Raw genomic sequence first — 57,329 nt, 5'->3', positions numbered from 1 at the left:
AGCAGATCGCCGATGACCTCGCTGAACGCATCGCGTCCGACGAGTTTCCGCCCGGCTCTAAGCTGCCCAGCCGACGTGAGCTGATCGAGCACTACGGAGTCACGGAGCCCGTGATTGACCGCGCCATGCAGGTCTTGCGGATCAAAGGAATGACCGAGACCCTGCCAGGCGTGGGCGTCTTCGTAGCCGAATAGCACGATGCAGCTGCTTGAGCGACGCGACCGAGCCGACCGAACGGGCCGCTTGGGTGCACCGTCGTTACCCCCGCCGTGGGCGGTTCATCTGCGATGTCCGGCGAAGGTAGGGACGGTCCTCGCCGTGTCCATTCCGCCGGAAAGGTGATCCAGATGACCGCCCAGACTCGCTGGCAGGCATGGCATGAGCCCTATGCCGATGAGACGTCGACGCTGTCGGGTCGACTGCGGCTCGTGCAGCAGCACATCGCCTCGTGGCTTGATCAGCGTTCGGGCGAGCGGCTGACCGTGGTGAGCGCGTGCTCGGGGCAGGCACATGACCTCATCGGGGTCCTTGCCGCACGGCCGGATGCTGCTCATCGGGTCCGCGGAACCCTGCTTGAGTACGACGCCGGCAACGTAGCGGCCGCTCAGACCGCCGCCAGTCGGGCCGGGCTCACCAATCTCGTCATCAAGCAGTCCGACGCGGGCCAGCTCTCGTCATACGCCGGTGCGGTGCCGGCCGATTTGATGCTCATGGTCGGGGTCTTCGGCAACATTCCGGACGCCGACGTGAAGCGAACGATCGCTGCCCTGCCCCAGTTGTGCGCCGAGGGTGCCACGGTGATCTGGACTAGGGCGCGACGTGCACCGGACCTGACGCCAGCGGTGCGGGGGTGGCTTGGGGACGCCGGCTTCGTGGAGGTCGCGTTCGATGCCCCGGACGACGTGCGGTTCTCGGTCGGCGTCCACCTGTTCCAAGGCACCCCGCAACCGGTGAACGGCATGGGGACGATCTTCACTTTCCGGAACTGACGGCTCTGAGCGCTCGGACGGTCGGATCGAGCCCAGGCGATGAGGCGCTGGGATTACTGAGATCATCGACGCATGCGTGACGAGGACCTCGTAGGACTGTGGGACAGCGGCCCGTACGACTACGGGGCGATGGAGACAAGTTCGGTTTGCCTCAGGGGCGATGGCACCGGGTGGACCGCATGGGCGAACGCCGTCGGCGGTGCCTCGCTGAGTAATCTCACCTGGAGTTGCCCCGAAGAGGGTGCAGTTGAGATGCGATATACGTGGACGGTGTCGGGCAGCGGCTCCCCTGGTACACCACCCGTCCTCGTCGAGATCGAAGAGGACGGCCCCGACCACACAGTGGTTCGCACGCGGTACGCGGTCCGCATCGACACACCGCCCTTGGGCGATGGCCCGGTCACCAGCTTGCACGTGGATGAGAGCGTCGAGTTCGCTCGCCGCTTTGCTCTCCTGACTCGGGACGTCGATCCCGCCGGCCCACAAACCACGTGACCCCTTCGGCATGAACGAGCGGGTCAGTTGGCGGCGGCGGGCGGCATCGCCTCGTCGGCGACGTACGTGCCCAGGGGCATGACCACCGGCTCGGGGCCGGTCGCGTCCGCGAAGGGCCGGGGCGAGTCGGCGACCGCGAACTGGGTGCGGTACAGCTCGGCGTAGAGCCCGCCGACCGCGACCAGCTCGTCGTGGCGGCCCCGCTCGACGATCCGCCCGCCGTCGAGCACGAGGATCTGGTCGGCGTCGCGGACGGTGGAGAGTCGGTGCGCGATCACCAGGGCGGTACGCCCGGCCAGCGCCACTGACAGGGCCCGCTGCACGGCCGCCTCGCTCTCCGAGTCCAGGTGTGCGGTCGCCTCGTCGAGGATCACGATCGACGGGGCCTTGAGCAGCAGTCGGGCGATGGCGATGCGCTGCTTCTCGCCGCCGGAGAAGCGGTAGCCGCGCTCCCCCACCGTGGTGTCCAGCCCGTCGGGCAGCGACCGGACGAGGTCGGCGACCTGGGCGCCGGCGAGCGCCGCCCAGATCTCGTCGTCGGTGGCGTCCGGCTTGGCGTACCGCAGGTTCTCGGCGATCGTCTCGTGGAACAGGTGCGAATCCTGGGTGACGACGCCGATCTCGTCGCGCAGGGAGGCGAGTGTGGCGTCGCGCACGTCGGTCCCGCCGACCAGCACCTGACCGTCGGTGACGTCGTAGATGCGGGAGACGAGCATGGACAGCGTCGACTTGCCGGCGCCGGACGGGCCGACGAGGGCGACCATCTGCCCCGGCTCGACGCTGAACGAGACGCCCTTGAGCACCGGCTCGTTGACCGTCCGGTCGAGGGTGGCGACCTCCTCCAGCGAGGCGAGGGAGATCTCGGCGGCGCTCGGGTAGCGGAAGCGGACGTCGCGAAAGTCGACGCGACCGTTGCCGCGGGGCACCGGCACCGCGTCGGGCTTCTCGACGATGCCGGGTTCGAGGTCTAGCACCTCGAAGACGCGGTCGAAGGAGACCAGCGCGCTCATCACGTCCACCCGGACGTTGGAGAGCGCGGTGAGCGGCCCGTACAGCCGCGTGAGCAGCAGCGCGAGGGTCACCACGGTGCCCGCGCTGACGCCGCCGGTGACGGCGAGCCAACCGCCCAGGCCGTAGGTGAGCGCCTGCGCCAGCGAGGCGACCAGCAGCATCGCCACGAAGAACGTCCGGGAGTACATGGCGGACTGGATGCCGATGTCACGCACCCGCTCGGCCCGGTCGGCGAACCGGCGGGCCTCGATCTCGGGCTGGCCGAACAGCTTCACCAGCAGCGCCCCGGCCACCCCGAACCGCTCGGTCATGGTCGCGCTCATCTTGGCGTCGAGGTTGTACGCCTCGCGGGTGATGTCGGCCAGCCGCCGCCCGACCCGTCGAGCCGGGATGATGAAGATCGGCAGCAGCACCAGCGAGAGCGCGGTGATCTGCCAGGAGAGGGTGAACATCACCGCGGCGGTGAGGACCAGTTGGATGACGTTGCTGACCACACCGGACAGGGTGGAGGTGAACGCCCGCTGGGCGCCGAGAACGTCGTTGTTGAGCCGGCTGACCAGGGCGCCGGTCTGGGTGCGGGTGAAGAACTGCAACGGCATCCGCTGCACGTGGTCGTAGACCCGGGTACGCAGGTCGAGGATGATGCCCTCGCCGATGCGGGCCGAATACCACCGCTGGGCCAGGGACAGCAGCGCGTCGGCGACCGCCAGCCCGGCGATGAACAGGGCCAGCTTGACGACGAGCCGGCCGGCCTCGCTGCCGCCCCGGTTGATCGCGTTGATGACGTCACCGGCGAGCACCGGCGTGGCCACGCCGATGATGGCGGCCAGCACCACGGTGGCCAGGAAGACGATGATGTCGCGCCGGTAGGGCTGGGCGAAGGCCACGATGCGGCGGGCCACGCCGCGCTTGAGCCGGTGGGTGGAGACCTCGTCGCGGTTACGCATCGACCGGAGCATGCTCCACCCGGCCATGCCACCGCCGGACATCGGGTTGGACACCGCTCACCTCCGGGTCGTCGGGTGGACCACACACGTCAGGTCAATTCTCCCGACGACTCTGACAACCTCTGTCGTAACCCGGATCTTCCCGTACGGTCCTTACTATTCTCCGCGGCCGGCCAGATCCCGCAGGCGGCGGGTCTGCGCCTCCCGCTCGGCGCGCTGCTGGTCGGCGTGCGACCGCCCCGCCGCGCCGGCGAGCAGGGCCTTGATCTCCACCACCGCGTCGCGGGGCCCGGCCAGCAGGCCCGCGGTCAGGTCGCGGACCGCGCCGTCCAGCTCGGCCGGCGGTACGACAAGAGTGGCCAGGCCGATCCGGTCCGCCTCGGCGGCGTCCAGCCGGCGGCCGGTCGCGCAGATCTCCAGCGCCCGGGAATAGCCGACCAGCTCGACGAGGCGCTTCGTGCCGGCCAGGTCGGGCACCAGCCCGAGCGTCACCTCGGCCATCGACAACTTCGCGTCGGCGGCCAGGACCCGCAGGTCACAGGCCAGAGCGAGTTGGAAACCCGCGCCGATCGCGTGCCCCTGCACGGCGGCCACGGAGATGACGTCCGGCCGGTGCAGCCAGGTGAAGCCGGCCTGGAACGCCGCGATCTGCTCGGCGCACTCCTGCTCGGGCAGCGTGGCCAGCTCGGCGAACGACCCCGGGCCGGAGGCGCCAGCCACCGCGAGGTCGAGGCCGGCGGAGAACGCACGCCCCTCGCCACGCACCACCACCACCCGGACGTCGCCGGGCAGGTCGCGGGAGAAGTCGCTCATCGCGCGCCACATCGCCGGCGTCTGGGCATTGAGCACGTCGGGCCGGCACAACGTCACCGTGGCAACCGGCCCGTCGCAGGTCAGCCGAACCCCGGTCGCCTCGGCGGTCACCGGGCTGCCCGGGGCGCGGCGCTGGTGAACGACGCGAAGGGGCGGGTCACGCCTTCTTGCGGCGCCGGGCACCGCCGCGCTGACGCAGCTGAACCCCGGACTCGGTGAGCACTCGGTGGATGAACCCGTAGGAACGGCCGGTCGAGGCCGCCAGCGCGCGGATGCTCTCCCCCGACGTGTACCGCTTTACCAGGTCCTTGGCGAGCGTCTGACGCTCGGCTCCGACGATCCGGCGACCCTTCTCAGTGCTGGTGGCTGTGCCAGTGGCTGCCATGCTGTGTCCTCACGTCCCAGACTGTGCGGTTCGGATACGGTCCCACCTATTAGACCGCCTCGGACGATCATGCGCCAGATATCAACTCTTCGCCAACCGACACGCTATGCAATGTCAGCTTCCCGATAGAGTGATCCTCGCGATCGGTCCCGGCACACCGTCCGGAAGAGCCACCGCCGAGCGGCGACGCCTCGGCCCGTACGCTCCCGGGCGTGATCGACCTGCTGGGCACCACGGCCGGAGCGGCGGTGGTCTTCGCCGCCACCGACATCGACGACATCGTCATTCTCACGCTGTTCTTCGTGGCGGCCCGCACCACCGGCCGGCCCCGCACCTGGCAGATCGTCGCCGGCCAGTACCTCGGCATCGGCGCGCTCGCGCTGGCCAGCGCGGTGGTCGCCGCCGGGTTGCTGGTCGTGCCGGACCCGTGGACCGGGCTGCTCGGCCTGCTGCCGATCGCGCTGGGCATCCGCGCGCTGCGCGGCTCGGACGACGACGAGCCGGCCACGGTCGTCACCGGGACACTCGGCGTGGCCGGGGTGACCATCGCCAACGGCGCCGACAACGTGGCCGTCTACGTACCCGTGTTCCGGGCTCTCGGCCCCGGCGACAGCGCGGTCTTCCTGCTGGTCTTCGTGGTGTTCGTCGGCCTGTGGTGCGCCGCCGCGGCCTGGCTGGGTGGACACCGCAGGGTGGTCCGGCTGGTGGAGCGCGCCGGCCACTGGCTGGTGCCGGCGATCTTCGTCGCCATCGGCGTGGTGATCCTGGTCAGCTCCGGCGTGCTCAGCCGGTTGGTGGACCTGTTCGGCTGAGAACGGGCCGGGCCGACAGCCTGGCCCGGACGGGAACCGGTGGCACGACGCCCGACCCGGACAGCCCCGAGCCCGACGGCCCGAGCCGGCCCGGTCAGGCCAGCTCGACCAGTTCGAGGAGGTCGTCGCTCCAGGCGTCCTCGTCGCCGTCGGGCAGCAGGATCGCGCGGTCGGGCTTGAGCGCCAGCACCGCGCCGGGGTCGTGCGTGACCAGCACGATCGCGCCCGGGTAGTTGGCGATCGCGTCGAGCACCTGCTCGCGGCTGACCGGGTCGAGGTTGTTCGTCGGCTCGTCCAGCAGCAGCACGTTGGCGCCGGAGCAGACCAGCGTGGACAGGGCCAGCCGGGTCTTCTCGCCACCGGAGAGCACCCCGGCCGGCTTGTTCACGTCGTCGCCGGAGAACAGGAACGCGCCGAGGATCTTGCGCAGGTCGGTGTCGGACTGCTCGACGGCGGCGGCGCGCATGTTCTCCAGCACCGTCCGCTCCACGTCCAGCGTCTCGTGCTCCTGGGCGTAGTAGCCCAACCGCAGCCCGTGCCCCGCGTGCACCTCGCCGGTGTCCGGGGTGAGCAGCCCGCCGAGCATCCGCAGCAGCGTCGTCTTGCCCGCGCCGTTGAGCCCGAGGATGGCCACCCGGGAACCCCGGTCCACCGCGACGTTGACGTCGGTGAAGATCTCCAGCGAGCCGTACGACTTGGACAGGCCGGTCGCGGTGAGTGGCGTCTTGCCGCACGGGGCCGGGCTGGGAAAGCGCACCTTGGCCACCCGGTCGGCGACGCGCACCTCCTCCAGGCCGGAGATCAGCTTCTCGGCGCGGCGGGCCATGTTCTGCGCGGCCACGGTCTTGGTGGCCTTGGCGCGCATCTTGTCGGCCTGCGCCATCAGCGCGCCGGCCTTCTTCTCGGCGTTGGCCCGCTCCCGGCGGCGGCGGCGCTCGTCGGTCTCGCGAGCCTCCAGATACGCCTTCCAGCCCAGGTTGTAGACGTCGATCACGGACCGGGTGGCGTCGAGGAACCAGACCTTGTTGACCACCGACTCCAGCAGCGCGCCGTCGTGGGAGATCACGATGAGGCCGCCCTTGTGGTTGGCGAGGAAGCCGCGCAGCCAGGTGATCGAGTCCGCGTCGAGGTGGTTCGTCGGCTCGTCGAGCAGCAGGATGCCGCCGCCGTTCTCACCGGCGTCGCGGAACAGGATCCGCGCCAGCTCGATACGCCGACGCTGACCGCCGGAGAGGGTGCCGATGGTCTGGGCGAGCGCGCGGTCCGGCAGCCCCAGGTTGGCGCAGATCCGGGCGGCCTCGGCCTCGGCCGCGTACCCGCCGAGGGCGGCGAACTGGTCCTCCAGCGCGCCGTAGCGGCGGACCAGCTTCTCGTCGGCGTCCTCGGCGAGGCGTTCCTCGATCTCCTTCATCTGGGCCATCAACACGTCCAGGCCGCGGGCGGAGAGCACCCGGTCGCGGCCGGTGACCTCAAGGTCGCCGGTGCGCGGGTCCTGCGGGAGGTAGCCGATGGCGCTGCGCTGGTCGATCTGCCCGCCGTACGGCTGCCCCTCGCCGGCGAGCACCTTCAGGGTGGTGGTCTTGCCGGCACCGTTGCGGCCGACCAGGCCGATCCGGTCACCGGGCTGCACACGCAGGGTGGTGTCGGACAGCAGGATCCGGGAGCCGGCGCGCAACTCCAGGCCGGTGGCAGTGATCATCTTGTGGGACTCGCTCTCGGGGTCTGGAAGGCTGACTCAGGGCACGCGAAAGCGCCGGCGGGCGGTGGGCCCGTCGGCGCGGGGCGGTTCAGCCTTCGCAGCGCGGCACGGGACAAGTGTACCGGGCGTTCCCTGGCGACCCGCCCGGATTACCAATCAAGATCATCGGGTACCGGAACGCCTGTCCGGACCCCGTCCGGCACTGAAGCGACGAAACGACATACACCAGACATTCATCGGCATACGGCGATCGGGGTCAACATGGAACTCAACGAGCGGGCCGAGCTCGACACCTCCCAGGCCAACGACCTGGGTCGAGGCGGCGGCTCGGGCGGCGGCGGCATCGGCATCCCCATCCCGGGCGGCGGCGGCCGGGGCGGCATCATCGGCATCGTGGTCGCCGTGCTCATCGCCCTGCTCGGCGGGGGCTTCGGCCTCAACGCCATGACCAACGGCGACGAGGGCGGCCAGGCCGGGGGTGACGACCTGGACCAGGTGTGCTCCACCGCGAACCCCGACCGTCTCGACGACGCGCGCTGCCGCAACCTGCTCTACGTCAACAGCATCCAGGCCTACTGGCAGAAGGCGTACCCGGAGCTGGGCAACGGCAAGTACGAGCCCACCGACACCAACTTCTTCCAGGCGGCGGTGAACACCGGCTGCGGCCAGGCCGACTCGGGCGTCGGCCCGTTCTACTGCCCCGCCGACAGGCAGGTGTACATCGACCTGAGCTTCTACGACGAGCTGGCCACCCGGTTCGGGGCCAAGGGCGAGTTCGCCCAGCCGTACGTGCTCGCCCACGAGTACGGTCACCACGTCCAGAACCTGCTCGGCACCAACGCCAAGGCCGGCCAGGGCAACCAGAGCGGCCCCCGTTCCGCCTCCGTGCGGCTGGAGTTGCAGGCCGACTGCTACGCCGGCGCCTGGGCGAAGCACGCCACCGAGAGCAAGGACAAGACCGGCCGGCAACCACTGTTCACGTCGATCACCGAGGCCGACATCAGCCAGGCCGTCGACACCGCCGAGGCGATCGGTGACGACAGCATCCAGGAACGCTCCGGCGGGCGGGTCAACCCGGACCAGTTCACCCACGGCACGTCCGAGCAGCGCAAGCGCTGGTTCACCCAGGGCTACGACCGCGGCGACCCGAAGAACTGCGACACCTTCGGCACCGACCAGCTCTGACATCCGTACCGCACCGTCGTGGCAGGTCCTTCGGGGCCTGCCACGACCATGTTCGCCGTCAGTCGAACCGGGAGACCCGGTAGTGACCGATCAACGTCTCCCCTGCGACCCGCCGTCGCTGGTGAGGGCCGGACGGTCCGCACATCCGACGGAACGCGCGCCGCCGACGTCACTGGGCGAGGTTGGGCTCCGGGTCGCGCAGCCGGATCCGTACCGCCCGGGCCGCGCCCACCGCCGCGACCAGCACCGCGTGCCGCGGCTCCGGCACGTCGAGCAGCCGCTCGGCCCGCAGCGGCACGAGCGGGGCCAACCGCCGGTCGGCCAGCACCGTGTCCACCGCCCGCCGGTCACCGCCGCAGACGAGGGCCGCGAGCCGCGCCGCCTCCGGCAACAGCAGGCGTACGGCCAGGTCCGCCGCGTCGCCCAGCGCCGCCTTGGCCTGGTTGTCGCGGCGGCGGGCGAACCGGTGCTGCGACCACCCCCCGGCGGCGGTGCGCCCCTGCACGTACCGGGTGTCCACCTTGGAGACCACGAGGTCGGGGCCCTGCGCCACACCGATCGCCACCGCACCCTTGCGGGCCAGCAGTAGGCCGAGCCGGTGCGGTGCGCTGGCGGCGGCGACGAAGGCGGCCACGTCCGCGCCGACCGGAGCGCCCGGTGCGGCGTACAGCTCGGCGGTGGTCCCGTCGGGGGCGGCGAGCAGCAGGCCGTACTCCCGCGCGGTGGTGGTGGGCGGGCCGTGCCGGTCGGCGAAGCCCTCGACCCAGCGGCCGACGCGGGCCGGGTCGACCTCGACCCACCGGCCGCCCCCGGCTGCGGGTCGACTGGTCACGGCCCCGACCGTACGCCACGGCGGCTCGGGTCGGGGCGTCGGGCGGGTACGGCTCAGCCCGGCAGCAGCGCCGCCACCGCGAGCGCGGCGATGAGCGCGCTGGAGACCAGGCCGGTGACCAGCCGGCCACGCGGCCCGGTCAGCGCCCGGCCGACCACCGTGCCGCCGCCCGCGTTGAGCAGTTGCCAGCTCGCCGACGCCAGGAACACACCGGCCACGAAGAGCCCGGCGGTCAGCCCGTTCGGGTCCGCGGTGTCCCGGCGGCCGAGCACCAGCGCGGCGAAGTAGAGCACGGTCGTCGGGTTCAGCAGGGTCAGCCCGAGCACCACCGCGTACGCCCGCCCGGGAGTGCGCAGGCCCCCGCCGGCCGATGGCGCCGGCCGGGCGCGGTGGGTGGTCCACGTGCGCCAGAGGCCGTGCGCGGCGAGCCCCAGCAGGACCACGGCGGCGACCACCCGCAGCGGACCGGCCGCCGGGGCGACGACCCCGGCCAGGCTCGCGCCGCCGAGCGCGGCGACCGCCGCGTAGAGCCCGTCGGCCGTCGCCACCGCGAGCGCCGCGGCCGCGCCGACCCGGAACGAGGTACGGGCACTGAGCCCCAGGATGAGGATCGCGATCGCGCCGACCGGGATGGCGACGCCGTACCCGGCCACCAGACCGGCGAGAAAGGCGCCGCTCACGACGACGGGCGACGGGTCGAGGGCACCCCGGGCACGGTGCGCTGTCGACGCGCGGCGGTGGCCGCACGGACAGAAACCTGCATCGGGTACGCCTCGATCACAGTCGGCATCCTGCGCGCCACACCCAAGCCCCCGCAACGGAGTTTCCCCACGCCCACGGGCCCCACGCCACGAGCCCGCGCCACGGTGTGACCGCGCCACGGTGTGCCTCGCGCGCCCCATGCGCCCCATTCGCCCACGCGCGGCCCCACGGGCCCCACGCTCGCGGCCCCCCACGCACGCGCCCCACGCACGCGCGCCAAGCGCCCCGCGCCCCGCGCCGGCGAGCGCCCGAGAGCGCGAGCCCGCGAGCCCGCGAGCCCATCCGAAGGCGAGCCGCGAACGCCAACGGCGACCCGCCCAAGATCGTGCTCGAACCAGGATGTAGTGGCCTCGGCAACGCGTCGAGGGCACTACATCACTGATCGAGCACGATCTTGGCCGTCGGGGCCGATCAGTGCTGCGCTCCGGGCCGCTCCGCTTTGAGATCAAGCTAGCAGACCGGAACGATCCGTTCCAGTAGCGATTTCCCGCGTATCCCACAACGGATCGAGCGCGGCACCCAGGAGGGCACCGCGCTCGACGACTGTGGGACGGGGTCGGGTCAGACGTTGAAGCCGAGGGAACGGAGCTGGTCCCGACCCTCGTCGGTGATCTTGTCCGGTCCCCACGGCGGGAGCCACACCCAGTTGATCCGGATGTCGTTGACGAGGCCGCCGCCCGGACCGGTGGTCAGCGCCTGCCGGGCCTGGTCCTCGATCACGTCGGTCAGCGGGCACGCCGCCGAGGTGAGCGTCATGTCCAGGGTCGCGACGTTCTCGTCGTCGACGTGCACCCCGTACACCAGGCCCAGGTCGACCACGTTGATGCCCAACTCGGGGTCGACGACGTCCTTCATCGCCTCCTCGATGTCGGCGATCATCGCCTTGCTGACGCCGCCCGTCGAGGTGGCGGCGTCGCCGGCACCAGGTGCCGCAGCGCCGTCGGTCGTCGCAGCGCCGTTGGTCGCAACGGCGTCGGTCTGCGGCGCCGCGGTGGCGTCACCGGCCTCCGGCGTCGCCGCGGTAGCGGTGTTCTCGCTCATGCCGTCCCTCCGGTTCGCTTCGTGATGCCACCCGGCACCACAGTGCTGCTGGAAATCGTTCGCTGACGCTCGCTCACGCCTTCACCTCCGGGCCCACGCCCACGCCCACGCCGGCGCGTGCCGCGGCGTCCTTGAACGCCATCCACGGCAGCAGCGCGCACTTCACCCGGGCGGGGTAGCGGGCCACGCCCGCGAAGGCCACCCCGTCACCGAGTACGTCCTCGTCGGGCGTGACCTGGCCACGTCCGGACATCAACTCGACGAACGCCTCGTGCACCTCGAATGCTTCCCCGGCGTCCCGACCGCGCAGCAGTTCGTGCAGCACGCTCGCCGAGGCCTGACTGATCGAGCAGCCCATGCCGTCGTACGAGATGTCGTGCAGCACGTCGCCGTCGGTGGCCACCCGGACGGTGATCTCGTCGCCGCAGGTCGGGTTGACGTGATGCGCTTCCGCGACCAGGTCGGCCGCGTCGTCGGCGTCGCGCAGGCCACGGCCGTGCGGATGCTTGTAGTGGTCCAGGATGATCTCCTGGTAGAGCTGGTCGAGTTGCGCCATCAGTCGAACACCTTCCGCGCCTGCTCCAGACCGCCCACCAGAGCGTCGATCTCCTCACTGGTGGTGTAGAGGTAGAACGAGGCTCGGGTCATCGCCGGGACGCCGAACCGGCTGCACACCGGCTTCGCGCAGTGGTGGCCCACCCGCACCTGCACGCCGAGCGAGTCGAGCACCTGGCCCACGTCGTGCGGGTGCACGTCACCGAGGGCGAACGAGATGGTGCCGCCGCGGCCGATCGGCACGGTCGGGCCGAAGATCCGCACGTCCGGCACCGTGCCGAGAGCGTCCAGCGCGTACGCCGTCAGCTCCTTCTCGTGCCACTGGATGGCCGGCATGCCGACGCCGGTCAGGTAGTCCACCGCCGCGCCGAGCGCGACCGCCTCGGCGATCGGCGGGGTGCCCGCCTCGAAGCGGGCCGGCGGCGCGGCGAACGTCGACCGGGCCATGGTCACCGTCTCGATCATCGAGCCGCCGCCCATCACCGGCGGCATGGCCGCCAGCAGCTCACCGCGGCCCCAGAGCACGCCGATGCCGGTCGGACCGAGCATCTTGTGCCCGGTGAACACGATGTAGTCGGCGTCCAGGTCGACAACGTCGATGGGCAGGTGCGGCACCGACTGCGAGCAGTCCAGCAGCAGCAGCGCGCCCACCTCGCGGACCCGCGCGGTGATCCGGGAGGTGGCGTTGACGGTGCCGAGGATGTTCGACACGTGCACCAGCGAGACGATCTTCGTCCGTTCGGTGACCAGATCCTCCAGGCCCGACTCGTCCAGCCGACCCTGGTCGGTGACCGGGAACCAGCGCAGGGTCGCGCCGGTCCGCTCGCACAGCAGCTGCCACGGGACGATGTTCGAGTGGTGCTCCATCTCGGAGATCACCACCTCGTCGCCGGGGCCGAGCCGGAACCGGGGGTCACCGTCCGGGCGCAGCGAGGCGTTCGAGAAGGCGTACGCCACGATGTTGATCGCCTCGGTGGAGTTCTTGGTGAACACCACCTCGTCGGTGCTCGGCGCGTTGATGAACGCGCTGATCTTGGCCCGTGCCCCCTCGTACGCCTCGGTGGCCTCGGTGCCCAGGGTGTGCACCGAGCGCGACACGTTGGCGTTGTGCCGCGCGTAGTGCTCGTCGAGCACGTCGAGCACCTGACGGGGCTTGTGCGAGGTGTTGGCGCTGTCGAGGTAGACCAGCGGGTGCCCGTTGATCTCCCGATCGAGGATCGGGAAGTCGGCGCGCACCCGGGCCACGTCGAAACGCGGCACGTCGTCGTACTGCGGCATCCCCTCAGGGATCGCGATGCTGGTCATCTCGGCAGCGCCTTCCCCACTCAGGCCTTGGCCGTGCCGGCCCCGGCGGCGTACCGCTCGTAGCCCTCGGCCTCGAGCTTGTCGGCCAGCTCCGGGCCGCCCTGCTCGACGATCCGGCCGGCCACGAAGACGTGTACGAAGTCCGGCTTGATGTAGCGCAGGATCCGCGTGTAGTGGGTGATCAGCAGCACGCCGGTGTCGCCGGTGTCGCGGACCCGGTTGACGCCCTCGCTGACCACGCGCAGCGCGTCCACGTCGAGGCCCGAGTCGGTCTCGTCGAGGACGGCGATCTTCGGCTTGAGCAGCTCCAGCTGGACGATCTCGTGCCGCTTCTTCTCACCGCCGGAGAAGCCCTCGTTGACGTTGCGCTGGGCGAACGCCGGGTCCATCTGGAGGCGCTCCATCGCGCCGCGCAGCTCGCCGCCCCAGGTGCGCAGCTTCGGCGCCTCGCCGTCGATGGCGGTCTTCGCGGTGCGCAGGAAGTTCGCGACCGAGACGCCGGGCACCTCGACCGGGTACTGCATGGCCAGGAAGAGGCCGGCGCGGGCCCGCTCGTCGACGGTCATGGCCAGCACGTCCTCGCCGTCGAGGGTCACCGAGCCGCCGGTGATCTCGTACTTGGGGTGGCCGGCGATCGAGTACGCCAGGGTGGACTTGCCGGAGCCGTTCGGGCCCATGATGGCATGGGTCTCACTCGACTTCACGGTCAGGTCGACACCGGCCAGGATCGGCTTGAGCTCACCCTCGGGCAGCTTGACCGACACCTTCAGGTCGCGGATCTCCAGGGTGCTCATTATCGGGTCACTCCATTACTCGGCGTCAGGCTGAGGTAGATGTCGCCGTCGCGGACTTCGACGGGGTAGACGGGGACGGGTTCGGTGGCGGGCAGGCCGGTCGGCGTGCCGGTGCGCAGGTCGAAGCGCGAGCCGTGCAGCCAGCACTCCAGCGTGCAGCCGTCGACCTCACCCTCGGAGAGGGCGACGGCGGCGTGCGAGCACTCGTCGTACGCGGCGTAGAACTCGCCGTCCTCGCCGTGCACCAGGGCGATCGGGGTGCCGTCGACGTCCGCGCTGATCGCGGTGCCCTTCGGCACGTCCTCGGTGGAGCAGATACGGATCATCAGGCGCCCGCCTTGGCCAGCCGGGCCTCGATCGCGTCGCCCAGGCGCTCGCGCAGCTCCTCGACCGGGATCTTGTTGATCACCTCGGCGAAGAAGCCGCGGACCACCAGGCGGCGGGCCTCACCCTCCGGGATGCCCCGGGCCATCAGGTAGAACAACTGCTCGTCGTCGAAGCGGCCGGTCGCGCTGGCGTGGCCGGCGCCGGCGATCTCGCCGGTCTCGATCTCCAGATTGGGTACGGAGTCCGCCCGCGCGCCGTCGGTGAGCAGCAGATTCCGGTTGATCTCGTACGTGTCGGTGCCGGTCGCCTCGGCCCGGATCAGCACGTCGCCCACCCAGACGGTGTGCGCGTCCGCGCCCTGCAGGGCGCCCCGGTAGCCGACGTAGCTGCGGCAGTCCGGCACGGAGTGGTCGACCAGCTGGCGGTGCTCCAGGTGCTGGCCGCCGTCGGCGAAGTAGACGCCGTACAGCTCGGCCTCGCCGCCCCGGCCGGTGTACTCCACGCTGGTGAACTGGCGCACCAGGTCACCGCCCAGGCTCACCTGCACGTGCGTCACCCGGGCGTCGCGGCCGAGCTTGAACTTGAGGTGCTGCGCCTGCACCGCGTCCGGCGCCCAGTCGGCCACGGTGACCAGGGTCAGCTTGGCCCCGTCGCTGACCGACACCTCGACGTTGTCGGCCAGGGTCGCCGAACCGACGTGCTCCAGCACCAGCGTCAGCTCCGCGAAGCGGCCCACCTCGACGAAGGTGTGCCCGAAGGCCAGACCCTCGCCGCCGTCGCCGACCACCCGCACGCGCACCGGGGCGCCCACGACGACATCGCTCGCCACCGAGAGCAGCAGCGCCTGCCCGGCGCCGCCGTACGCGAGCGCGCTGACCCGGTCGACCGGGGTGAGCACGCTGCCCACCCGCGGGTCGTCGGCGCCGATGCGCTCGATGGCCACGCCCTCGGGCAGCTCGCCGTACTCGTGCCGGACCGTGCCGGCGCCGGCCTGCGCGTCGCCCGCGAGGCCGCGCAGTCGCTTGAGCGGGGTGAAACGCCACTCCTCCTCCAGGCCGGTGAGGGCCGGGAAGTCGGCGACGTCGTACGAGCGCAGCGCCTGCGACTTGGTGCTGGGCGGCGCGGAAGCCTGGGTAGTCATGTCTTCCTTGGTCTGTCTGTTCTGTGACGACGAGGTTGGGTCGGGGTGCGGGCGGGCCGAGGTTCCGGCCCGCCCCGCGGGAGCGGCGGCGTCAGCCGACCGCGCCCTCCATCTGAAGCTCGATCAGGCGGTTCAGCTCCAGGGCGTACTCCATCGGAAGTTCCTTGGCGATCGGCTCGATGAAGCCACGCACGATCATGGCCATCGCCTCGTCCTCGCTCAGGCCCCGGCTCATCAGGTAGAAGAGCTGGTCGTCGCTGATCTTGGAGACGGTCGCCTCGTGCCCCATCGACACGTCGTCCTCGCGGATGTCGACGTACGGGTAGGTGTCCGAGCGCGAGATGGTGTCGACCAGCAGCGCGTCGCACTTGACCGTGCTCCGGCTGTGGTGCGAACCCTCCAGCACCTGCACCAGACCGCGGTACGAGGTGCGGCCGCCGCCCCGGGCGATCGACTTCGACACGATCGTCGAGGAGGTGTGCGGCGCGGCGTGCACCATCTTGGCGCCCGCGTCCTGGTGCTGACCCTCGCCGGCCATCGCCACCGAGAGCACCTCGCCCTTGGCGTGCTCGCCGGTCATGTAGACCGCCGGGTACTTCATCGTCACCTTGGAGCCGATGTTGCCGTCGACCCACTCCATGGTCGCGCCCTCGTGGCAGACGGCGCGCTTGGTGACCAGGTTGTAGACGTTGTTCGACCAGTTCTGGATGGTCGTGTACCGGCAGCGCGCGTTCTTCTTGACGATGATCTCCACGACGGCGCTGTGCAGCGAGTCCGAGGAGTAGAGCGGCGCGGTGCAGCCCTCGACGTAGTGCACGTACGCGCCCTCGTCGACGATGATCAGCGTCCGCTCGAACTGGCCCATGTTCTCCGTGTTGATCCGGAAGTAGGCCTGCAGCGGGATCTCCACGTGCACGCCCTTCGGCACGTAGATGAACGAGCCACCGGACCACACGGAGGTGTTCAGGGCGGCGAACTTGTTGTCGCCGACCGGGATCACCGTGCCGAAGTACTCCTTGAAGATGTCCTCGTGCTCGCGCAGCGCGGTGTCGGTGTCCAGGAAGACGACGCCCTGCTCCTCAAGGTCCTCACGGATCTTGTGGTAGACGACCTCGGACTCGTACTGCGCCGCGACACCGGCGACCAGCCGCTGCTTCTCCGCCTCCGGGATGCCCAGCCGGTCGTAGGTGTTCTTGATGTCCTCGGGCAGGTCCTCCCAGCTGGTGGCCTGCTTCTCGGTGGACCGCACGAAGTACTTGATGTTGTCGAAGTCGATGCCGGTGAGGTCCGCGCCCCAGGCCGGCATCGGCTTGCGGCCGAACAGCCGCAGACCCTTGAGGCGCAGGTCGAGCATCCAGGCCGGCTCGTTCTTCTTGGCCGAGATGTCCCGCACCACCGCCTCGTTGATGCCGCGCTGGGCGACCGCCCCGGCGGCGTCCGGGTCGGACCAGCCGTACTCGTAGCGACCGAGGGCGGCGAGCTGCTCTTCCTGGGTCAGGGGCTGGACGATCTGCTCGGTCATCTATCTGTCCTCACAGTGGTGACGGGATTACCGGATTGGGCGCGGCCCGGCTGGGTCGGGATGTGCGTGGTGCACACCCCATCGCCGTGCGCGATGGTGGCCAGGCGCTGCACGTGGGTGCCGACCAGACGGGAGATCACCGCGGTCTCGGCCTCGCACAGCTGGGGAAACTCGGCGGCCACGTGCGCCACCGGGCAGTGGTGCTGGCAGAGCTGACCGCCGGAGGCGATCGTGGTCGCGTTGGCAGCGTAACCCTCGGCGGTGAGCGCTCCGGCGAGTGCCTCAGCCCGCGCGAGGGGGTCGTCGCCGGCGTCCTCCATGGCGGCGCGGCAGCGCGACTCCAGCGCGGACACCTGCTCGGTGGCGAACGCCTCGACCGCGTCCGCGCCTCCGCTGCGGGCGATCCAGCGCAGCGCGGCGGTGGCCATGTTGTCGTAGTGGTGCGTGCCACAGCGGACCCGGGCCGCCTCGGTCAGCACGAACACCTTGGCCGGACGTCCGCGACCGCGGCTGCCCCGCACCGTCTGGTCGCGGGCGACGACGTCACCGTCGGCGAGCATCGCGTCCAGGTGCCGGCGGATCGCCGCCGGGCTCAGGCCGAGCGCCAGCCCGAGCTGCGCGGCGGTGGTCGCGCCCCGCTCCAGCAGCAGTTGGGTGACGCGGTCACGGGTGGAGATCTCCGTCGTGGCGCCGCCCAGCGCCGACGACGAGGCCCCGACGAGGGCGGACGCGGACGCGCCGACGGCCTGGGCAGCCGTCGGCTGGGGCCCGGAGAGCGCCGCCGCGTTTTTCACAACGCCAACGTTACGTAATTACCCGGAGGGTGGCAAACGCGGGTCCCGGTGATCCGAACCACCGACCCGGCGGAGTCGGACGAACCTCGATCACTACGGTGCGTAGGATTTGCGCCGTGAACCGCATCGTCCGTCCGGTCTCCGGTCTCCTGCTGCGCCGCCTCGCGCTCGCCTCGATCATCGCGAACGTCGGCATCGTCGTCACCGGCGGGGCGGTCCGGTTGACCGCCTCGGGCCTGGGCTGCCCCACCTGGCCCCGGTGCACCGACGATTCGTACGTCACCACGCCCGAGATGGGCGTGTACGGGGTGATCGAGTTCAGCAACCGGATGCTGACCTTCGCGGTGGGTCTGATCGCGCTCGCCACCGTGCTGGCGGTCCTGGCACACCGGCCCCGCCGCCGCGGGCTGCTGACCCTCGCCGTCGCCGTCTTCCTGGGCATTCCCGCCCAGGCGGTGATCGGTGGCATCACGGTGCTCACCAACCTCAACCCGTGGGTGGTCGGGCTGCACTTCCTCGCCTCGATGGCGGTGCTCGCCGCCGCGTACGCCCTCTGGCGGCGGGTCGACGAACCGGACACCCCGCCGGTCGCCGTGGTGCCCTCCCCCCTGCGCATGCTCGCCCGGGTCACCACCGGCGTCACCGTCGCGGTGCTGGTGATCGGCACCTGGGTCACCGGCAGCGGCCCGCACGCCGGCGACCACGGCGCGGCCCGCAACGGACTGGACCCAGAGTCGATCTCCCAGGTGCACGCCGACGGCGTCTTCCTGCTGATCGGCCTGTCGGTGGCGTTGATCTTCGCGTTCCGCGCGGTCGGCGCGGCGCGGGCCACCCGGGCCGCCGTCGTCCTGCTCGCGGTGGAGCTGGGTCAGGGGCTCATCGGCTTCGTGCAGTACTTCACCCAGGTGCCGGCGCTCCTGGTCGGCGCGCACATGCTCGGCTCGTGCCTGGTGCTGCTCGCCGCCCTCGCCGTCCAGTGGTCCACCCGTGAACGCCGCCCGGCAGCCCCGGCGTCGCAAACCACCGCGACCGAGGCCGAAGCCGTCCCAGTCACCGCCTAGCACCCCCGCACCCCGTACCCCGTACCCCGTACCCCGCACCCCGCACCCCGCACCCCGCACCCCGCACCCCGCACCCCGCACCCCGCACCCCGCACCCCGCACCCCGCACCCCGCACCGATCTTGCACTTTCGGGTGGCGAAATGCGCAGCCTTGCGCCTTTTGCTGGGACAGAAAGTGCAAGATCGACGTGCTGGGAGGGGCGGGCGCCGACGCCACGATCGTGCGCGAACCACGAAGTAGTGGCCTGCACGGCACACCGACACCACTCGATCCTGGATCGAGCACGATCATGCCGAGGCGCGGGCGAGCCGACCCCCAACCAAGGGACGACGCCGCGAGCGCGGCGAAGCAACCCTGCGCCCGCTCAAGATCTGCACAACTTCGGGGATGTTGCTGCTTCCGGGGCGCCGGTGGCAGCAGCATCCCCGATACTGCGCGGATCTTGGGGGGGTACGCCCAGGGCCAGGCGGCGGGGTGGGAGATCAGGCTCGGCGGGTCAGGTGGGTGGCTATCGCGGCGGCGAGGCGGTCGGGGGCGCCGTCGGCGTACCCGATGAAGAGCGACGGCTCGGTCAGCTCCAGTTCGACCAGGACGGGGTCGCCGTCCGGGCCGGGGATCAGGTCGACCCGGGCGTAGAGCAGTCGACGCGGGCCACCGGGCACCGCGGCGAGGGTCCGCTCGGCGACCGCCAACTGCTCGGGGCGCGCGGCACGGGAGCTGATCTCCTCGGCCTTGTAGAGGCCGTCCGGGCCGAGATCCGGACCGGTCAGCATCGGACCCTTGCGGATGGCGTGGCTGTACGCGAGCCCGTCCGGGCCGGCCAGGAAGAGCAGCGCCGTCTCGCCCTCGCTGTCGACGGCGCTCAGGTACGGCTGGACCATGGTCGTCCGGCCGGCGGTGGAGAGGCGGCGTACGTGGGCCCGAGCCAGGTCGCGGTGCTCCGGGTCGGCCAGGTCGTACCGGCCGGTGTCCTGGCTGCCGGCGCTGACCGAGGGCTTGAGCACGTACTCGCCCGTCTCGGCGGGCGGCGACCAGGTCTCCCCCGGCTCGACCCAGGACGTCGGCACGGTCGGCACCCCGGCGGCGCTCAGCTCGGCCAGGTAGCGCTTGTCGGTGTTCCACCGCACCACGTCGGCCGGGTTGACCAGGGCGGGCACGGACGCGGCCCAGGCGACGAACTCGTCGCGGCGCAGGGCGTAGTCCCACGGTGAGCGGAGCACGACGAGGTCGTACGAGGACCAGTCGGCGTCCGGGTCGTCCCAGACGACCGCCTCGGCGGCGATCCCCCGGGCGGTGAGCGGGTCGAGGACGAGACGGTCGTCGGGGTCGAGGTCGACCAGCTCGGTGCAGGTGACGAGAGCGACCCGGGGTTCCCCCCGGGTCGACTGGTGGTGGTTGGTCAATTCAGCTGTCTATCTCAACGGGCCATCGTGCGCCGGGCCATCGACCGCCAGAGGTCGTTGCTCGGTCGCATCTGGTCCATCAGTTCACGCTCCCAGGCGTTCTCGACGGTGACTCCCGCCTTGGCGCACGCCTCCCGAGCGGTGACGGTGTCCTCGGCGAACTGGTCGCCCCACTCACCGTCGGCACCCACGAGGACGATCCGTGCGCCGCGCTTACCGACGTACTCGATGACGGCCTTCGCACCGCCGTGCCCGGCGGCGAACGACTGGAGGCCCGCGACCAGGCCGTGCGGGGCCTGCTCGCCGGCGGTCTGCTCAGCCGTCAGCGTCGTATCGGAACCATCTGCCATGACGCGAAGCCTAAGCAGAGTTGCACTTGCGCGTGCGAGAACCATGAACCTTTTGTGATGCCAATTACCTACAGGTTTAAGGAAGACCACAGGCTTCCTGCCCGGTTATATCCGGATTTTCCCGCACTAAGCACGTGGGCAAATCAGGGTTCAGTGCCCGCAGGTTGAGTCGATCCGACTCATGCCGAAAGTTACTCTCATGTGACGTTAAACCCGGACAACTCATCCACGACCATGATTAGTCCGCGGACTTCCAGTGCGCTGCGGGGACGTCCGCGCGACAGGCGTCAGATCAGCGCGTCGAGCGCGACGGCCACGAAGACGATCGTCAGGTACGTCGTCGACCAGTGGAACAGCCGCATCGGCTTGACCGCATCGCCGCGGGTCGCCCGCCGGCAGAGCCGGTGCGCCTCGACCAGGAAGATCGCGCCCACCACCAGCGTCGGTACGCCGTAGATCGCGCTGAGGCCCAGCGGCCAGACCGCGAGGGAGGTGAGCACGGTGAGCCACGCGAAGATCAGGATCTCGGCGTTCACCCGCCGGGTGGAGGCCACCACCGGCAGCATCGGGATGCCGGCGCGGGCGTAGTCGTCCTTGTACTTCATCGCGAGCGGGTAGAAGTGCGGCATCTGCCAGAAGAAGACCACGGCGAACAGGCCCCAGGCCGCCGGGGCGAGCCCGCCGGTCACCGCCGCCCACCCGATCAGCACCGGAGCGGCCCCGCAGGCGCCACCCCAGAACGTGTTCGTCGGCGTGGAGCGCTTGAGCCAGAGCGTGTAGACGACGTCGTAGTAGACGATCGCGGCGAGCGTCAGCCCGGCCGCGAGCAGGTTGGTGAACGCCGCCATCAGAACGATCGAGATCGCCGCCAGCACCAGACCGAAGACGAGCGCGCTACGCGGCGACACCGTGTGCGCCGGCAGCGGACGCCGCTTGGTCCGCCGCATCAACTGGTCGATGTCCCGGTCGATGTAGCAGTTGAGCACGCTGGCCGCCCCCGCGGCGAGCGAGCCACCCAGGAGCACCACGGCCATCAGCCACAGCGACGGCAGTCCCCCGTCGGCGAGCATCATCGCCGGGACGGTGGTGACCAGCAGCAACTCGACGATGCGCGGCTTGGTGAGCGTCACGTACGCCGACACGATCGCGCGCACGTCCCGCGGCGCCACCGGGCCCTCGGCCGCCCGCGCCGGGGGTTTCCCGCCGGGGTTGCTCGCGGGGCGCTCGGTGATCATGCTCACGGATTGCCACCTTCCGGCATCGGCACGGGGAGATCGAGTCGGGCGGGTCCCGCTCGGGGGCCGCACACCGACCCACACACTACGCGTCGTCGTTTTGGCTGCCCGGCCGACCCGACAACGGTGCGGGCCGTCACACCACCGGGTTGAACGTCTGGGCGCAGAGTCACGTATCGCACACCATGCGGAGATCCCCGGGCGCGCGTTTAGTCGCGCTCGATAGGGTCATCAGTGAGGGTTCCGCCCATCTGCCGAGGAGCACAACCATCGTGGCTGCCAACCGACCCGAGCACTCCGAACTCAACTGGTCCGACCTCGATCGTCGGGCCGTCGACACCGTCCGCGTCCTGGCCATGGATGCCGTCGAGAAATCCGGCAACGGCCACCCGGGCACCGCGATGAGCCTGGCGCCCGCGGCCTACCTTCTCTTCAACCGGGTCATGCGGCACAACCCGGCCGACCCGAACTGGCCCGGCCGGGACCGGTTCGTGCTCTCCGCCGGGCACTCCAGCCTGACCCTCTACATCCAACTGTTCCTGTCCGGCTACCCGCTGAGCCTGAACGACCTGAAGTCGCTGCGGCAGTGGGGCTCGCTGACCCCGGGTCACCCGGAGCACGGTCACACCCCGGGCGTGGAGACCACCACCGGCCCGCTCGGGCAGGGCCTGGGCAACGCGGTCGGCATGGCCATGGCGGCCCGTCGCGAGCGCGGCCTGTTCGACCCGGAGGCCGAGCCGGGCATGTCGGTCTTCGACCACAACATCTGGTGCATCGTCTCCGACGGCGACATCGAGGAGGGCATCAGCCACGAAGCCAGCGCCCTCGCCGGGCACCAGCAGCTGGGCAACCTCACGGTGGTCTACGACGACAACGAGATCTCGATCGAGGACGACACCCGCATCGCCAAGAGCGAGGACGTGGCGGCCCGCTACGAGGCGTACGGCTGGCACGTGCAGACCGTCGACTGGCGCAGCGGTGACGCCGACCAGGGCGACTACCACGAGGACGCCGAGGCGCTGTACCGCGCGCTGGTGGCCGCCAAGGCCGAGACCGACCGTCCCTCCTTCATCGCGCTGCGCACCATCATCGGCTGGCCCGCGCCCAACAAGCAGAACACCGGCAAGATCCACGGCTCGGCGCTCGGCGCCGACGAGGTGAAGGCCACCAAGCGGATCCTCGACTTCGACCCGGAGCAGACCTTCCAGGTCGACGAGGAGGTGCTCGCGCACGCCCGCAACGTGATGGGCCGCGGCGCGGACGCCGAGCAGGAGTGGACCGTCTCGTTCGACGCCTGGAAGAAGGCGAACCCGGAGCGCACGGCGCTCTACGAGCGGATGGCCGGCCGGGTGCTGCCGGACGGCTGGACCGAGGCGCTGCCGGTCTTCCCCGCCGACGCCAAGGGTGTGGCCACCCGGGCCGCCTCCGGCAAGGTGCTCGAGGCGCTCGCGCCGGTGCTGCCGGAGCTGTGGGGCGGTTCGGCCGACCTGGCCGAGAGCAACAACACCACCATGAAGGGCGAGCCGTCGTTCATCCCGGCCGTGCACGCCACCAAGGACTTCCCCGGCCACGAGTACGGCCGGACCCTGCACTTCGGCATCCGTGAGCACGCCATGGGCGCGATCCTCAACGGCATCGCCCTGCACGGCGGCACCCGCCCGTACGGCGGCACCTTCCTGGTGTTCAGCGACTACATGCGCCCGTCGGTGCGGCTGGCCGCGTTGATGAAGCTGCCGGTGACGTACGTCTGGACGCACGACTCGATCGGCCTGGGCGAGGACGGCCCGACCCACCAGCCGGTGGAGCACCTGACCGCGCTGCGCGCCATCCCCGGCCTGGACGTGGTCCGCCCGGCCGACGCCAACGAGACCGCGTGGGCGTGGCGGCAGGCGCTGGAGAACACCGACCGGCCGACCGCGCTGGCGCTGAGCCGCCAGCCGTTGCCGACCCTGGACCGGGACGTCCTGGGTGGCGCGGACGGTGTCGCCAAGGGCGGCTACGTGCTGGCCGAGGCGTCCAACGGCAAGCCCCAGGTGATCATCGTCGGCACCGGCTCCGAGGTGCAGCTCTGCCTGACCGCCCGGGAGCGGCTGGAGGCCGACGGCACGCCGACCCGAGTCGTCTCGATGCCCTGCCAGGAGTGGTTCTACGAGCAGGATGAGGCATACCGGGAGTCGGTGCTCCCGCGCGGGGTAAAGGCACGGGTGAGCGTGGAGGCCGGGATCGCCATGTCCTGGCGCGGCATCGTCGGCGACCTCGGCGAGAGCGTCAGCCTGGAGCACTACGGGGCGAGCGCCCCGCACACCGTGCTCTTCGAGCAGTTCGGGTTCACCCCCGACCGGATCGTGGCGGCGGCACACGCCTCGCTGGCCCGGGTGGGCGACATCACCGGTTTCACGACCGGCAACTGAGGGAGCGTGGACGGCATGACGGACAAGCTGAATGAGCTCACCGCCGCGGGTGTGGCGGTGTGGCTCGATGATCTTTCCCGGGTACGTTTGAGCTCCGGCGGGCTGGACCAGCTCCGCCGTGAGAAGCACGTCGCGGGCGTCACCACCAACCCGACGATCTTCGCCAAGGCGTTGAGCGACGCCGACGAGTACAACTGGCAGCTGCGTGACCTCGCCACCCGTGGTGTGGACGTGGAAGAGGCCGTCCGGATGCTCACCACGTACGACGTACGGTGGGCCTGCGACGTGATGCGCCCGTCGTACGACGGCAGCGCCGGCGTGGACGGCCGGGTCTCGATCGAGGTGGACCCGCGCAGCGCACACGACGCGGACAAGACGGTCGCCGAGGCCAAGGCGCTGTGGTGGCTTGTCGACCGGCCCAACCTCTTCATCAAGATCCCGGCCACCGAGGAGGGCCTGTCGGCGATCACCGACACCCTCGCCGAGGGGATCAGCGTCAACGTCACGCTGATCTTCGGTCTGGACCGCTACTCGGCGGTCATGGAGGCTTTCCTGGCCGGTCTGGAGCAGGCCAAGGCGAACGGGCACGACCTGTCGAAGATCGGCTCGGTCGCGTCGTTCTTCGTCTCCCGGGTCGACTCCGAGGTCGACAAGAGATTGGACCGGATGGCCGACAAGGCCGCCGACAGCGCAGGCAAAGAGCGCGCGCTGGGACTGAAGGGGCGTGCCGCCGTGGCCAACGCCCAGCTGGCGTACGAGCGCTACACCGAGGTCTTCTCCTCGGACCGCTGGAAGGCCCTCGAGGCCGCCGGAGCGCACCCGCAGCGGCCGCTGTGGGCCTCCACCTCGACCAAGAACCCGGACTACCGGGACGTGATCTACGTCGAGGAGCTGATCGCCCCCGGCACGGTCAACACCATGCCGGAAGCGGTCATCCACGCGTACGCCGATCATGGCGAGACCCGCGCCGACACCATCACCGGCGCCTACGACGCGGCCCGGAAGGTCTTCGCGGACCTGGAGTCGGTCGGGGTGGACATGTCCGACGTGATCGCCACCCTCGAGCGCGAGGGCGTGGAGAAGTTCGAGGCGAGCTGGCAGGAGCTGCTCGACGGCGTCAGCAAGTCGCTGAAGGCGGCCGGCACCGGCACGGGTGCTCCGAACAAGGCGGCCAAGGGCAACGCCAAGGCCGCCGAGAAGGCCGGTGGCGCGTGAGCGACCGAATCAGCACGCAGCGAAGCGGAGTGACGGCATGAGCGACCTTCTGGCAGGGCCGGTGGAGGCAGCCGCCGGGCTCGCCGTGTACGGCGCGGACGCGGTCGACAAGTCCGCGCCCGCCTCGACCCGGGAGGCGCTGGCCAAGGCCGGCGTCCCCGGCAAGCTGGCCGCCAAGGACGCGGGCCTGTGGGGTCCGGACGCGGAGGCCGAGGCGAAGATCCGGCTCGGCTGGGTGGACACCCACCGGCGCAGCCGGGAGCTGCTGGCGCAGCTCGCCGAGCTGAGCGCGGAGCTGGCCGACCTGGACCACGTGGTGCTCGCCGGCATGGGCGGCTCGTCGCTCGCGCCCGAGGTGATCACGCGGACGCTGGGCCGGCCGCTGACCGTGCTGGACACCACCGACCCGGGCCAGGTCCGGGCGGCCCTGGGTGACCGGCTGGAGCGCACCGTGGTGGTCGTCGCCAGCAAGTCCGGCTCGACGGTGGAGACCGACAGCCACCGTCGCGTCTACTGGCAGGCGTTCCTGGACGCCGGGATGACCGAGGCGGAGGCCGGCCGGCACTTCGTCATCGTCACCGACCCGGGTTCGCCGCTGGAGGCCACCGCGACCGAGATGGGCGCGTTCACCGTGCTCGCCGACCCGAACGTGGGCGGTCGGTACTCGGCGCTGACCGCGTTCGGGCTGGTGCCCTCGGCGCTGGCCGGCGTCGAGGTCGCCGAGCTGCTCGATCAGGCCGACGCGTTGGCCGAGTCGCTCGCCTCCGACCGCGACAACCCGGCGCTGGCGTTGGGCGCCGCGCTGGGCGCAGCCGCCACGCTGGCCCGTGACAAGGTCGCCCTGGTGTCCGACGGCACCGGCATCGACGGCCTGGGCGACTGGGCCGAGCAGTTGATCGCCGAGTCGACCGGCAAGGCCGGGGTGGGCATCCTGCCGGTGGTGGTGGAGTCCCCACAGAGCCCCGGCGCCACCGGGCCGGACGTGCTGACCGTCAGCTACGGCGGCGCGCTGGCCCCCGGTGACGTGCCGGGCGGCGGCGCCGCGCCGGACGTGGCCGTCAACGGCCCGCTCGGCGCGCAGTTCCTGGCCTGGGAGTACGCCACCGCGGTGGCCGGCGTGGTGCTCGGCATCGACCCGTTCAACCAGCCGAACGTCACCGAGTCCAAGGAGAACACCAACAAGATCCTGGCCTCGGGCCTGCCGGTCCAGACGCCGTCGTTCACCGAGGGCGCGATCGAGGTGTACGCGCCGCAGGGCGCGCCCGGTGACCTGGCGGGCGTGCTGCGCTGGCTGCTCGACGGTCTCGGCGACGACGGTTACCTCGCGGTGATGGCGTACCTGGACCGTTTCGCCGACGCCGACGCGGCCCGCCTGCGGTCGCTGCTGGCCGGCGCGTCCGGTCGGCCGGTCACCTTCGGCTGGGGGCCACGGTTCCTGCACTCCACTGGCCAGTACCACAAGGGCGGCCCGCAGGTGGGCAGCTACCTTCAGGTGACCGGCGCGGTCACCGAGGACCTGGCGGTGCCGGGCAAGCCGTACTCCTTCGGCGAGTTGCAGGCGGCACAGGCCGCCGGCGACCGGCAGGCCCTCGCCGGCCGGGACCGGCCGCTGCTGCGGCTGCACCTGACCGACCGGGCAGCCGGCGTCGCCCAACTACTCGACACGGCCGGTGAGCTGCGGGCGTGAGGACGGACGACGTGACTGAAGCGGAGCGAGGAGGCGGTTTGGTGAACCCGCTACGCGACCCGCAGGACCGCCGGTTGCCCCGGATCCCCGAGCCGTGCGCTCTGGTGATCTTCGGGGTGACCGGCGACCTGGCTCGCAAGAAGCTGCTCCCCGCGGTCTACGACCTGGCGAACCGGGGGCTGCTGCCGCCCGGTTTCGTGGTGCTCGGCTTCGCCCGCCGCGACTGGGGTGACGGCGACTTCGAGACCCTCGCGTGCGAGGCGGCCCGCAAGCACGCCCGCACCCCGTGGCGGGAAGAGGTGTGGGCGCGGCTGGTCGGCAACATCAAGTTCGTCGGCGGGTCGTTCGACGACGACGCGGCCTTCGACCAGCTCGCCTCGACGCTGGACGACCTGCGGCAGACCCACGGCATCGCCGGCAACGCGGCGTTCTACTTCTCCATCCCCCCGGCCGCGTTCCCCGTCGTGCTCAAGCAACTGGCCCGCACCGGGATGGCCGACAACGAGAAGTCCGGCGGCTGGCGCCGGGTCGTGGTGGAGAAGCCGTTCGGCAACGACCTGCCGTCGGCGAAGGCGCTCAACGACCTCGTCGACGACGTGTTCACCCGCCAGGACGTCTTCCGGATCGACCACTACCTGGGCAAGGAGACCGTCCAGAACATCCTGGCCCTGCGGTTCGCCAACAACCTGTTCGAGCCGCTGTGGAACTCGAAGTACGTCGACTCGGTGCAGATCACCATGGCCGAGGACGTCGGCATCGGCAGCCGGGCCGGCTTCTACGACACCGTCGGCACCGCCCGTGACGTGCTCCAGAACCACCTGCTCCAACTCCTGGCGCTGGTAGCGATGGAGGAGCCGACCAGCTTCGACGCCGACGAGATCCGCGCCGAGAAGCTGAAGGTGCTCAAGGCGATCACCCTGCCCAAGGACGTGGCCCGGGACACCGTCCGCGGCCAGTACCTGCCCGGCTGGGTGGGCGGCGAGCGCGCGGTCGGCTACCGGGAGGAGCGGGACGTCCCCGCCGACTCCACCACGGAGACGTACGTGGCGGTGCGGCTCGGCATCCAGAACCGGCGCTGGGCCGAGGTGCCGTTCTACATCCGGGCCGGCAAGCGGCTGCCCCGGCGGGTCACCGAGGTCGCCATCATGTTCAAGAAGGCGCCGCACCTGCCGTTCAACGACGCCGACATGGAGTCGCTGGGCAACAACCAGCTCGTCATCCGGGTGCAGCCCGACGAGGGCGTGGTGCTCAAGTTCGGCTCGAAGGTGCCGGGCACCACCATGGAGGTCCGCGACATCGCGATGGACTTCCAGTACGGCGAGGCGTTCACGGAGTCCAGCCCGGAGGCGTACGAGCGGCTCGTCCTGGACGTGCTGATCGGGGACCGCACCCTGTTCCCGGACGCGGCCGAGGTCGAGCAGAGCTGGCAGGTGATCGACCCGCTGGAACACGCCTGGGAGGGCACCACGCCGGAGCCGTACCGCGCCGGCGAGTGGGGGCCACGGGCGGCCGACGAGATGCTGGCCCGCGAGGGCCGCGCTTGGAGAAGAGCATGATCGGGCTGTGGGACACCACCGGCAACGAGGTGGTCAAGGCGCTGGCCGCCGAGCGGCGCAGCGCCGGTGGTGTGGCCAGCGGCATGGCGCTCACCCTCATCGTGGTGGTGGACGAGAAGCGGGTCCGCGAGGCGGAGGCGGCGGCGACCATCGCCGCTGCCGCCCACCCGTGCCGGCTGGTGGTCGTGGTCCGCTCCGACATCGAGCGGGAACGCAACCGGTTGGACGCGGAGATCGTGGTCGGTGGCCGACTCGGCCCCTGCGAGGCGGTGGTCACCCGGATGTACGGGCGGCTCGCCCTGCACGCCGAGTCGGTGGTGATGCCGCTGCTCGTGCCGGACGTGCCGGTGGTCACCTGGTGGCACGGCGAGCCGCCGGCGGAGATCGCCACCGACTTCCTCGGGGTGGTCGCCGATCGGAGGATCACCGACACGGCGCAGGCCGCGGATCCGGTGGAGGCGCTGCGCCAGCGCGCCCGGGACTACGCCCCGGGTGACACCGACCTGGCGTGGGCCCGGATCACCCCGTGGCGGACCCTGGTCGCCGGGGCGTTCGACACGACCGAGGCGAAGGTCACCGAGGCGACCGTCGTCGCGCCGCCCACCGACCCGACGGCGGCGCTGATGGTCGGCTGGTTGTCCAGCCGGCTGGGCATCACCCCACGCCGGGTCGACACCAACGAGTTCCCCCGGATGCGGGAGGTGCAGCTCAGCTGCGCCAACGGCGACCAGCTCACGCTGACCCGCGAGGAGAGCATGGCCGTGTTCCGGCGGACCGGTCAGGACGACCGGGCCCTGCCGCTGGTCCGTCGGCCGCTCGGCGACGAGCTGGCCGAGGAGCTGCGCCGACTGGACGCCGACCAGGTGTACGCGGAGGCGCTGGGCGCGACCGCCGGTCTGCGGGGTCTGGAGCAGCGCCCCCCGCAGCGGGTGCATGTCTGGAAGGATCCGGCCACGGCCCAGCGCGCCGAGGCCGGGGTCACCGCGCACACCGGCACGAGCGGCGAGAGCTGAGCCGGAACGCCCCCAGCACGACGTACGGGAGGGCCGGGATGGTTCCGGCCCTCCACCGGAGCACCTCCGGGCGTACCGGCCCGGAGACGACGCGACAGCGACCGCCCAGCGGTCGGGAAACGAAGGCCCAACCCATGAGTGAGGCGAGTGTCGCCGTCCACGCCGACGCCGACCTGCTGGCGCAGGCCGTGGCGGCCCGGCTGCTGGTGAAGTTGCTCGACGCCCAGGCCGACCGGGGCGAGGCCGCGATGGTGCTCACCGGTGGGCGCATCGCCGCGGCCGTGTACCGGGCGGTCGCGCAGTTGCCGGCCCGCGACGCGGTGGACTGGTCCCGGGTCGACGTGTGGTGGGGTGACGAGCGGTTCCTGCCCGCCGGCGACCCGGAGCGCAACGAGACCCAGGCCCGCGCCGCCCTGTTGGACGTGGTGCCGCTGGACCCGGCCCGGGTGCATCCCATGCCGGCCTCCGACGGGCCGGCCGGCAACGACCCCGAGGCGGCCGCCGCCGGGTACGCCGACGAGTTGGCCCGCGCCGCCCGGCCGGGGCACGCCGCGCTGCCGCACTTCGACGTGCTGATGCTGGGTGTCGGCGAGGACGGGCACGTCGCCTCGGTCTTCCCGGAACACCCGGTGCACTACGAGACGCGGCCGGTCAGCGCGGTGCGGGGCAGCCCGAAGCCGCCGCCGGTGCGGACCACGCTCACCCTGTCGGCGATCAACACCGCCGAGGAGGTCTGGCTCGTGGCCGGCGGCGCCGACAAGGCACGTGCGGTGGGCATGGCGCTGGCCGGCGCCGGCCCGGTGCAGCTGCCGGCCGCCGGGGTGCACGGCGTGGACCGTACCCGCTGGCTGCTGGACCGCGCGGCGGCCGCTGACGTGCCCGCCCGGCTGCGCAGCCTGCGCTGAGCGACGGTAAGGGCCTCGACACGGGGCCCTTAGCTAACTTTCGCCCCGGCGGCGGCGCAGCGCGGCGAGCGCCTCCGCCAGCAGCGCCTCGCCCTCCTCGGCGGTACGCCGCTCCTTCACGTACGCCAGGTGGCTCTTGTAGGGCTCGGCGCGGACCCGTCCGGGCGGGTTCCGCGCGTCCAGACCGGCGGGGAGCCCGCAGCGGGGGCAGTCCCACAGCGGCGGCGCCGTGGCGTCGGCCGCGATGCGAATGTCGGTCTGGTGGTCGTTGCGACACCAGTAGGTGACGACCTGTCGGGGTGCGGGTTGGTGCCGCTCGTCCGGGCGCATGGGTGCGGACCCGACGCGGGCGCCGCGGATGACGTTGCCACTGGGCACGGCTGCTCGCTCCTGTCGTCGGAGGGGACCCGCCGCCGTCGGGGATGGGCGGCGGGCGACGCGGTGCAGCGGAGAAAAGACTGCGCGCGGCCCGTCGAGTGACGGACCGCGCGCAGATTGTACGACTTCGCGGGCCTGCTCAGGTGCCGCTGCTCAGCTGGAGACGGAGCCAGAGCCCCAGCCCGACGATCGCGGCGAACCAGACGACCGCCACCAGAACGGTGTAACGGTCCAGGTTCTTCTCGGCCACCGAGGAGCCGGCGAGGCTGGAGCTGACACCACCGCCGAACATGCTCGACAACCCGCCACCCTTACCGCGGTGCAGCAGGATGAGCATGGTGAGCAGGATGCTCGTGATGACCAGCAACACGATCAACGTGTATGCGAACCAGATCGGCATGGCTGGGGGCAGTCCTCTCGTAGCGATCCTCGCCCGGACAGGTCGGGCACGGCGGCACCGGCCGGTGGACGGGCGGTGTCCAGGATAGCGAGCGATCAGCGAGCGATGTGCTCGGGGAACCGGCAGATCTGCGCGAATTCTTCGGCGTCCAGGCTGGCGCCGCCCACCAGGCCGCCGTCCACGTCCGGCTGGCCCATGATCGAGGCGACGTTGGACGCCTTGACCGAGCCGCCGTACAGGACCCGGACCGCGTCGGCGGTCTCGGCGTCGAAGCGCTCCGCCAGTCGCTGGCGGACCGCGCCGCAGACCTCCTGCGCGTCCTCGGGCGTCGCGGTCTTGCCGGTGCCGATCGCCCAGACCGGCTCGTACGCGACGACGATTTGGCGCACCTGCTCGGCGGTGAGCCCGGCGAGGCCCCCACTGAGCTGGTCGGCGCAGTGCGCCACGTGGGTGCCCTGCTCGCGGATGTCCAGCCCCTCCCCCACGCAGAGGATCGGGGTCAGGCCGTGCGTGAGCGCCGCCTTCACCTTCGCGTTGACCACCCCGTCGTCCTCGTGGTGGTAGGCCCGCCGCTCGGAGTGCCCGACCACCACGTACGTGCAGCCGAGCTTGGCGAGCATCGCGCCGGAGATGTCCCCGGTGTACGCGCCGGAGGCGTGCGGGGAGAGGTCCTGCCCGCCGTAGCCGATCAGCAGCTTGTCGCCGTCCACCGCCGTCTGCACGGTGCGCAGGTCGGTGAACGGCGGCAGCACGACCGTCTCGACCTCGGTGAGCTGCTTCTCGGTGAGACTCGCGGCCAGCTTCTGCACGAGCAGGTTGGCCTCGAGGTGGTTGAGGTTCATCTTCCAGTTGCCGGCCATCAACGGCCGGCGGGTCGTGCTCGCCATGCTCAGTTCTCCAGGGCCGCGATGCCGGGGAGGGTCTTGCCCTCCAGGTACTCCAGGGAGGCGCCGCCGCCGGTGGAGATGTGACCGAAGCTCGACTCGTCCAGCCCCAACGCCCGCACCGCGGCGGCGGAGTCGCCGCCACCGACGACGCTGAACGCGTCGGCCTTGGTGATCGCCTCGGCGATCCCCCGGGTGCCGGCCGCGAACGCCGCCATCTCGAACACGCCCATCGGGCCGTTCCAGAAGATCGTCTTCGCCTGCGACAGGGCGGCGGCGAACCCGGCGACCGTCTCCGGGCCGATGTCCAGGCCGAGCCGGTGGCTCGGGATGCCGTCGACGCGGACCGTGTCGTGCGCGGCGTCCGGGGCGAAGGCGTCCGCGACCACCACGTCGACCGGCAGCATGATCTTGCCGTCGGAGCGCTCCAGCAGGTTGCGGCAGGTCTCGACCATGTCCTTCTCCAGCAGCGAGGTGCCCACCTCCAGGCCCTGGGCCTTGAGGAAGGTGAAGCACATCCCGCCGCCGATGAGCAGCCGGTCGACCGTGGGCAGCAGGGCCTCGATCACCGCGAGCTTGTCGGAAACCTTGGAACCGCCGAGCACCACCACGTACGGCCGCTCGGGCTCGCTGGTGAGCGTGGAGAGCACCTCGACCTCACGCAGCACCAGCCGACCGGCCACGTGCGGCAGCCTCGCCGGCACGTCGTAGACGCTGGCGTGCTTGCGGTGCACGGCGCCGAACGCATCGTCCACGTACGCGTCGCCGAACGCGGCGAGCTGGTCGGCGAAGGCGCCCCGCTCGGCCTCGTCCTTGCTGGTCTCCCCCGCGTTGAAGCGCAGGTTCTCCAGCAGGGCGACCTGGCCGTCGGCCAGGCCCGCGACGGTGGAGCGGGCCGAGTCGCCGACCGTGTCGGTGGCGAAGTGCACCGGAGCGCCGAGCAGCTCACCGAGCCGGCCGGCGACCGGGCTCAGGCTGAACTGCGGGTCCGGCGTGCCCTTCGGGCGGCCCAGGTGCGAGCAGACGACCACCTTCGCGCCGGCCTCGACCAGCGCGCCGAGCGTCGGCAGCACCGCGCGGATTCGACCGTCGTCAGCGATCCTCACTCCGTCCGGAGTGCCGCCTTGCGGCGCGGAGGCGGAGTTATGATCGTCGATCGCGCCGGTCTGCTTGTCGAGCGGGACGTTCAGGTCGGCGCGCACCAGCACGCGCCGACCCGACACCCCCTCGGCGAGCAGGTCGTCGAGGGTCCGGATGCTCACAGCGACGAACCGACCAGCTTGACGAGGTCGACCAGGCGGTTGGAGTAGCCCCACTCGTTGTCGTACCAGCCGACGACCTTGACCTGGTTGCCGACGACCTTGGTCAGCGGCGCGTCGAAGATGCACGACGCCGGGTCGGTCACGATGTCGGTGGAGACGATCGGGTCCTCGTTGTAGACCAGGATGCCCTTGAGCGGGCCGTCCGCGGCGGCCTTCAGCGCGGCGTTGACCTCGTCCACGGAGGTCTCGCGACCCACGTTGACGGTGAGGTCGGTGACCGAACCGGTCGGGATCGGCACCCGCAGCGCGTACCCGTCGAGCTTGCCCTTGAGGTCGGGCAGCACCAGGCCGATGGCCTTGGCGGCACCGGTCGAGGTCGGGACGATGTTCAGCGCGGCGGCCCGGGCACGACGCAGGTCCGAGTGCGGCGCGTCCTGCAGGTTCTGGTCCTGGGTGTACGCGTGGATCGTCGTCATCAGACCGTGCTGGATGCCGAACGTGTCGTGCAGGACCTTCGCCATCGGCGCGAGGCAGTTGGTGGTGCACGAGGCGTTGGAGATGATGGTGTGCTTCGCCGGGTCGTAGGTGTCGTGGTTGACACCCATGACGACGGTGACGTCCTCGTTCTTCGCCGGCGCGGAGATGATGACCTTCTTGGCCCCACCGTCGACGTGCGCCTTGGCCTTGGTGGCGTCGGTGAAGAAGCCGGTCGACTCGATGACGACGTCGGCGCCGACCTCGCCCCACGGCAGCTTCGACGGGTCCTTCTCGGCGTACGCCTTGATGGTCTTGCCACCGACGGTGATCTCGTCGGCGGTGGCCTTGACCTCGTACGGCAGGCGGCCGAGGATGCTGTCGTACTTGAGCAGGTGGGCGAGCGTGGCGTTGTCGGTCAGGTCGTTCACCGCCACGACCTCGATGTCGGCGTCGGACGCCAGCACTGCCCGGAAGAAGTTACGGCCGATTCGGCCGAAGCCGTTGATGCCAACCCGGATGGTCACAGGTCCCATCTCCTCGCGTTCTGGTCCGCCGGCTTCAGACAACGGGCCGGCGGGAATGGTGTGCGCCGACCGTTGGAGCCGGCCGTCGACGGTTCATCTCGGCCACCCCGCCGCGCGGTCTGAGGACCTGACCGCCCGAGGCGGTGGGCACGACGAGAAGTGCCGGGTGTCGGCCCCCTTGCCGTACTCAGCGACCTTATCCGAGCGTGCGAGACCACGCTGCGCCGGGTCGTGCTCCCGGGCGCACCGTACGGCCCCACCGTCCTATCAGACCACGAGCATGTCGGGCGTGACGGCCGCTTCGGTATCCGGGATGCCGAGGTCCCGGGCCCGCTTGTCGGCCAGCGCGAGCAGACGGCGGATCCGTCCGGCGATGGCGTCCTTGGTCAGCGGAGGCTCGGCCAGCGCGCCCAGCTCCTCCAGCGACGCCTGCCGGTGCTCCAGGCGCAGCCGGCCGGCGTCGGTCAGGTGGTTGGGCGCCTCGTCGGCCAGGATCTCCAGCGCGCGGGTGACCCGGGCGGCGGCGGCGACGGCGGCACGCGCCGAGCGGCGCAGGTTGGCGTCGTCGAAGTTGGCCAGCCGGTTGGCGGTGGCCCGCACCTCGCGGCGGACCCGGCGCTCCTCCCAGGCCAGCACGCTGGAGTGCGCGCCGATCCGGGTGAGCAGCGCGGCGATCGCGTCGCCGTCCTTGACCACCACCCGGTCCACCCCGCGCACCTCGCGGTTCTTCGCGGTGATGCCGATCCGCCGGGCCGCGCCGACCAGCGCCAGCGCCGACTCCGGCCCCGGGCAGGTGATCTCCAGCGCGCTGGAGCGGCCGGGCTCGGTGAGCGAGCCGTGCGCCATGAACGCCCCCCGCCATGCCGAGACCGCGCAGCAGACGTTGGCCGCCACCACGTGCGGGGGCAGCCCGCGCACGGGCCGGCCGCGCACGTCCAGCAGGCCGGTCTGGCGCGCGAGCGCCTCACCGTCCTTGACCACGCGGACGATGAAGTGGCTGCCCTTGCGCAGCCCACCGGACGCCAGCACGTGGATCTCGCTGGGGTAGCCGTAGACCTCGGCGATCTCACGGCGCAGCCGACGCGCCACCGCGCCGGTGTCCAGCTCAGCCTCCACCACCACCCGGCCGGAGACGATGTGCAGCCCGCCGGCGAAGCGCAGCAGCGCCGCCATCTCCGCCCGCCGACAGCAGGGCTTGGGCACGTCGACCCGACTCAGCTCGTCCTTGACCGCAGCCGTCATCGCCATTGTGCGTCCCCTCACGGACCTGTTCCGGCGTGTCGCCGGAGATTACGTACGTGTCTAACGATCGGCGCCCAGGACAGGCACCAGCGCGGCGCCCAGGGCAGCCGGATCATGGCGGGGAGTGCCGTCGGTGACGGCGACGGGGGCGAGGACCAGGCGGGCACCCAGCGATTCTGCCGCACGTTCGACCGGTTCACGGTCACCCACCGCCTTGGCGTCCGCGAGCACGAGATCGACCTTGAGTTCGGGCAGGTACCAGCGCAACGCCGCCAGATGATCGGCGACCGAGAGGCCGAGGGTCTCCTTCTCCGCGGCCAGGTTCAGTGTGACCAGCCGCCGGGCCGCGCTGGACACGATCGCGTCGGCCAGCTGCGGCACCAGCAGGTGCGGCAGCACACTCGTGTACCAGCTCCCCGGCCCGAAGATCAGCCAGTCCGCCACGCCGATCGCCGCCAGGGCCTCCGCGCAGGCCGCCGGGGCGGCCGGGGTGAGGCGCAGCGACTCGACCCGCCCGGTGGTGACCGCCACCTGGTGCTGACCGCGTATTGTGCGCACCTCGTCGGGGGCGCTCGGGCCGGCGCCGCGCACCCGCGCCTCGATGCCGACCGGCTGGCGCGACATCGGCAGGACCCGGCCGACCGTGCCGAGCATCGCCCCGGCGTGTTCCAGCGCGGCCACCGGGTCGCCGAGCAGCTCCATGAGGCCGCAGAGCACCAGGTTGCCCACCGCGTGCCCGGCCAGGCCGTCGGCGCGCGCCGCCGTCGGTTCCGCGCCGCGCGGCTCCGGGCCGCCCGCCGCCGCCAGGTCCGCGTCGGTCCCGCCTTTCGGGGGTACGCCGAGCGCCGGCACGGCGGCGAAGCGGTGCTGGAACAGCCCGGCGCTGCGTCGGGTGGCCGGGTGGTCTCCGGCCAGCGCCACCAGCGCCTGGCGCAGGTCACCGGGGGGCAGACCGCCCCGTTCGGCGCGCAGCCGGCCGCTGGAACCGCCGTCGTCGCCGACCGTGACCACCGCGGTGATGTCCAGGTCGAGTTCGGGGGCGCAGTGGCGCAGCGCACGCAGCGACGCGGACAACCCGTGCCCTCCGCCGAAGGCGACCACCCGACGCGCCGTCATTCCCGCCCCAGGTCGCGGTGCTGCGCGTTGGCGGCCAGTCCCGACTGACGCAGCCGACCGGCCAGCTCCTCGGCGATGGCCACGCTGCGGTGTTTGCCGCCGGTGCAGCCCACGGCGACCGTCAGGTACCGCTTGCCCTCCCGCTCGAACCCGGTGGTCGTGGCGTTGACCAGGTCGGCGTACGAGGCGACGAAGGCGTCCGCGCCCTCCTGACCCAGCACGTACGCGCTGACCGCCTCCTCCCGCCCGGTGTGCTCGCGCAGCTCCGGCACCCAGTACGGGTTGGGCAGGAACCGGGCGTCCAGCACGAAGTCGGCGTCCGGCGGCAGGCCGTACTTGAAGCCGAACGACAGCACGGTGACCCGCAGCCGGCGGGCGTCCTCGCCGCCGAACAGCTCCTCGATGCGCCGGCGCAGCTGGTTGACGTTCAGGTGGCTGGTGTCGATGATCACGTCGGCCTGGTCGCGGGCCTCCTCCAACAGCCCGCGCTCCACGGCGATGCCGTCGGCCAGCCGCCCGTCGCCCTGCAACGGGTGCGAACGTCGGACGCTCTCGAAACGCCGGATCAGCACCTCGTCGTCGGCGTCGACGAACACCACCCGGGGCGAGAAGCCCCGCTCCTTGAGCTCGCGGATCGCCCCGGCGAGGTCGGTGGAGAAGGCCCGCGAGCGCACGTCCAGGACCATCGCGGTACGCCGGGCGGCGCCGCCGGCCTTGAACGCCAGCTCGGCCATGTCGAGCATGAGCGCCTGCGGCAGGTTGTCCACGACGTAGTAGCCGACGTTCTCCAACGCCCGGGCGACGGTGCTGCGACCGCCACCGGACAACCCGGTGACCACCACCAGGGTGGTCTCCGACTCGGTCGCCGGCTGCCCGTCACCGGCTGTGTGCGCCTCGCTCACCCGTACCCCCAAGCCGTGGCGCCGCGGCCGCCATCGGCCGCGATTGGTCAATCAGCGACTCTATCCCGCCGACCGGGGTCGGGTCGGGCGCGTCCGCACCCGGGTAGCGCGGGTCGCCCTCCCGACAGCCGTCACCTCGGATGACGACCAGCAATCATCTATACGCTCGTCGTGATCGCCGCAGGTCAAGGCCGACATCCGGGAGGGGCATCCGCGCGGTCTCCGCCGAGCACGTCCGGGATCTGGGCCGCTTCGCGCCGCCGCGCGGCCTGGCCAACCGGTCCAGCTTCCCGCTCGCTCGTCCGGTGTTCCCGGGTGCGCCGGGCGAGCGGTGTCGGGGTCGGCTCGTAGACTCCGCGAATGGCTTCCCCCACCGACCTGCGTACCGAGGACGCGCTGCCGGTGCTGCGCCGGGTGTTCGGCTACGACGCCTTCCGCGGCTTCCAGCAGCAGGTCATCGACCATGTCGTCGCCGGTGGCGACGCGCTGGTGCTGATGCCCACCGGAGGCGGCAAGTCGCTGTGCTACCAGATCCCGGCCCTGGTCCGCGACGGCGTCGCGGTCGTCATCTCCCCGCTGATCGCGCTCATGCAGGACCAGGTGGACGCGCTCACCGCGGTCGGTGTCCGCGCCGGCTTCCTCAACTCCACCCAGACCCTGGACGCCCGGCGGCGGGTGGAGGCCGCGTTCGTCGCCGGCGAGCTGGACCTGCTCTACCTGGCCCCGGAGGCGCTCGGCGTCCGGTCCACCCTTGCCCTGCTCGACCGGGGGCGCATCTCCCTGTTCGCGATCGACGAGGCGCACTGCGTGTCCCAGTGGGGGCACGACTTCCGGCCCGACTACCTGGCCCTGTCGATGCTGCACGAGCGCTGGCCGCAGGTCCCCCGCATCGCGCTGACCGCCACCGCGACGAGCGCCACCCGCCGCGAGATCGCGACCCGACTCAAGCTCGACGACGCGCGGCACTTCGTGGCCAGCTTCGACCGGCCCAACATCCAGTACCGGATCGTGCCCAAGCGGGAGCCCCGCAAGCAACTGCTGGCCCTGCTGCGCGACGAGCACCCCGGCGACGCCGGGATCGTCTACTGCCTGTCCCGCGCCTCGGTGGACAAGACCGCCGAGTTCCTCGTCGCCAACGGGGTCGCCGCCCTGCCGTACCACGCGGGTCTGGACGCGGCCACCCGCGCGGCCAACCAGCAACGCTTCCTGCGCGAGGACGGCCTGGTCATGGTGGCCACCATCGCCTTCGGGATGGGCATCGACAAGCCGGACGTGCGCTTCGTCGCCCACCTCGACCTACCCAAGTCCGTCGAGGGCTACTACCAGGAGACCGGCCGCGCCGGCCGCGACGGGCTGCCGTCCACCGCCTGGCTGGCGTACGGCCTCCAGGACGTGGTCCAGCAGCGCAAGATGATCGAGACGTCCGACGGCGACCTCGCGCACCGGCGCAACCTCGCCGCACACCTGGACGCGATGCTCGCGCTCTGCGAGACGGTCCGCTGCCGACGGGTGCAGCTGCTCGAGTACTTCGGTGAGACGACCCCGACGGCCTGCGGCAACTGCGACACCTGCCTCAACCCACCGGAGTCGTGGGACGGCACCGTCGCCGCCCAGAAGCTGCTCTCCGCTGTCTTCCGCCTCGACCGCGAACGCAACCAGCGGTTCGGCGCCGGGCACTGCATCGACATCCTGCTCGGCAAGCAGACCGACAAGACCAGCCAGTACGGTCACGACTCGCTGACCGTCTTCGGCATCGGCACGGAGTTGAGCGAGGCCGAGTGGCGGGGCGTCGTCCGGCAACTCCTCGCCGAGGGGCTGCTCGCCGTGGAGGGCGACTACGGCACCCTCGCGCTGACCGAGGCCAGCGCCGACGTCCTGGGCCGCCGCCGCACCGTCACGATGCGCCGCGAGCCGGAGCGGCCCGCGTCGAGCCGGTCGTCGAAGCCGCGCGGCGCGGCCACCGTCGTCGCCGAGCTCACCCCGGCGGCCGCGTCGGTCTTCGAGCGGCTGCGCGCCTGGCGGGCGGCCACCGCCAAGGAGCAGGGCGTCCCGGCGTACGTCATCTTCCACGACGCCACCCTCCGGCAGATCGCGGGCGACGCGCCCACCTCGCTGGCCGAGCTGTCGCGGGTCAGCGGCGTCGGCGAGAACAAGCTCGCCAAGTACGGCGAGCAGATCCTGGCCGTCCTCGCGACCGACTGACGGCATGCGACAAGGGCCGGGCCCCGTGGTGGGGTCCGGCCCTTGTCGGTGGTGTGTTGGGTGGGGTCAGCTGGTGGCGTAGCCGCGGGTGGCGATCCAGTCGGCGAGGTGCTCGACGGTGACCTGGTAGGAGGCGGTGTTGGGGTCGGCGGAGTCGGCGATGGTGACGGTGTTGCCGTTGTCGCGGTAGCCGACGACGCTGATGTAGTGCCCGCCTTCGAAGGAGTGCACACCGCCGTTGGTGTCGGTGGTGGTGCCGGCGATGTTGGCGACCACAGCGCGGCCGTTGTCGACGGTCTTGACGATGTCGGCGCGCAGTTGGTCGGTCTGCTTGGCGTCGGCGGTGGGCTTGCTGATCTCGACGCTGCGGTAGGCGTCGTTCTTACCGGTCTCCTTGTTCAACACCGGGGTGATGTCGTTGATGCTGTTGGTGCCGGCCTCGGTGGTGCCCATCTCCTTGGCCATGGCGTCCACGCTGATGTCCTTGCCCTGCACGGACAGGGCGTTACGGGCGGCGGCGGGACCGCAGTAGTAGAAGTTCGGCTGCGCCTCGTACCGCACTCCGAGCTGACGCTCACCCGAAGGCTTGCGGTCGGACTGCGTGGTGGTCGCGGGCTTGGCTTCGGACGCGGCGTAGGCGGTGGTCACGGGGCCGGCGATGGCGCCGCCGGTGAACGCGAGACCAGCGGCGGTCAGGGCGGTCTTACGAATCAGATCGGTACGCATGATGGCGTGCTCCTCTGCCTCGGGGAAAACGCGACGACACACAAACGGGGGGGTGGTGTGCCGAGCGGGAAAGTTCACGAGGGACCCGACCCGGCGGCCCGACAGGGGGCTGCACGGGAGTGTCCCCGGGAGGTGGTGCAACGGGTCCGGGTGGCGGGGCATTCCGCCGACGTTCCTCCCGGACCGGAGACGGCCGGTGGTGGTGCTCGGCCGTGCGGGGGGTGTAACCGTGCCGGCCGGGCGGGTGTTCCCGGCGGCTGCCGCGCGCCGCTAGGCCGGGGGCGCGGCGCCATGCCAGGCATAACGACCCCGCCAGGCCACCGATTCCACCACCAGAGTGCCACCGACCACAGGACACCCGCGTCACAACGGGACAAATCGCCCACCGGAACCAGACGTCCGACGCCACTCGCGGTTGATCGACTCGACTTCGCCGATGTGGCGGTATCCCCACGTCCGGGACACCCCGACATCGCCGAAGTCGAGTGGATCATCCCCGCGCGGCCCTGCGCCCAATCGGATGATCGCGCTCGATCAAGGAAACAGGGCCCACACCCTGCCGGCGAGGCCACTACATCCAGGATCGAGCACGATCATGCGGGGCACGTGGATTGTCGCGGGTGGCTACCCGCGGGGCGTCGCCTACGCGCTGGGGGTCGCCTACGCGCTGGGGGTCGCCTCCGCCGTGGGCGTCGCGTCGGCGCTGTCGTCGGCCTTTGTGCCCTTGTCGAGGGCGGCCAGGATCGCCTCGGCGGTGCGTCGCCCCACCCCGGGCACTTCGGTGATCTCTTCGACGGTCGCCGTGGAAAGTCGCTTCAGCGAGCCGAAGTGCCGGAGCAGCGCCTTGCGGCGGACCTCGCCCAGGCCGGGGACATTGTCCAGCGCCGACTCGGTCATCCGCTTCGAGCGACGCTGGCGGTGGAACGTGATGGCGAAGCGGTGCGCCTCGTCGCGGACCCGTTGCAGCAGGTAGAGACCCTCCGAGGTGCGCGGCAGGATGACCGGGAACTCGTCGTCGGGGAGCCACACCTCCTCCAGCCGCTTGGCGAGGCCGCACAGCGCGACATCGTCGATGCCCAGGTCGGCGAGGGCCTGGGCGGCCGCCACGACCTGCGGGGCGCCGCCGTCGACGACCACCAGTTGTGGTGGGTACGCGAATTTCCGCGGCCGGCCGGTGGTCGGGTCAACCAGGATGCCGACCTGCGGATCCGTGGCGCCTCCGGGCGCGGTCGGGTCGTCGGCCGACTCCACGCCGACTTCGCCCGTCTCGGCCCGCGCGTCGAGGTAGCGGGCGAAGCGGCGGCGCAGCACCTCGGACATGGCGGACAGGTCGTCGGTGGCGCCTCGCACGATGAACCGCCGGTACTCACTTTTGCGGGGCAGCCCGTCCTCGAAGACCACCATGCTGGCGACCACGTCGGTGCCCTGGATCTGGGAGATGTCGAAGCACTCGATGCGCAGCGGCGAGGTGCGCATGCCCAGCGCCTCACTGATCTCGTCCAGCGCCTTGCCCCGGGTGGTCAGGTCGCCGGACCGCTTCAGCTTGTGTCTGGCGAGGGCGTCCTTGGCGTTGCGCTCCACCGTCTCCATGAGCGAGCGCTTGTCGCCGCGCTGCGGCACGCGCAGCGATACCCGACTGCCCCGGTGGCTGCTGAGCCATTCGGCCAGCGCGTCGGCGTCGGCGGGCAACTCGGGCACCAGCAGTTCGCGGGGCACGTCGGCTTCGCCGTGCTCGCCGCCGTACACCTGCGTGCAGAAGTGGTGCACGAGGTCGCCGGTGGTCAGGTCCTCGGTCTTCTCCACGACCCACCCGCGCTGGCCGCGGACCCGGCCGTCGCGGACGTGAAAGACCTGCACGGCCGCCTCGAGCGGGTCGTCGGCGAACGCGACCACGTCGGCGTCGGTGCCGTCGCCGAGCACCACGGTCTGCTTCTCCATGGCCCGGCGTAGGGCGGCCACGTCGTCGCGCAGCCGGGCGGCCCGCTCGAACTCCAGCTGCTCGCTCGCCTCGGTCATCTCGCGCTCGATCTTGCGGACCATGGTGTCGGTGCGCCCGGCCATGAAGTCGCAGAAGCCGTCGACGATGGCACGGTGCTCGTCGGCGGAGACGGTGCCGACGCACGGCGCCGAGCACTTGCCGATGTAGCCCAGCAGGCAGGGACGACCCACCTGGCCGGCCCGCTTGAACACGCCGGCCGAGCAGGTGCGCGCGGGGAACACCCGCAGCAGCAGGTCGAGGGTCTCCCGGATGGCCCAGGCGTGCGAGTACGGGCCGAAGTAGCGCACACCCTTGCGCTTCGCGCCGCGCATCACCTGCAGGCGCGGGTACTCCTCGTCGAGGGTGACGGCGAGGTACGGGTACGACTTGTCGTCCCGGTAGCGGACGTTGAACCGGGGGTCGTACTGCTTGATCCAGGTGAACTCCTGCTGGAGCGCCTCGACCTCGGTGCCGACGGTGATCCAGTCCACCGACTCGGCGGTGGTGACCATCTGGCGGGTGCGCTCGTGCAGGTTCCAGACGTCGCCGAAGTAGGAGTTGAGCCGGCTGCGCAGGTTTTTCGCCTTGCCGACGTAGATCACCCGGCCGGTGCCGTCGCGGAAGCGGTAGACCCCCGGTGACTCCGGGATGGTGCCGGGTGCGGGACGGTAGGTCGAGGGGTCAGCCACGTCGACAAGCGTAGTCCGCACCCCCGACACCCACCGCGAGCACTTGATCCACTCGGTTTCCCGGACGTCGGGGTGTCCGGTGCCTACCGGCACCCCGACGTCCTGAAACGCCGTCGAGCCGCGCGTCAGGCGAGGGAGATCTGGTCCCCGGTCACCTTGATGTCCTTCGGCGGCAGCGGCTTGGTGGCCGGACCGGCCTTCACCGAGCCGTCCTCGATCGAGAACTTGCTGTTGTGGCAGGTGCAGTTGATCGTGCCGCCGTCGACGTTCGTCACCGGGCAGTTCTGGTGCGTACAGATCGGGCTGAAGCCCTTGAACTGACCGGCCACGGGCTGGGTGATCACCACGCCCTCGGCGGCGAGGACCTTGCCGCCGCCGACCGGGATATCGGCGGTGGTGGCCAGCGACTGGGCGTTCTGCCGATCCCCGCCACCGGCGTCGCCGGTGCTGGGCACAGCGGGGCCACCGCTGGTGGGGGCACCGCTGCCACTGCCGCCGTCGTCACTGCCGCAAGCCGCCAGGACGACGGCCGCGCCGACCGCCCCGACGCCGGTGAGCAGGGTACGACGGGTCTGCGTACCCGGACCGGTCAGCGCCTGATCGTCACTCATGCCTCGCCTCTCGCTCGCCCGCTGCGCCGGTCGAATTTCCGGCCGCACTTGTGCACACGGGCAACTGTGCCGGATGGTTCACGGCGGCACAGCGCCGACCCGGGAAATGGGACGAGGGGCGAGGACCGCGCCGAAACCCCGCCGGCCCTGAGAGCACGACCGTGGGCGCATCGAACGCAAAGCCGCCCTCGGTCCACCCCGGCCCCGCCGGAGCAGGGGTGGACCGATGCCGCCGTGGACGGCTGAGGTCAGCGCGCGCCGGCCGGCACCTTGCGGGCGGCCCGCGTCTTGGTGGCGCCGTTGGCCTTGGCGGCCCGGGTGGTGGCCGCCGCCGCGCCCGTGGCCTCGCCGTCGAGCTTGAGCACCTGGCGCAGGAACTGGCCGGTGTGGCTCTCGGGCACCTCGGCGACCTCCTCCGGGGTGCCGGTGGCGAGCACCATGCCACCCCGGTGGCCGCCCTCCGGACCCATGTCGATGAGCCAGTCGGCGGTCTTGATGACGTCGAGGTTGTGCTCGATGGTGATCACCGTGTTGCCCTTGTCGACCAGGCCCTCCAGCACCATCAGGAGCTTGCGGATGTCCTCGAAGTGCAGGCCGGTGGTCGGCTCGTCGAGCACGTAGACCGTCCGCCCGGTGGAGCGCTTCTGCAGCTCGGAGGCCAGCTTGACCCGCTGCGCCTCGCCGCCGGAGAGGGTCGGCGCGGGCTGCCCGAGGCGGACGTAGCCCAAGCCGACGTCGACAAGCGTCTTGAGGTGCCGGTGGATGGCCGGGATGGCCGAGAAGAACTCGGCGGCCTCCTCGATCGGCATCTCCAGCACGTCCGAGACGGTCTTGCCCTTGTAGTGCACCTCCAGGGTCTCCCGGTTGTACCGGGCGCCCTTGCAGACCTCGCAGGGGACGTACACGTCGGGCAGGAAGTTCATCTCGATCTTGATAGTGCCGTCGCCGGAGCACGCCTCACAGCGACCGCCCTTGACGTTGAACGAGAACCGGCCCGGCCCGTACCCCCGGACCTTGGCCTCGGTGGTCTCGGCGAAGAGCTTGCGGACGTGGTCCCAGACCCCCGTGTAGGTGGCCGGGTTGGAGCGCGGGGTACGGCCGATCGGCGACTGGTCCACCCCGACGACCTTGTCCACGTGCTCCAGACCGGAGACCCGGGTGTGCCGGCCGGGCACCAGCCGAGCGCCGTTGATCTGGTTGGCCAGCACGGCGTACAGGATGTCGTTGACCAGCGTCGACTTGCCCGAACCGCTGACCCCGGTGACCGCGATGAGCTGGCCCAGCGGGAACGAGACGCTCAGGTTGCGCAGGTTGTGCTCGCGCGCGCCGTGCACCACCAGCTCGCGGGCCGGATCCTGCGGGCGGCGGCCCGTCGGCGTCGGGATCGACCGACGACCGGACAGGTACGCCCCGGTGATCGACTCCTTGTTCTTCAGCAGGGCCGGCACCGAGCCGCTGTGCACGATCTTGCCGCCGTGCTCGCCGGCGCCGGGCCCGATGTCGACGATCCAGTCGGCGACGCGGATGGTGTCCTCGTCGTGCTCCACCACGATCAGCGTGTTGCCCAGACCGCGCAGCCGGATCAGGGTCTCGATCAGCCGGTGGTTGTCGCGCTGGTGCAGACCGATCGACGGCTCGTCGAGCACGTAGAGCACGCCGACCAGGCCGGAGCCGATCTGGGTGGCCAGCCGGATGCGCTGCGCCTCGCCGCCGGAGAGCGTGCCGGCCGGCCGGTCCAGCGAGAGGTAGTCCAGGCCGACGTCGAGCAGGAACCGCAGCCGGGCGTTGATCTCCTTGAGGACGCGCTCGGCGATCATCTTCTGCCGGTCGGTCAGCTCGATGCCGGCGAGCAGGTCGGCGCACTCCCCCACCGACAGGTTGCAGACCTCGGCGATGCTCTTGCCGGCGAGGGTGACCGCGAGCACCTCGGGCTTGAGCCGGGCGCCGCCGCACGCCGCGCACGGCACGTCGCGCATGTAGCCCTCGTACTTGTCGCGGGACCACTCGGACTCGGTGTCGGAGTGCCGGCGCTCGATCCACTGCACCACGCCCTCGAACCCGGTGTAGTAGGAGCGCTCGCGACCGTACTTGTTGCGGTAGCGCACGTGCACCTGGTCGTCGGAGCCGTGCAGGATCGTCTTCTGCGCCCGCGCCGGCAGCGCCCGCCACGGGGTGTCGACGTCGAAGTGCTGGGCCTCGCCGAGCGCCTCGAGCAGGCGCAGGAAGTATTCCAGGTTGTGCCCGGTGGACCAGGGTTGGATGGCGCCCTCGCGCAGGCTGCGCTCCGGGTCGGGGACCAGCAGCTCCGGGTCGACCTCCTTCTTGGTGCCCAGGCCGGTGCACTCCCGGCAGGCGCCGTACGGCGCGTTGAAGGAGAAGACCCGGGGCTCGAGATCCTCGATGGCCAGCGGGTGGTCGTTGGGGCAGGCCAGGTGCTCGGAGTAGCGGCGCTCCCGGTCCGGGTCGTCCTCCGGCAGGTCGACGAAGTCGAGCAGCACCAGCCCGCTGGACAGGCCCAGGGCGGCCTCGACCGAGTCGGTCAGCCGCTGCTTGGCGCTGGGCTTGACGGTGAGCCGGTCGATCACCACCTCGATGGTGTGCTTCTCCTGCTTCTTGAGCTTCGGCGGCTCGGTCAGCGGGTGCACCACGCCGTCGACGCGGGCGCGGGCGTAGCCCTTGGCCTGCAGCTCGGCGAAGAGGTCGACGTACTCGCCCTTGCGACCGCGGATCACCGGCGCGAGCACCATGAACTTGATGCCCTCGGCCATGGCGAGGACCCGGTCGACGATCTGCTGCGGGCTCTGCCGGGAGATCCGCTCGCCGCAGACCGGGCAGTGCGGCTCACCGATGCGGGCGAAGAGCAGACGCAGGTAGTCGTAGACCTCGGTGATGGTGCCGACGGTCGAGCGCGGGTTACGCGAGGTGGACTTCTGGTCGATCGAGACGGCCGGGCTCAGGCCCTCGATGAAGTCGACGTCGGGCTTGTCCATCTGGCCGAGGAACTGCCGGGCGTACGAGGAGAGCGACTCCACGTAGCGCCGCTGCCCCTCGGCGAAGATCGTGTCGAAGGCCAGGCTCGACTTGCCCGACCCGGACAGCCCGGTGAACACGATGAGAGCGTCCCGGGGCAGGTCGAGACTGACGTCACGCAGGTTGTGCTCGCGCGCGCCACGGATGATCAGTCGGTCGGCCACAGTGCGTGTACTCCCGGGAGAAGACGAAGCGAAGGATCTGTCCCGCTCTGGGTGAATGTGAGCGGTCGTGCGGGCGCGGAAATCACGCCTCGGCAACTCTAGCCCCGAGGTGTGACAGTTTCCCCCGCCCGCACATTCCCCCAGCTCAACCCGGTCGGCCGCACCACGCGCCCGCCCGTCAGTAACCTCCAGGCGACGGAGGCCGGGCCGCCCTGCGCCGTGCCGAACGCCACCCGCCGCGCCGCTCGGCGGCCAGCCGTGCCTCGCGCCGCCGGCGCTCGTGGGTGACCTCCGACTGCAGACGCCGCCAGCTCTCCCACCGGCGGGTGGACAGCTCGCCGGTCCGCAACGCGTCGTGGACCGCGCAGGCCGGTTCGCCGTCGTGCCGACAGTCGGCGTACCGACAGCCCTCGGCCAGCCCGGCGATGTCGGCGAACGCCCGGTCCAGCCCGGCCACGCCGTCGAGCAGGCCGACCGCGCGCACACCGGGTGTGTCGAGCACGGCGCCGCCACCCGGAATCGGCACCAGAGCCCGCCAGGTGGTGGTGTGCCGGCCCTTGCCGTCGACCCGACGGATCGCCTGTGTCGGCATCATCAGCGCGCCGGCGAGCGCGTTGACCAGGCTCGACTTGCCAGCGCCGGACGGCCCGAGCAGCCCCAGCGTGCGACCCGGCGCGACCTCGGCGCGCAGCGGGTCCAGCCCGGTGCCGCGCTCGGCGCTGACCGGCAGCACCGGCACACCGGGCGCGATCACGGCGAGCTGGCGGGCCAACGCGTCCGGGTCGGCGGCGAGGTCGGCCTTCGTCAGCACCACGAGCGGCCGGGCCCCGGACTCGTGGACCAGGGAGAGCAGCCGCTCGATGCGGCCGACGTCCGGCTCCGGGTGCACCGGCTCCACCACGGCGGCGGCGTCGAGGTTGGCGGCCAGCACCTGGCCGCTGGCGTCCTTGCCGGCGGTACGGCGGATCAGCGCGGCCCGCCGGGGCAGCACGGCCGCCACGGTGATCCGGCGGTCCGGCCAGTGCGTGAGCAGCACCCAGTCCCCCGCGCAGGGCAGTGCCGAGGGGTCCTGGGCGGCGGCGGCCAGGACGGACGGGCCGAGGCTGGCCCGGACCGGGCCGTCGGCGGTGAGCACCGTGCAGACCCCCCGGTCCACCCGGGCCACCCGGCCGGGGTGGTGCTCGCCGCGTCGAGCGGCGTACGTCGCCCGGTCGGCGTCCCAGCCGAGGGCGGTCAGATCGATCGTCATGGCATCCTCATCGGTGTCGAGCTGGTGATGGCGGAACACGCGTGTCACGTCCGGCATGAACACCACCTCCGTCCGACGTCCCGGTGCCGCTTGTGACGCCGACGGTAGGGCGCGGGACGACGCGCCGAAAGCGATTTCCGCGACGACGGCGCGGCGCGGGCCCGCTAGGGTCGACGCGTGACCACGGATCCGCTGCCGCCGCAGGGCGCGGTGGACGACACCACCACCCGACCGCCGCGTGCCGGCGACGGCCTGGGCGGCGGGCACCGACGCCGGCGCGGGCCGGTCGCCCGTCGCGCTCCTCGACGACCCGCGGCGCACCGCACACCGGTCCGCCGGGACGCTCGCGGCCCTGCCGGTCGAGGCGTGGGCCACGCTCGCCGTCGACCCCGACGGTCCCCTGCCTACTTCACCGGAACGGATATGGACACGTCATGACCTACAGCGGAGATGTCACCCACGGCGGCCCGCCGGCGGTACGGGAGTTGGACGGGCTCACCATCAGCAAGCTGTCGGTGGGCCCGATGGACAACAACGCGTACCTGCTGCGCTGCACCGGCACCGGCGACCAGGTGTTGATCGACGCCGCCAACGAGGCGCCCCGGCTGCTGGAGTTGATCGGCGACCGTGGTCTGGCCGCCGTGGTGACCACCCATCAGCACATGGACCACTGGGTGGCGTTGGAGGAGGTGGTCGCCAAGACCGGCGCGCGGGCGCTCGTGCACGCCGACGACGCGGCCGGGCTGCCGATCGAGGCGGAGCAGCTGGCCGATGGCGACACCGTGGCGGTCGGTGACTGCGCGCTGGAGGTCATCCACATCAAGGGCCACACGCCCGGTTCGATCGCGCTGCTCTACCGCGACCCGGGCGGCACCGGCCACCTGTTCACCGGCGACAGCCTCTTTCCCGGCGGCGTCGGCAATACGGACCAGGACCCGCAGCGCTTCGCCGCGCTGATCGACGACGTCGAGCACAAGCTGTTCGACCAGCTGCCGGACGACACCTGGTTCTACCCCGGCCACGGTAAGGACAGCACCCTGGGAGCAGAACGCCCAGCCCTCCCCCAGTGGCGAGCCCGAGGCTGGTAACCCCCAGCCCCAAGCCAAAAGCCCGAGCCCGAGCCCGAACGCCGAGCCCCGAGCGATGGGTCACCCAACGCTGACCGAACACCACTGAAGATCCAAACCACCGGCGGATCGCGGCACCACCGGACGAACCGCCCCCACGACGGGGGCGGGGGCCTGCCGTGCCCGGCGCAGGGATCAAGCCTGACCGCCCGGAGCCGGGCACGGCAGGCCCCCGCCCCCGCACCGCAACCACGGCAGACCCACCCACCAGCTCAACCAGCAAGAGCAGAGAACCGCCGCCGCGCCCCCACCAACACGACGAACGCCAGCGCCAGCCCCACCCCCGTGGTCACCAGCAGCGGGCTCGGCGCCTGCGGCAGCAGCCCGGCCAGCGACCGCGACGCGGTGCCCAGCGCCAGGTAGAGACCGGCCCAGGCGGCCGCGCCGAGGGTCGCGCAGCCGAGGAACCGGCGGTACGACATCCGCAGCCCGCCGGCGGCCAGCGGCAGCAGCGTGTTGAACACCGGCAGGAACGGCGCGACCATCATCATCCGGCCACCGCCGTGGTTGAGGATTCCCTCCGCCGCGCTCCAGCGCGACTCACCGATCCAGCCCCCGATCCGGCTGTGGCGCAGGCGTTCGGCGTAGCGGCGACCGACCAGGAAACTCAGCGACCAGCCGGCCAGGCAGCCGGCCAGCACCGCGGCGAAGGTGGCCAGCCCGGTGGACGGGCGGCCCACCCCGACCGCGGCCAGGATCGCCACGTCGCCGGGGATCAGCACACCCAGCAACGGTACGGCGTCGAAGAGCATGACCAGCCCGAGCGCGCCCATCAGCACGAGGATGGGCAGTTCTTCGACCTGGGCCAGCCATTGCGTCATGCCTCGTACGCTATGGCCGCCGCACCACCGTGGACATCAGGTCGCAGCCCCCAGCGCCCCCTGGTATCGGCCTCGGGGTCGCCCCTGAGGGAGCCCGCGCGTCACGCGGGTCGCAGCACCTGCACCCGGCGCAGCGACGAGTCCACCGACGGTTCGGTGGTGGGCACCGGGTAGTCGGTCAGCACCCGCAGCCCGTCCTCGGGCAGGTGCCCCCGGCCGGGGTCCCCGACCAGCACCTCGGCACCGGAGGCGGCGGCCCGTTGCAGGAACGGCAGCATCCTCTCGGCCATCGCGCGGCTGTAGAAGACGTCCCCGGCGACCACCAGGTCCGCGTCGACGCCGACGTTGTCGAGGAGGTCGTCCCCGCTGGCCTCGACGGTGACCCGGTTGGCGCGCGCGTTGACGGTGATGGCCGCCACGGCGTACGGGTCGATGTCGTTGGCGACGACGTCGGCGGCGCCGGCCAGCGCGGCGGCGATGGCCACCAGCCCCGAGCCGGCGGCGAGGTCGAGGACGCGGCGTCCGGCGACCAGCTCCGGGTGGTCCAGCAGGTGTCGGGCCAGGGCCTGGCCGCCGGCCCAGGCGGAGGCCCAGTACGGCGGTGGCAGTGCGTGACCGGCGAGCGCCTCCATCCGGGCCCACCAGACGATCGCGTCCTCGGCGAGGTGCAGCCGCACCTCCGGAACGAACGGGGTGGGCACCAGGTGGAGCCGGTCCAGGCCGGAACCGGGCGCGTCGATCTCGCGCTCCAGCTCGGACAGCGCAGTGGCTGCGGCACCCCTCATCGGCGCAAGCATGCCGTAGCGGAGGGTGGTCGGGGCGGCTTTCGCGTGCCGGCGCGCACAGAGTTCATCTGAGTTCGAGTAAACACCTACGGCACTTCGGCCGGCAGATCGGGGTTTCGCCCGTTACTGTCGAACAGGTACGGGCGACCATCGGCCACGGGCCGGTGGTCCGCCGCTTTGAACAGGGAGAGATGCATGGCAACCGGCACGGTTAAGTGGTTCAACTCGGAAAAGGGCTTCGGCTTCATCGAGCAGGATGGTGGGGGGCCGGACGTGTTCGTCCACTACTCCGCCATCGCGACGAGCGGTTACCGGGAGCTCAACGAGGGCCAGAAGGTCGAGTTCGAGGTGACCCAGGGGCAGAAGGGCCCGCAGGCGGACAACGTCCGCCCGATGTAGCTCCGTGCCGGTGACGGCGGTCGGTTCTCGGCCGCCGTCGCAGTGCACTCAAGACGCTGCCGGGGCGGCGGGCAGGTCCCGCCGCCGCCGGAGCGGTCCAACCAGCAGGATCAGCGGGGTGATCGCCAACCAGGCGGTCATCACGCCGATCGCCGTGCCGACGCCGTAGCGGGCGCCGAGGGCTCCGGCCAGCACGGCCGCCAGCGGGATGGCACCGAAGTTGAGCAGGTGCATGCTCACCGTCACGCGGCCGAGCAGGTGGTGCGGCGTGTACGTCTGCCGGAAGGCGCCCTTGACCACGTTGCCGATGGCCACTCCGAGGCCGATCAGCACGCCACCGAGGGCCGGCCACACCAGCCCGGCGCCGGGTGCTGCCAACGGGATGAGCAGGGCGGGTGGGCCGGTGAGCGCTGCCCCGATCAGCATGGCGCGCGCGGTGCCGCACCGGCGGGCCAGGGCGGTGGCCAGCAGCGCGCCGATGATTCCCCCGACGCTCATCACTCCGACCAGCAGGCCCACCAGGCCGGGTGCGAGCCGCAGCTCACGCACCAGGAACACCACCAGGACCGCCTGGTAGCCGGTCAGACCGATGTTGCTGGCCGCGCCGAAGACCGTCAGCACCCGCAGGTACGGGTCGCGAATGACGAAGCGCAGTCCCTCGGCGATGTCCCGACGCAGCGACCGGGACCGGTCCGGCCGGGCGGGGCGCGGCTCGGCGGTGCGGATGCGCAGCAGGAGGCCCGCCGAGAGCAGGAATGTGAGCGCGTCCAGCAGCAACGCGGCGACCGCCCCGGTGACCTGGGCGATCAGGCCCGCGATGCCGGGCCCGACGACGTAGCTCACGGTCTGCGTGGCCTGTAGTTTCGCGTTTCCCTCGGGCAGTTGCTCGGGCCGCAGCAGCACCGGCAGGTAGACCTGGTCGGCGGTCTCGAAGAAGACCCGCGCGGTGCCGGCGCCGAGCGCCACCAGCAGCAGCTGCTCGACGGTGAGGCGGCCCAGGGCGGCGGCCACCGGCACGCTGAGAAAGGCCAGGGCACAGAGCAGGTCGCAGACCACCATCAGGGGCCGGCGGGGCAGCCGGTCCACCCACGCGCCGGCCGGGAGGCCGATCAGCAACCAGGGCAGCCAGGCCGCGGCGGTGAGGACCGCCACCTGGAAGGTGCCGGCGTCGAGCACGGCGACCGCCACCAGGGGCAGCGCGACGGTGGTGACGTTGCTGCCGATGCTGCTGACCGTCTGCCCGGCCCAGAGCAGCCGGAAGTCGCGGTGCCGCAGCAGCCCGCCGGCCGGTCGGACCGGGCTCGGGTCGGTGCGGGTGGCCGCGGTCACGGCCGGGCCGGTACGCCGTGGACGAACACGAACACGGGCTGCCGTTCCTGGCCGTCCTCGGGCGGCGGCCGGTCGGCCCAGCGGGCCAGCAGATCGGCCACGTCGCGGCTCAGCTCGAACAGTTCGTCGGGAGTCAGGTGCAACCACCTGTCGGTGGAGAACGGTCCGTCGCGCCAGGCGGCATGCGCCGAGTCGTCGGCGGCGTGCCAGGCTCGGGCCAGGGCGACGTGCCGGTCCAGGTTGAGTGAGGTGGCGGCGTCGGCGACGGCTCGGGCGGCCGGGTCGGCGTCGAAGTCGGTGTTGGACCAGCGCACTCCCCGGCTGACGAGCTGCCACCACCGTTCGCGGCGGTCCCGGGCCAGCTCGGGAGCCTCGGTGACGAGGTCGGCGGCGGCGAGCACCTTGAGGTGGTGGCTGACGTTGGCGGGGGCCTGGTCGGTGCGCTCGGCGAGCAGCCCGACGGTCGACGGGCCGTGCACCTTGAGCACGTCCATCAGTCGGCGGCGCAGGGGGTGGGCCATGGCGGCCAGGGCTCGCGAGTCGGTGACCAGGCGTACGTCGGGGTTCTCCACGAGACCCAGCGTCACATCCGCAACAGCTCTTGCGCAACAGCTATTGCTCAATAGCCGTTGCGGATGCCCCGAAGAGAGGCGGCCCGGTGGGACGGGCCGCCTCTGACTCAGGCGACGAGCCGGCGGGCCAGCTCGTCGGCGACCTCCTTGGCGAGGCTCGACGGGATCGCGGCGGCGATGCGCTCCGGGGTGAGCTGGGCGAGGACGGCCGCGACGATCGCGGGCACGTCGACCAGGTCTTGGCCGGCCAGCGCCGCCGACAGTTTGGCCACCTGCCCGTACGTGGACTGCACGGCGGTGCCCAGAGCAGGCCCGGACCGGCCGAGGTTCTGGTTGACCACCGCCGCTGCGATGTCCTGGATCAGGCCCTGGCGGTCCTCTGCGGTCATGGCCATGTCGTCGTCTCCCTCGATAAGCCCGATTTCGGTCAGGTAGCGGCGGAACAACGGCCGCTGGTCGCGGCCGGCCTTGATCGCGTCGCGGAAGAAGCTGAAGTGGGTGTGCCAGCGGTGCGAGCTGTCCCCGCTGGTGCGCTTGCCGAGCCGGTCCCACCGCTTCACTGTGGTGCCGTCGGGGCTGTAGATGATCTCGCGGATGTCCCGGGTGTCCGCCGCGTTCGCGACGCACTGACCCACACACCAGAGTGAGAAGCTGGCCAGGGTGTGCGTACCTCCGCCGGAACGGACCTCGAAGCCGCCGACGTCGAGCGCCGCCGCGTCGAGGGTCAGGCCATTGCGGTCCCGCGGCGACTCCACCACGGAGTAGTCGTTGGGGACGACCCGGTCCGATCCGCAGTGGTAGCCGCCCCGGTGGGCCGGGTCGCCGACGATCCCGACCTCCGCCGGTTCCAGGTCGGCGTCGCGGACGGTGTTCGGGTCGACGTTGAGGTGCGTGAGAAGGAGACTTCGGACGGCCAACAGGTTCGCCGGAGCCCGGGTCATGGGGCCCCCCTTCCGATTGACGGGGCCGGGCACGACGTCACACCGCGTACGCGGTGCTGGGCTTCAGGCGAGCCCGGCCTACTGGTGCACGGCGCCGGGCGTTGACCCAACCATAACGCGCAAAAAACATGAATGCCCAGCTCAGGCGGGGTCTATTCGAACTGGACACTGCGCGGGGCAGTGTGGACGGTCGGCAGCCACAGCGCCGAGGGATGCGTCGGATCGTGCAGGACCTGCCGCCAGCCGGCACGCAGCGTCACGGCTGCGCCGAGGGGTTCCCCACTGCCCGGGTTGCGCGCCCAGCGCGGGTGGGCACCGCCGGCGACCTGAACGCGCACTCGGTGCCCGGCCGCGAACCGGTACGCGGTCGGCCAGAGCGGCACCGGTACCCGCAGCGCCCCGGACCCGTCGGCGGCGAACCGTCCGGGCGCGACCCGGACCAGTCCGTCGCACACGTTGCGGGAACGCCCGCGCCGGTCCACATCGCACAGCCGGACGTAGACGTCCAGGTACGCGAGCTCGCTGCGGACGTGGATCTCCGCGCGTACGGCGCCGATCACCTCGAGCGCTTCGGTGAGGGGAGCGCTGGTGTACGTCAGGACGTCGGGTCGGGCCTCGACGTGCCGGTTGTCCACCGGGCCGGCCCGCTTGGCGACCAACAGCGGGCCACCGAGCGACGGGGTGGGGTCGGCCGGGTCGTACCGGAACTCGTCCGGCGCCGAGGGGTTCGACGGGCGGGTCGCCAGCTCGCCTTCGGGGTGCAGGTGCCAGGGGGTGTCGGTGGCCGGTGGTGGCCAGTCCGGCAGGTCCCGCCAGCCGCCGTCGGCACCGCCCACGTGCAGCCGGACCGGGGCACCGGAACCCTCGGCGGGCCGCCGCCCGTCGGCGGCCCGCGCCCCGCGCCCAACTCCCGACCCCGCGCGCCGGTCCGCGGACCCGCCCAGGTGCTCGTCCAGCCAGGCCAGACCCTCGCGCAGCGCGGCCACGAAGAGGCCGGGGCTGCCGTGCGTCCACGGGCCGATCACCAGCCGCGGCCGGGCGCCCGCGGCGCGCAGGGTGGCGTGGTCGTCGAGCTGGGCGGGCAGGAAGATGTCGTGCCAGCCGGTGACCATGACCACGGGTGCGCGCACCCGGGCCACCCGGTCGGCGAAGACCCGGCTTCTCCAGTACGCGGCGTCGGGGTCGTGGTGGCGCAGCCACTCCTGGAAGAAGGGAATGGTGACGCCGGTGGCGACCCGGTCCGCCCGGTCCAGCGGCAGGTGATCCAGTGCGGCCGCCAGGCGGGGCTGCCCGCGCTTGAGTTCCCACTGCCGGGCCAGCCTCGGCACGGTCTGGGCGTGCAGCAGCTCGGCCCAGGTCAGCACCGTGTCCAGGGCGAACGACTCCCCCGCGTACGTCGAGTCCCGGGTGGACGACGCGGTCACCACCGCGACCATCGCGCGCAGGTCCTCGCCGGCGTCGGCGGCCAGCGCCCACTGGGCGAAGCCCTGGTAGCTGACGCCGAACATGCCGAGCGCTCCGGACCACCAGGGCTGGCGGCGCAGCCAGTCCAGGGTGTCCACTCCGTCGTCGCGCTCGTGCACCAGCGGGGCGAACGTGCCACCGGAACCGCCGGTGCCCCGGCAGGCTTGGATCACCGCGTGTCGACCGCGCGCGGCGAGCAACCGGCCGAGCAGCCGCAACGGCCCGCCCCGCCCGTACGGGGTGCGGATCAGCACGGTCGGGGCGGGAAGGTCCCCCGGGGCGTAGTGGTCGGTCCGCAGCACGACGCCGTCACGCGCCCGGACCGGGATGTCGCGGGTGACCCGCACCGGGCCGGGGCGCACGGCGGGCAGCCGCAGCGCGACGGCGGCGAGGCGGGCGACGAGCCGGCCCGGCACGCTCAGCCCGTCGTCCGACGGGGTGGTTCGGGCCGGGCGGCGCGGACGGCGTCGCGGTGCCCCCGCAGCGCCTCGCCCATCTCCGCCACGAACCGGTGCACCACCTCCAGCTCGTCCTCGCTGAAGCGGTCCATCACCGTGTCGGTGCGGGCGCCCAGCGGCCGGAAGAACTCCATGGCCAGCGCGGCGCCCTGGTCGGCGTAGTGCAGCAGCACCTTGCGCCGGTCGACGGTGTCCCGGTCCCGGCGGATGTGCCCGGCCCGCTCCAGCCGGTCGATCAGGGCGGTGACCGAGCCGGACGACAGGTTGAGCTGCTCACCGAGGCGGCCGGGGGTGATCGGGTCACCGAACAGCTCGGCGTCCATGACCGCGATCAGCGCGTTCAGGTCGGTCGGGTTGAGCCCGTGCAGGTTGGCGAAGGCGTGGCCGACCTGCTGGGCGTCCACCGCGTACCGCCGGAGGTTGTTGGTGATCTCCGCGGCCAGCTGATCGCGGCGCGTGTCGCGCCGTCGGTACATGCCGTGAGTCGCCACCTCGCGCCGCTTCTCCCCGTCGTCGGTCCCCGGGTTGCAGCATAGAACAGCCGCCGATAATCTCGTTTATCAAGATACTCGACTCTCGAAGGATCTCAGGGGTTCCCGATGTCTGTCTTCACCAGGGTCGCGCGGGGGCGGCTGGCCGCCTGGCTCACCGTGGCCGCCGCGCTCGTCGTCGGCGCGGCCGTCTTCGGGATACCCCGGCCGGACAACCCGGCGCCGGTCTCCGCCACCGGCCTGTCGGTGCAGTGGGAATCGACCCAGGTGCAGCGCCTCCAGGACCAACTGCCCGCAAGCGACGTCCAGCCGGCCATCGTGGTCGTCAGCCGCAGCGACGGCGGGGCGCTGAGCGAGGCCGACCGGGCCGCCCTCGCCGCCCGCTCCGGCGACCTGGGTCGCTTCGCGGTCGGTGGTCAGGTCAGCCCTGCGCAGGTCTCCCCGGACGGCACCGTCGCGCTCGTCGCCGTGCCGCTGGACACCGCCGACGGTCAGGAGACGGTCACCGAGACCGTCGCCCAGCTGCGCGAGACGCTCACGGACCTGCCCGACGGGCTGGCCGCCGAGGTCACCGGCGCCCCCGCCTTCACCGCCGACCTGTCGTCGGTCTTCGAGGGCGCCGACGTCACCCTGCTCGCGGTGACCGCCGCCGTGGTCGCGTTGCTGCTGCTGATCACGTACCGCAGTCCGTTCCTGTGGATCGTGCCGCTGGTCGTGGTCGCGGCGACCGAACAGCTCACCCTGCGCGCGGTGGACACGATCGTGCCGGCCGTCGGCATCAACCTCCAGCAGGGCCAGGTCACCGGCATCGCCAGCGTGCTGGTCTTCGGCGCCGCCACCGACTACGCGCTGCTGCTCATCG

General features: G+C 71.7%; 53 protein-coding genes (2 of these 53 running past the window's edge). 16 read left to right on the top strand and 37 right to left on the bottom strand.

Annotated elements, in window-relative coordinates:
• The 3 genes from OG505_RS03215 to OG505_RS03205 form a co-directional block, all read left to right on the top strand.
• Positions 1–194, top strand: partial view of a winged helix-turn-helix domain-containing protein gene (locus OG505_RS03215; protein WP_405430851.1) — the 3' portion only. 46 nt of this gene lie to the left of the window's left edge; the window shows 194 of its 240 coding nt (coding positions 47–240); its start codon lies off the left edge, out of view; the stop codon is at positions 192–194.
• Between the two features lie 153 nt (positions 195–347).
• A complete protein-coding gene (locus OG505_RS03210; RefSeq protein ID WP_405430850.1) occupies positions 348–989 on the top strand; it encodes an SAM-dependent methyltransferase in 642 nt (213 codons plus the stop codon).
• A gap of 72 nt (positions 990–1,061) precedes the next feature.
• Entirely contained in the window at positions 1,062–1,484 is a 423-nt protein-coding gene (locus tag OG505_RS03205) for a hypothetical protein (RefSeq protein WP_405430849.1), read from the top strand.
• A gap of 23 nt (positions 1,485–1,507) precedes the next feature.
• Here the strand turns inward: OG505_RS03205 and OG505_RS03200 are convergent, their stop codons facing one another.
• The 3 genes from OG505_RS03200 to OG505_RS03190 form a co-directional block, all read right to left on the bottom strand.
• Complete coding sequence (locus tag OG505_RS03200; RefSeq protein WP_405434357.1) at positions 1,508–3,484, bottom strand: ABC transporter ATP-binding protein; 1,977 nt, start codon at positions 3,482–3,484, stop codon at positions 1,508–1,510.
• Between the two features lie 114 nt (positions 3,485–3,598).
• The gene (locus tag OG505_RS03195) at positions 3,599–4,366 is read right to left on the bottom strand and encodes an enoyl-CoA hydratase/isomerase family protein (RefSeq protein WP_405430848.1); all 768 of its coding nucleotides are present in this window, start codon (positions 4,364–4,366) and stop codon (positions 3,599–3,601) included.
• Between the two features lie 46 nt (positions 4,367–4,412).
• Positions 4,413–4,640 carry a helix-turn-helix domain-containing protein gene (locus tag OG505_RS03190; RefSeq protein WP_007462679.1) on the bottom strand — a complete coding sequence of 76 codons (228 nt, stop codon included), beginning with the start codon at positions 4,638–4,640 and terminating at the stop codon, positions 4,413–4,415.
• 212 nt (positions 4,641–4,852) lie between these two features.
• Here OG505_RS03190 and OG505_RS03185 point away from each other — a divergent pair, with 212 nt between their 5' ends.
• A complete protein-coding gene (locus OG505_RS03185; RefSeq protein WP_405430846.1) occupies positions 4,853–5,452 on the top strand; it encodes a cadmium resistance transporter in 600 nt (199 codons plus the stop codon).
• A 94-nt stretch (positions 5,453–5,546) separates the two neighbouring features.
• On the opposite strand, the gene OG505_RS03180 is transcribed toward OG505_RS03185, so the two are convergent.
• Positions 5,547–7,151 carry an ABC-F family ATP-binding cassette domain-containing protein gene (locus tag OG505_RS03180; protein ID WP_405430845.1) on the bottom strand — a complete coding sequence of 535 codons (1,605 nt, stop codon included), beginning with the start codon at positions 7,149–7,151 and terminating at the stop codon, positions 5,547–5,549.
• Between the two features lie 261 nt (positions 7,152–7,412).
• On the opposite strand from OG505_RS03180, the gene OG505_RS03175 reads away from it, so the two are divergent.
• Positions 7,413–8,336 (top strand): neutral zinc metallopeptidase, encoded by a 924-nt coding sequence (locus OG505_RS03175; RefSeq protein ID WP_405430844.1) that lies wholly within the window; start codon positions 7,413–7,415, stop codon positions 8,334–8,336.
• Positions 8,337–8,505: 169 nt separating this feature from the next.
• Here OG505_RS03175 and OG505_RS03170 read toward each other — a convergent pair whose 3' ends face one another.
• From OG505_RS03170 to OG505_RS03125, 10 genes are all read right to left on the bottom strand, one after another.
• Entirely contained in the window at positions 8,506–9,168 is a 663-nt protein-coding gene (locus OG505_RS03170; protein WP_405430842.1) for an acVLRF1 family peptidyl-tRNA hydrolase, read from the bottom strand.
• A 53-nt stretch (positions 9,169–9,221) separates the two neighbouring features.
• Positions 9,222–9,848 (bottom strand): LysE family transporter, encoded by a 627-nt coding sequence (locus tag OG505_RS03165; RefSeq protein ID WP_405430841.1) that lies wholly within the window; start codon positions 9,846–9,848, stop codon positions 9,222–9,224.
• A 643-nt stretch (positions 9,849–10,491) separates the two neighbouring features.
• Positions 10,492–10,971 carry a metal-sulfur cluster assembly factor gene (locus OG505_RS03160; RefSeq protein ID WP_405430840.1) on the bottom strand — a complete coding sequence of 160 codons (480 nt, stop codon included), beginning with the start codon at positions 10,969–10,971 and terminating at the stop codon, positions 10,492–10,494.
• Positions 10,972–11,044: 73 nt separating this feature from the next.
• Positions 11,045–11,527, bottom strand: a complete 483-nt coding sequence (gene sufU / locus OG505_RS03155; RefSeq protein ID WP_405430838.1) for a Fe-S cluster assembly sulfur transfer protein SufU — start codon at positions 11,525–11,527, stop codon at positions 11,045–11,047.
• Positions 11,527–12,831, bottom strand: a complete 1,305-nt coding sequence (locus OG505_RS03150; protein ID WP_405430836.1) for a cysteine desulfurase — start codon at positions 12,829–12,831, stop codon at positions 11,527–11,529. The genes sufU and OG505_RS03150 overlap by 1 nt, the downstream gene beginning before the upstream one ends.
• A 20-nt stretch (positions 12,832–12,851) precedes the next feature.
• Positions 12,852–13,625 carry a Fe-S cluster assembly ATPase SufC gene (gene sufC / locus OG505_RS03145; RefSeq protein ID WP_405430835.1) on the bottom strand — a complete coding sequence of 258 codons (774 nt, stop codon included), beginning with the start codon at positions 13,623–13,625 and terminating at the stop codon, positions 12,852–12,854.
• Positions 13,625–13,951, bottom strand: a complete 327-nt coding sequence (locus OG505_RS03140) for a non-heme iron oxygenase ferredoxin subunit (protein ID WP_358158559.1) — start codon at positions 13,949–13,951, stop codon at positions 13,625–13,627. Before OG505_RS03140 ends, sufC begins: the two co-directional genes overlap by 1 nt.
• The gene (sufD, locus tag OG505_RS03135) at positions 13,951–15,093 is read right to left on the bottom strand and encodes a Fe-S cluster assembly protein SufD (RefSeq protein WP_405430833.1); all 1,143 of its coding nucleotides are present in this window, start codon (positions 15,091–15,093) and stop codon (positions 13,951–13,953) included. Before sufD ends, OG505_RS03140 begins: the two co-directional genes overlap by 1 nt.
• Before the next feature lie 91 nt (positions 15,094–15,184).
• Positions 15,185–16,615 (bottom strand): Fe-S cluster assembly protein SufB, encoded by a 1,431-nt coding sequence (gene sufB / locus OG505_RS03130; protein ID WP_405430831.1) that lies wholly within the window; start codon positions 16,613–16,615, stop codon positions 15,185–15,187.
• A complete protein-coding gene (locus OG505_RS03125; RefSeq protein ID WP_405434356.1) occupies positions 16,612–17,313 on the bottom strand; it encodes a helix-turn-helix transcriptional regulator in 702 nt (233 codons plus the stop codon). Before OG505_RS03125 ends, sufB begins: the two co-directional genes overlap by 4 nt.
• A 194-nt stretch (positions 17,314–17,507) precedes the next feature.
• On the opposite strand from OG505_RS03125, the gene OG505_RS03120 reads away from it, so the two are divergent.
• On the top strand, positions 17,508–18,470 hold the full coding sequence (locus tag OG505_RS03120) for a COX15/CtaA family protein (protein WP_405430829.1): 963 nt from the start codon (positions 17,508–17,510) through the stop codon (positions 18,468–18,470).
• 483 nt (positions 18,471–18,953) lie between these two features.
• Here the strand turns inward: OG505_RS03120 and OG505_RS03115 are convergent, their stop codons facing one another.
• The 3 genes from OG505_RS03115 to OG505_RS03105 form a co-directional block, all read right to left on the bottom strand.
• Positions 18,954–19,874 (bottom strand): RimK family alpha-L-glutamate ligase, encoded by a 921-nt coding sequence (locus OG505_RS03115; RefSeq protein ID WP_405430827.1) that lies wholly within the window; start codon positions 19,872–19,874, stop codon positions 18,954–18,956.
• A 14-nt stretch (positions 19,875–19,888) separates the two neighbouring features.
• Positions 19,889–20,224, bottom strand: coding sequence for a hypothetical protein (locus OG505_RS03110; protein WP_405430826.1), 336 nt, complete (start codon positions 20,222–20,224; stop codon positions 19,889–19,891).
• 287 nt (positions 20,225–20,511) lie between these two features.
• Positions 20,512–21,465 (bottom strand): heme o synthase, encoded by a 954-nt coding sequence (locus tag OG505_RS03105; protein WP_405430825.1) that lies wholly within the window; start codon positions 21,463–21,465, stop codon positions 20,512–20,514.
• 266 nt (positions 21,466–21,731) lie between these two features.
• On the opposite strand from OG505_RS03105, the gene tkt reads away from it, so the two are divergent.
• The 6 genes from tkt (at position 21,732) to pgl (ending at position 30,246) form a co-directional block, all read left to right on the top strand.
• Positions 21,732–23,870: a transketolase gene (gene tkt / locus OG505_RS03100; RefSeq protein ID WP_405430823.1), complete on the top strand. Its 2,139-nt coding sequence runs from the start codon at positions 21,732–21,734 to the stop codon at positions 23,868–23,870.
• A gap of 15 nt (positions 23,871–23,885) precedes the next feature.
• The gene (gene tal / locus OG505_RS03095) at positions 23,886–25,085 is read left to right on the top strand and encodes a transaldolase (protein ID WP_405430821.1); all 1,200 of its coding nucleotides are present in this window, start codon (positions 23,886–23,888) and stop codon (positions 25,083–25,085) included.
• Between the two features lie 37 nt (positions 25,086–25,122).
• The gene (locus OG505_RS03090) at positions 25,123–26,772 is read left to right on the top strand and encodes a glucose-6-phosphate isomerase (RefSeq protein ID WP_405430819.1); all 1,650 of its coding nucleotides are present in this window, start codon (positions 25,123–25,125) and stop codon (positions 26,770–26,772) included.
• 38 nt (positions 26,773–26,810) lie between these two features.
• Positions 26,811–28,328: a glucose-6-phosphate dehydrogenase gene (zwf, locus tag OG505_RS03085; protein ID WP_405434355.1), complete on the top strand. Its 1,518-nt coding sequence runs from the start codon at positions 26,811–26,813 to the stop codon at positions 28,326–28,328.
• Positions 28,325–29,341: a glucose-6-phosphate dehydrogenase assembly protein OpcA gene (locus OG505_RS03080; protein ID WP_405430818.1), complete on the top strand. Its 1,017-nt coding sequence runs from the start codon at positions 28,325–28,327 to the stop codon at positions 29,339–29,341. The genes zwf and OG505_RS03080 overlap by 4 nt, the downstream gene beginning before the upstream one ends.
• Before the next feature lie 134 nt (positions 29,342–29,475).
• Complete coding sequence (gene pgl / locus OG505_RS03075) at positions 29,476–30,246, top strand: 6-phosphogluconolactonase (RefSeq protein ID WP_405430816.1); 771 nt, start codon at positions 29,476–29,478, stop codon at positions 30,244–30,246.
• A gap of 33 nt (positions 30,247–30,279) precedes the next feature.
• Here the strand turns inward: pgl and OG505_RS03070 are convergent, their stop codons facing one another.
• The 8 genes from OG505_RS03070 to rapZ form a co-directional block, all read right to left on the bottom strand.
• Positions 30,280–30,624, bottom strand: coding sequence for an RNA polymerase-binding protein RbpA (locus OG505_RS03070; protein WP_405430814.1), 345 nt, complete (start codon positions 30,622–30,624; stop codon positions 30,280–30,282).
• 139 nt (positions 30,625–30,763) lie between these two features.
• A complete protein-coding gene (gene secG / locus OG505_RS03065) occupies positions 30,764–31,024 on the bottom strand; it encodes a preprotein translocase subunit SecG (RefSeq protein ID WP_405430813.1) in 261 nt (86 codons plus the stop codon).
• Between the two features lie 95 nt (positions 31,025–31,119).
• Positions 31,120–31,911 carry a triose-phosphate isomerase gene (gene tpiA / locus OG505_RS03060; RefSeq protein ID WP_405430811.1) on the bottom strand — a complete coding sequence of 264 codons (792 nt, stop codon included), beginning with the start codon at positions 31,909–31,911 and terminating at the stop codon, positions 31,120–31,122.
• 2 nt (positions 31,912–31,913) lie between these two features.
• Positions 31,914–33,170: a phosphoglycerate kinase gene (locus tag OG505_RS03055; protein WP_405430810.1), complete on the bottom strand. Its 1,257-nt coding sequence runs from the start codon at positions 33,168–33,170 to the stop codon at positions 31,914–31,916.
• The gene (gene gap, locus OG505_RS03050; RefSeq protein ID WP_405430808.1) at positions 33,167–34,171 is read right to left on the bottom strand and encodes a type I glyceraldehyde-3-phosphate dehydrogenase; all 1,005 of its coding nucleotides are present in this window, start codon (positions 34,169–34,171) and stop codon (positions 33,167–33,169) included. Before gap ends, OG505_RS03055 begins: the two co-directional genes overlap by 4 nt.
• Positions 34,172–34,438: 267 nt before the next feature.
• Complete coding sequence (gene whiA, locus OG505_RS03045) at positions 34,439–35,419, bottom strand: DNA-binding protein WhiA (protein WP_074312802.1); 981 nt, start codon at positions 35,417–35,419, stop codon at positions 34,439–34,441.
• Between the two features lie 54 nt (positions 35,420–35,473).
• Positions 35,474–36,529 (bottom strand): 2-phospho-L-lactate transferase CofD family protein, encoded by a 1,056-nt coding sequence (locus OG505_RS03040; RefSeq protein WP_405430806.1) that lies wholly within the window; start codon positions 36,527–36,529, stop codon positions 35,474–35,476.
• Positions 36,526–37,431, bottom strand: a complete 906-nt coding sequence (rapZ, locus tag OG505_RS03035; protein WP_405430805.1) for an RNase adapter RapZ — start codon at positions 37,429–37,431, stop codon at positions 36,526–36,528. Before rapZ ends, OG505_RS03040 begins: the two co-directional genes overlap by 4 nt.
• A 360-nt stretch (positions 37,432–37,791) precedes the next feature.
• Here rapZ and recQ point away from each other — a divergent pair, with 360 nt between their 5' ends.
• Entirely contained in the window at positions 37,792–39,633 is a 1,842-nt protein-coding gene (recQ, locus tag OG505_RS03030) for a DNA helicase RecQ (protein WP_405430803.1), read from the top strand.
• 66 nt (positions 39,634–39,699) lie between these two features.
• Here recQ and OG505_RS03025 read toward each other — a convergent pair whose 3' ends face one another.
• The 5 genes from OG505_RS03025 to rsgA form a co-directional block, all read right to left on the bottom strand.
• Positions 39,700–40,359: a C39 family peptidase gene (locus tag OG505_RS03025; RefSeq protein ID WP_405430802.1), complete on the bottom strand. Its 660-nt coding sequence runs from the start codon at positions 40,357–40,359 to the stop codon at positions 39,700–39,702.
• 660 nt (positions 40,360–41,019) lie between these two features.
• Positions 41,020–43,026, bottom strand: a complete 2,007-nt coding sequence (uvrC, locus tag OG505_RS03020; RefSeq protein ID WP_405430800.1) for an excinuclease ABC subunit UvrC — start codon at positions 43,024–43,026, stop codon at positions 41,020–41,022.
• 125 nt (positions 43,027–43,151) lie between these two features.
• A complete protein-coding gene (locus tag OG505_RS03015) occupies positions 43,152–43,637 on the bottom strand; it encodes a Rieske (2Fe-2S) protein (protein WP_405430799.1) in 486 nt (161 codons plus the stop codon).
• A gap of 248 nt (positions 43,638–43,885) precedes the next feature.
• Positions 43,886–46,831, bottom strand: coding sequence for an excinuclease ABC subunit UvrA (uvrA, locus tag OG505_RS03010; protein ID WP_405430797.1), 2,946 nt, complete (start codon positions 46,829–46,831; stop codon positions 43,886–43,888).
• 178 nt (positions 46,832–47,009) lie between these two features.
• The gene (gene rsgA / locus OG505_RS03005) at positions 47,010–48,080 is read right to left on the bottom strand and encodes a ribosome small subunit-dependent GTPase A (RefSeq protein ID WP_405434354.1); all 1,071 of its coding nucleotides are present in this window, start codon (positions 48,078–48,080) and stop codon (positions 47,010–47,012) included.
• Between the two features lie 434 nt (positions 48,081–48,514).
• Here rsgA and OG505_RS03000 point away from each other — a divergent pair, with 434 nt between their 5' ends.
• Complete coding sequence (locus OG505_RS03000) at positions 48,515–49,168, top strand: MBL fold metallo-hydrolase (RefSeq protein ID WP_405430795.1); 654 nt, start codon at positions 48,515–48,517, stop codon at positions 49,166–49,168.
• A 251-nt stretch (positions 49,169–49,419) separates the two neighbouring features.
• Here OG505_RS03000 and OG505_RS02995 read toward each other — a convergent pair whose 3' ends face one another.
• Both OG505_RS02995 and OG505_RS02990 read right to left on the bottom strand, forming a co-directional pair.
• Positions 49,420–50,028 (bottom strand): DedA family protein, encoded by a 609-nt coding sequence (locus OG505_RS02995; RefSeq protein WP_405430794.1) that lies wholly within the window; start codon positions 50,026–50,028, stop codon positions 49,420–49,422.
• 101 nt (positions 50,029–50,129) lie between these two features.
• Complete coding sequence (locus OG505_RS02990; protein ID WP_405430793.1) at positions 50,130–50,813, bottom strand: class I SAM-dependent methyltransferase; 684 nt, start codon at positions 50,811–50,813, stop codon at positions 50,130–50,132.
• A gap of 195 nt (positions 50,814–51,008) precedes the next feature.
• Here OG505_RS02990 and OG505_RS02985 point away from each other — a divergent pair, with 195 nt between their 5' ends.
• Complete coding sequence (locus OG505_RS02985; protein WP_007072071.1) at positions 51,009–51,212, top strand: cold-shock protein; 204 nt, start codon at positions 51,009–51,011, stop codon at positions 51,210–51,212.
• Positions 51,213–51,260: 48 nt separating this feature from the next.
• On the opposite strand, the gene OG505_RS02980 is transcribed toward OG505_RS02985, so the two are convergent.
• The 5 genes from OG505_RS02980 to OG505_RS02960 all read right to left on the bottom strand — a co-directional run bounded on the left by OG505_RS02980 (position 51,261) and on the right by OG505_RS02960 (position 56,452).
• The gene (locus tag OG505_RS02980) at positions 51,261–52,541 is read right to left on the bottom strand and encodes an MFS transporter (RefSeq protein ID WP_405430791.1); all 1,281 of its coding nucleotides are present in this window, start codon (positions 52,539–52,541) and stop codon (positions 51,261–51,263) included.
• Entirely contained in the window at positions 52,538–53,113 is a 576-nt protein-coding gene (locus OG505_RS02975; RefSeq protein ID WP_405430789.1) for an ArsR/SmtB family transcription factor, read from the bottom strand. Before OG505_RS02975 ends, OG505_RS02980 begins: the two co-directional genes overlap by 4 nt.
• A gap of 107 nt (positions 53,114–53,220) precedes the next feature.
• Positions 53,221–54,054, bottom strand: coding sequence for a hypothetical protein (locus OG505_RS02970; RefSeq protein WP_405430787.1), 834 nt, complete (start codon positions 54,052–54,054; stop codon positions 53,221–53,223).
• 152 nt (positions 54,055–54,206) lie between these two features.
• A complete protein-coding gene (locus OG505_RS02965) occupies positions 54,207–55,934 on the bottom strand; it encodes a CocE/NonD family hydrolase (protein WP_405430786.1) in 1,728 nt (575 codons plus the stop codon).
• A 2-nt stretch (positions 55,935–55,936) separates the two neighbouring features.
• Positions 55,937–56,452 (bottom strand): MarR family winged helix-turn-helix transcriptional regulator, encoded by a 516-nt coding sequence (locus OG505_RS02960; protein WP_405430785.1) that lies wholly within the window; start codon positions 56,450–56,452, stop codon positions 55,937–55,939.
• 123 nt (positions 56,453–56,575) lie between these two features.
• On the opposite strand from OG505_RS02960, the gene OG505_RS02955 reads away from it, so the two are divergent.
• Positions 56,576–57,329, top strand: the beginning of a protein-coding gene (locus OG505_RS02955) for an MMPL family transporter (protein ID WP_405430784.1). Its footprint extends 1,373 nt past the window's final position; only the first 754 of its 2,127 coding nucleotides appear in the window; its start codon is at positions 56,576–56,578; the stop codon falls past the right edge of the window.

It is taken from the genome of Micromonospora sp. NBC_00617 (assembly GCF_045161355.1).
Lineage (GTDB): Bacteria > Actinomycetota > Actinomycetes > Mycobacteriales > Micromonosporaceae > Micromonospora.
This window is presented reverse-complemented; position numbering and strand designations above follow the sequence as displayed.

Coding starts and splice junctions, on each gene's coding strand:
- OG505_RS03210 (WP_405430850.1), top strand. CDS start 348: ATGACCGCCCAGACTCGCTGGCAGGCATGGCATGAGCCCTATGCCGAT.
- OG505_RS03205 (WP_405430849.1), top strand. CDS start 1,062: ATGCGTGACGAGGACCTCGTAGGACTGTGGGACAGCGGCCCGTACGAC.
- OG505_RS03200 (WP_405434357.1), bottom strand. CDS start 3,484: ATGTCCGGCGGTGGCATGGCCGGGTGGAGCATGCTCCGGTCGATGCGT.
- OG505_RS03190 (WP_007462679.1), bottom strand. CDS start 4,640: ATGGCAGCCACTGGCACAGCCACCAGCACTGAGAAGGGTCGCCGGATC.
- OG505_RS03180 (WP_405430845.1), bottom strand. CDS start 7,151: ATGATCACTGCCACCGGCCTGGAGTTGCGCGCCGGCTCCCGGATCCTG.
- OG505_RS03175 (WP_405430844.1), top strand. CDS start 7,413: ATGGAACTCAACGAGCGGGCCGAGCTCGACACCTCCCAGGCCAACGAC.
- OG505_RS03160 (WP_405430840.1), bottom strand. CDS start 10,971: ATGAGCGAGAACACCGCTACCGCGGCGACGCCGGAGGCCGGTGACGCC.
- sufU (WP_405430838.1), bottom strand. CDS start 11,527: ATGGCGCAACTCGACCAGCTCTACCAGGAGATCATCCTGGACCACTAC.
- OG505_RS03150 (WP_405430836.1), bottom strand. CDS start 12,831: ATGACCAGCATCGCGATCCCTGAGGGGATGCCGCAGTACGACGACGTG.
- sufC (WP_405430835.1), bottom strand. CDS start 13,625: ATGAGCACCCTGGAGATCCGCGACCTGAAGGTGTCGGTCAAGCTGCCC.
- OG505_RS03140 (WP_358158559.1), bottom strand. CDS start 13,951: ATGATCCGTATCTGCTCCACCGAGGACGTGCCGAAGGGCACCGCGATC.
- sufD (WP_405430833.1), bottom strand. CDS start 15,093: ATGACTACCCAGGCTTCCGCGCCGCCCAGCACCAAGTCGCAGGCGCTG.
- sufB (WP_405430831.1), bottom strand. CDS start 16,615: ATGACCGAGCAGATCGTCCAGCCCCTGACCCAGGAAGAGCAGCTCGCC.
- OG505_RS03110 (WP_405430826.1), bottom strand. CDS start 20,224: ATGGCAGATGGTTCCGATACGACGCTGACGGCTGAGCAGACCGCCGGC.
- tal (WP_405430821.1), top strand. CDS start 23,886: ATGACGGACAAGCTGAATGAGCTCACCGCCGCGGGTGTGGCGGTGTGG.
- OG505_RS03090 (WP_405430819.1), top strand. CDS start 25,123: ATGAGCGACCTTCTGGCAGGGCCGGTGGAGGCAGCCGCCGGGCTCGCC.
- OG505_RS03080 (WP_405430818.1), top strand. CDS start 28,325: ATGATCGGGCTGTGGGACACCACCGGCAACGAGGTGGTCAAGGCGCTG.
- pgl (WP_405430816.1), top strand. CDS start 29,476: ATGAGTGAGGCGAGTGTCGCCGTCCACGCCGACGCCGACCTGCTGGCG.
- secG (WP_405430813.1), bottom strand. CDS start 31,024: ATGCCGATCTGGTTCGCATACACGTTGATCGTGTTGCTGGTCATCACG.
- tpiA (WP_405430811.1), bottom strand. CDS start 31,911: ATGGCGAGCACGACCCGCCGGCCGTTGATGGCCGGCAACTGGAAGATG.
- whiA (WP_074312802.1), bottom strand. CDS start 35,419: ATGGCGATGACGGCTGCGGTCAAGGACGAGCTGAGTCGGGTCGACGTG.
- OG505_RS03040 (WP_405430806.1), bottom strand. CDS start 36,529: ATGACGGCGCGTCGGGTGGTCGCCTTCGGCGGAGGGCACGGGTTGTCC.
- recQ (WP_405430803.1), top strand. CDS start 37,792: ATGGCTTCCCCCACCGACCTGCGTACCGAGGACGCGCTGCCGGTGCTG.
- OG505_RS03025 (WP_405430802.1), bottom strand. CDS start 40,359: ATGCGTACCGATCTGATTCGTAAGACCGCCCTGACCGCCGCTGGTCTC.
- OG505_RS03015 (WP_405430799.1), bottom strand. CDS start 43,637: ATGAGTGACGATCAGGCGCTGACCGGTCCGGGTACGCAGACCCGTCGT.
- rsgA (WP_405434354.1), bottom strand. CDS start 48,080: ATGACGATCGATCTGACCGCCCTCGGCTGGGACGCCGACCGGGCGACG.
- OG505_RS03000 (WP_405430795.1), top strand. CDS start 48,515: ATGACCTACAGCGGAGATGTCACCCACGGCGGCCCGCCGGCGGTACGG.
- OG505_RS02995 (WP_405430794.1), bottom strand. CDS start 50,028: ATGACGCAATGGCTGGCCCAGGTCGAAGAACTGCCCATCCTCGTGCTG.
- OG505_RS02990 (WP_405430793.1), bottom strand. CDS start 50,813: ATGAGGGGTGCCGCAGCCACTGCGCTGTCCGAGCTGGAGCGCGAGATC.
- OG505_RS02985 (WP_007072071.1), top strand. CDS start 51,009: ATGGCAACCGGCACGGTTAAGTGGTTCAACTCGGAAAAGGGCTTCGGC.
- OG505_RS02970 (WP_405430787.1), bottom strand. CDS start 54,054: ATGACCCGGGCTCCGGCGAACCTGTTGGCCGTCCGAAGTCTCCTTCTC.
- OG505_RS02960 (WP_405430785.1), bottom strand. CDS start 56,452: ATGTACCGACGGCGCGACACGCGCCGCGATCAGCTGGCCGCGGAGATC.